This window comes from Micromonospora sp. CPCC 205554, from assembly GCF_036902745.1.
Lineage (GTDB): Bacteria > Actinomycetota > Actinomycetes > Mycobacteriales > Micromonosporaceae > Micromonospora > Micromonospora tulbaghiae.
The window spans coordinates 1-55,688 of the sequence record NZ_JBAKHP010000001.1 but is presented as its reverse complement, the minus strand read 5'-3'; the positions used below and the strand labels follow the sequence as shown (position 1 = coordinate 55,688).

Sequence of the window (55,688 nt, the reverse complement as noted above, 5' to 3'; positions counted from 1 at the left end):
GCTGTTCGCCTGGGTGACGGCGGCCGGGCTCCGGCTGCTGTGGTCGTGTCGGTCCCGGCCCCTATCCTGACCGGATGGAGCTGGCGTTCAGCGGCGAGGTGTGGTTTTGGCGCGGCCCAGCGCCGTACCACTTCGTCACGGTGCCCGACGAGCAGAGCGCGGCGATCGAGGCCGCCTCGGCGTCGGTCACCTACGGCTGGGGCATGATCCCGGTGACGGTCCGCATCGGTGACACCGACTGGCGGACGTCGCTGTGGCCCAAGGACGGCCGGTACGTGGTGCCGCTGCGGGTCGCGGCGCGCCGGGCGGAGGGCATCGAGCTGGGCGACCGGGTCGACGTGCGGCTGACGGTGGACGTGTGACCGGGCCGGAGCCGGCCGAGGCGGCCCGGCTGCTCGCCGCCGCGCGGCGGCCGGTGGTCTTCACCGGGGCGGGCATGTCGGCCGAGAGCGGCGTGCCGACGTTCCGCGACGCGCAGACCGGGCTCTGGCAGCGCTACGACCCGCAGGAGCTGGCGACCCCGGCGGCGTTCCGGGCCGACCCGGCGCTGGTCTGGGGCTGGTACGAGGCACGCCGGCGTGGGGTGCGGCGGGCGCTGCCGAATCCGGGGCACCGGGCGGTGGCGGCGATCCAGGCCCGCCTCCCGGAGACGGTGGTGATCACGCAGAACGTCGACGACCTGCACGAGCGCGGCGGCGTGCCCGCCCCGGTACGCCTGCACGGCAGCCTGTTCGCGCCTCGCTGCTCGGCCTGCGCCCGGCCTGCGCCGCTGCCGTCCGACCTGCCACCGCACGACGAACTGGAACCGCACGACGAACTGGAACCGCATGGCGGGCCGGAGTCGCGCGGCGAGCCGGAACCGCACGACGGGCCGCTGACCCCGCCCTCGTGCGCCGGATGCGGTGCGCCGGTGCGGCCCGGGGTGGTGTGGTTCGGCGAGGCGCTGCCGTCGGCCGCGCTGGACGCGGCGGTCGAGGCGGCGGCCGGCTGCGACCTGCTGCTGACGGTGGGCACCTCGGCGCTCGTGCACCCGGCCGCCGAGATCCCGCTCGTGGCGGCCCGTCTCGGCGCGCCCGTGGTGCAGGTGAACCCGGTGCCGACGCCGCTGGACGCGATCTGCGCGGTGAACCTGCGCGGCCCGGCCGGCGAGGTGCTGCCCGCGCTGGTCCGCGCCGCCTGGCCGGATGCCGACGTCGGCTGAACCGACCCCCGCCCCGCCGCCCGTCGTGCGGCCCGGCGGGACGCCGGTGCGGCGGACCGGGCGGGGCGTGATCGCGGGAATCGCCCGGTTGAATCGTCCGGGGCCGCCTACCGTCGGCGCAGGAGGTGGACCGGCGGAGGGCGGCGGACGTGGGACGCGAACGTGTGCGGCGGCGGCTGCGTGCGCCCCGGCCGGGGCCGGACCGGCGCCGGGTCACCCCGTTCGAGATCTTCTTCGACCTGGTCTTCGTCTTCGCGCTCACCCGGATCATGGCGCTGATCGAGCCGCACCCGACCCCGGCCGGGATGGCCAAGGGCCTGCTCCTGCTCGTGCTGCTCTGGGTGGCGTGGCTGTCGTACACCTGGTTGGGCAACCACACGCCCGCCGACGTCGGGGTGGTGCGCGGCGGGTTCCTGGTCGCGATGGCCGCGTTGTTCCTGGCCGCGCTCGCCATGCCGGAGGCGTGGACGCCGGGGCCGGGGCTGGACGGGCCGCTGATCGTCGTGCTGGCGTACGTGGTGCTGCGCGTGGTGCACCTGACGCTGTTCCACTGGGCCGCGTCGGGTGACCCGGAACTGCGCGCCCGGATCCGGTTCTTCGCGTTCGTCAGCGCCGTGGGCTGGGTGCCGCTGCTGCTCGGCGCGCTGCTGGACGGGGCCGCCCACGCGGCGCTGTGGGTGCTGGGCTTCGTCGTCGAGGTGGCCGGTCAACGGCTGTCGTACGCCCGCCGGGGCGCCTGGCCGCTGCGCAGCCCGACGCACTTCGCCGAGCGGTACGGCCTGGTGCTGATCATCTCGTTGGGGGAGTCGGTGGTGGCCGCGGGGGTTGGCGCGGCCTCGGCGGTCACCGAGCCGCCGGTCCTCGCCGTGGCGCTCGTCGCCTTCGTGGTGACCGTCTGCCTCTGGTGGCTCTACTTCCACCGCACGTCCCCGGCGGCGGCCCGGGCGCTCGCCGCCGCGCCGGCGGCGCAGCGGGACCGGATGGCCGCGGACGCCTACAGCCAGACCCATCTGCTGCTGGTCGCCGGTGTCATCTACCTGGCGCTGGGCATCGAACAGGTGCTGGAGCACGTCGCGGACCCGGAGGCCGGGCCCCGGCTGAACCCCTCGGCGGCGGTGGCGCTGTTCGGCGGCGCGGCCGTCTACCTGGCCGGACGGCTGCTGTTCCGCCGACTGACCGGGCAGCCGGTCGGACCGGCCCGGCTGGCCGTCGCCGGGGCGGCGCTGCCGCTGGCTTGGCTCGGGACGGTGCTGCCGCCACCGCTGGCGCTGGCGGCGCTGGCCGGGCTGCTGCTGGCCGCGATCGCCGTCGATCGGCTCGGCGGGCCCGCCGCCGCCGGACGATCGACGGTCACCGACCCGCATCGACCGGTCTGAGGCCGGAACACCGGGCGTGGCGGTGAGCCTCACGCGCCGCGCGGCGCCCGCTTCGGGAAGACGGTGTACGCGACCGGCCAGAACACCAGCCAGCCCGCCATCACCAGGGTGAGCCGGCCGGTCCACGCCCACAGCTCGGCGGTGCGGTCGCCGTCGCCGACCACGGCGATGCCGGCGAGCAGCACGGCGCAGGCGACCGCCCAGCCCACCATGCCCTTGCCCCACTCGCGCCACTCGTGCCGGGCCCGCGCCATCCCGTACTTCGGGGCCCGGCGCGGGGGAGGGCCGCCGGCGAACCGGTGCGCGAACCGTTCGTCGGCCCAGCGCACCATGCTGTGCCCGAACGCCACCGAGAACCCGAGGTACGCGGCGGCGAGGCCGTGGGCGAACGTGGCGGTGGCGCCCCGGCGCAGGTCGATCATCGTGGCGGCCAGCAGCACGAGGTCGACGACCGGCACGGCGATCAGCAGGGCGGCGCCGAGGCGGGGCCGCCGCAGCGGGTACCGGGCGATCAGCCCGGCGAGCAGCACCACCCAGAAGGCCACCTCGCATCCGACGATCACTGCCACGAGCATGCGGTCTCCCTTTTTAGTACGCTGTGCGATAACCGTAACAGCGGCCGTCGACCAGGTTCCGGAGGGGCCCGTGCCCAAGATCGTCGACCACGACGCGCGCCGTGCCGAACTGGCGCGGGCGATGTGGCGGGTCGTCTACCGCGACGGCGTAGGCGCCGCCACCGTCCGCAGCATCGCGGCCGAGGCGGGCTGGTCACCGAGCGCGCTGCGGCACTACTTCGCCACCCAGACCGAGCTGCTGCTCTTCGCCATGGAGCACGTGCAGGCCGAGGCGGCCGAGCGGATCACCACCGGCGACCGCACGGGCAGCCCGCGCCAGGTCGCCCAGCGGATCCTGGAACAACTGCTGCCGCTGGACCGCCAGCGCGCCCGCGAGGCCGAGGTGTGGCTGCTGCTCGCCGCGCGCGCCCAGACCGACCCGGACGCGCGGGCCCGGACGGCCGACGCGGACGACGGCATCCGCCGCGCCGTCGAGTTCGCCGTCGCGCTGCTCACCGGGGAACCGGCCGCCGACGCCGAGGCGGTCGCCCGGCTGCACGCCCTCCTCGACGGGCTCGCGCTGCACGCGCTGCTGTACCCCGAGCGGATGCCGCCCGCGCGCGCCCGGGAACTGCTCGGCGCGCACCTGGACACGCTGGCCGCCTCCTGACCGCCTCAGTCGCCCGGCGGCCGGCCCATCGCCGCGCCCAGCTCGGCGCGGCTGGCGATGCCCAGCTTGCGGTAGACCCGGGCCAGGTTGGCCTCCACCGTCTTCGGGCTGATGTAGAGCGCGTCGGCGATGAGCCGGTTCGTCTGCCCCCGGGCGGCGAGCCGGGCGACCCGCTCCTCGGTGGCGGTGAGCGTCGTCGGGGCCGGGGTGCGGGCGCCGATGCGGCCCAGCTCCGCCCGCGCCCGGTCGGCGAACGCGGACGCGCCGAGCGCGTCGAACTCGGCCACCGCCGCGTCGAGCGCCGCCCGCGCCTCCCGGCGCCGCCGCACCCGCCGGTACGCGCGGCCGGCGGCGAGCAGGCAGCGGGCCCGGTCCAGCGGCAGCACCCCCTCCGGCACCGCGGCCCGGGCCTGCGTCAGCGCGTCCAGCGCCTCTCCCGGATCCGCCCCGGTCGCGCCGGCCAGCAGCACCCGGCTGCGAGCCAGGCCGAGCGTCGTCCAGGGGCGCGGCAGCCTGCTGTGGCGCCCGGCCAGCCGGTCCAGCGCCGTGTGCGCGGTGTCCAGGTCACCGGCGCCCACGCACGCCTCGATCCAGTCCGGCTCGAAGCGCTGCCCCAGCGGTTCGGCGATGCCCGACCCGTCCAGATCGGCGGCGAGCGCGCCGAACGCCGTCGCGGCGGTGGCCCACTCCCCGGACGCCAGCGCCACCAGCCCGGTGAGTTGGTGGTGCAGTCGCCGGCTCCACGCGTCGGCGAGGTCGTCGTCGCGGCGCAGTCCGGCGGCGGCGGCGCCCGCCCGCGCCAACCGGCCCCGGTGCGCGTCGAGCACACCGCCCAGCCAGCTCTCGCCCACCAGCCCGGTACCCAGCTGCTCACCCAGGTCACGGGCGGCGGCGATGTGCGAACCGGCCTCGGCGAAGCGCCCCGCCAGCAGTTCCGTCTCGCCGAGATGGGTCAGCACCTCGTGCCGCAGCGGGTCGTCGCCCCGCGCCACCGCCAGGTCCAGCATCAGGTGCAGCCGGGCCCGCGCCCGGTCGTGGTCGTCGACCGACTTCCACCAGATCGCCGGCACCGAACCGGCCAGGAAGGACGGCTCGCCCGCCTCCAGCGCCAGCGCCCGGTCCAGCAGTTCCGTGGGCGCCGGGCCGCCGGCGCGTACCTCGTTGAAGAACAGCAGCAGCAGCGCGGCGGTCAGCAGCGGGCGGTGCTCGTCGCGGCCGGACAGGCGGGCGATCGCGGCCCGCGCGTGCCGGCGGGCGGGCTCCGGCTGGTCGTGGAACATGGTCAGGTGCGTGTGGATCCGCCCGGCCAGGTCACCGTCCGGCCCGGCGGCGGCGAGTGCCTGCTCGGCGACGCGGACGGCGGTGACCAGGTCGTCGGCGCACCACGCGACGAGCGCGCGCAACAGCAGCGCCTCGCCCCGCTCGGCGCCGGTCAGGTCGCCGGCCGCCGCCTCGGCGGCCCGCCCGGCCGTCGCGTAGTCGCCGCTGTCGATGCGGCACTGGACCGCGTCGAGGCGACGCCGGTTGCGGTCGGCGGCGTCGGACGGCGGGGTCAGCTCGGCCGCCCGGGCGTACCAGTCGGCGGCGAGCGCCGAGGCGCCACGCATCCGCTGCCGGGCCGCCGCGGCGGCCAGGTCGCCGGCGACGGCGGCGTCCGGCGCCACTGTGCACCGGGACAGGTGCCGGGCCCGCTCGTCCGGGTCGGCGACCGCGCCGGCGAGCAGCGCGTGCAGCCGCCGCCGGGCCCCCGGCGGGATGCTCTCGCGCACCGCCGCCGCGTACCGGGGGTGCGCGAAGTCGATCCGGCTCGGAGTGACCACGACCAGCCCGGCGTCCTCGGCCGCGTCCAGCGCGCCGGCCGGCACGCCCGCCGCCGCCAGGTCCCGCAGCGTGGGCACGGTCAGCAGCGCGGCCAGCCGCACCGCGTCGCGGCTCGGGCCGGGCAGCGCCCGCAGCGTCTCCGCGAGCAGCAGGCGCAGCGACGACGGTACGGGTAGGTCCTCGTCGTGCGCGGGCGGGCGGGGCAGCCGCAGCACCGCCCGGGCCAGTTCGATCGCCAGCAGCGGGTTGCCGTCGGCGTCGCGGGCCAGGCGGTCGGTGAGCGGACGGCTGAGCGTGCCGCCGAGCCGGGCCGCCAAGACGCGGTGCAGGTCGGGCGGGGTGAGCGGAGGTACGTCGGCGCGCAGCAGCGGATGCCGTCCGGCCGGGTCGTCGTCCAGCCCGAGCGGCACCGGGACCGGCGGGCTGTCCCCGGTGCGGTGGGTGGCCAGGACGGCGGGCCACCGGGCCAGCCGGCGCAGCGCGAACCGCAGCGCCCGGGCGCTCGGCGGGTCCAGCCACTGCGGATCGTCGACCGCGAGCAGGACCCGGGACGCACCGGTGACCGCCGCGTCGAGCAGCGTACGGGTGGCCGCCCCCACCGCCCGCTCGTCCACCGCGCCGTCGTGCTCACCGGTCAGCAGCACCATGTCGGCCGCGACCCGCTGCGGCGCGGGCAGCCCTGATAGCGCGTCGGCCAGCGGGCGGAGCACGTCGGCCAGCGCCGCGTACGGCAGCGCGGTCTCGGCCTCGGTGGGCGCGGCGGACAGCACCCGCCAGCCGGTCCGCCCGGCGTGGGCGACCACTGCTCGCCAGAGCGCGGTCTTGCCGATGCCGCTGGGACCGTCGAGCAGCACCGGCGTGCCGGTGCTCAGGGCACGCCACACCCGCTCGACGACCGCGTCGCGGCCGACCAGTGCGGCGTCCATGGCGGGATGGTGGCACAGCCGTGCCCGCGAACCCAGCGTCGGCGCGGCCTAGCCCGGAAGCTGTCCGCATATCGAGACGGGCGGGATCACCTCCTGGTTGCGGTAGACGACGGCGCTCCAGCTCGGCCCGCCCGACGCCACGATCGGCGGGATCCGGGGCGCGCGGGACGGGCTGAGCAGGCCGAGGAACTTGTTGATCACCTGGACGACGGGTTCCAGGATCCGGTAGCCGATCCCGAACCGCGCGTGCACACCGAGGCCGACGCCCCGGCACAGCGCGTACGGTGCGCCGAGCGCGGAACCGATGGTGGCGCCGTACGAGGCGATCAGCTCGAACCAGATGCCGGCGGTGAACAGGAACGCGCTGATCCCCATGGTGAACCGCACGCCGTGCCGCACGACCAGGCCCGTCACGCCCACCGGCACGCCGGTGAGCGAGTCGAGCAGGCTCACCCGGCGCGCGAAGCCCTCCGTCACGCGCGAGCCCACCTGACCGTTCGCGTAACCGAACCCGAGCCTGCCGGCCAGCGCGTACTCGCCGGCGCCGCGGAACGTGCCCCGGCGCGCGCCGAACGCGGTGGCCACTTCCAGCGTCTGGCTCACCGTGAACGACAGCGGCAGGCCGGCGACCAGCCCGATCGGGAACGCGATGTCGACCGGGACCGGGAACGTGCGGCGGTGGTTCTGCCCGCCGTCGATGCCGGCGGTGAAGTCCACCTTGATGCCGAAGCCGCCGCCGATCTCCAGCTCGGCCCGGGTCACCTTGCCCGCGCCGACGGCCAGGTGGAACGATGCGGCCGGGCTGCCGACGGTCAGCGTGACGGTCCCGGCCAGCCGGAGCCCGCCGTCGTCGTACGTGAAGTGCGTGCCGACGCCACCGGCGCAGCAGAACGTCTGCACCCGGTAGCCGTGGGCGGTGGCGCCCGCCTGCCCGCCCGGCGCCGGTGGCGGCTGCGCGGGTGCGACGGCGAGCGGACGCGACCGGCCCAGCGTGCCGCCGGCCGCCGCTGTCTCCCGGGTCCACGAGGGTTCACCCGCCACGTAGACGGTCGGGCGGTCGAGGGTGACGTCGTCCCCGCCGAACGTGCCGTCGCGGACCACCTCGGTGAGCGTGACCGGTCCGATCGTGACGACCAGGTCGCCGCCCTCCTCGGCCAGGTCGAGCACCCGGCCCACGCCGCGTCCGGTGAGGAACATGACCCGGCCGGGCGCGAGCCGGTCGGCGTCGCGCGCGCGGGGATCGAGCCGCCAGGTCAGCCCGTCCGGGCTCACCGAGCGCACGGTGCGGCTGCCGCCGCCGACCAGCACCACGTCCGGTTGCAGCGTGACGTCCTTCCCCGGCGCCGGCGCCTGCCCGTACCGGGGGTGCTCGCCGTCGCCCTCGTCCCCCGGGCCCGGCGTGGGCCCGCCGCAGCCGGTCACCAGGAGCAGCACCGCCAGGCCGGCCGCGAGCAGCCGCCGGCCGCGCACCGGCCGCCTCACATCCGGCCGGCGACGGTACGGGCGAGCCGTTCCAGCGGCGCCCGGTTCTCCTGCGGGTCGTTGAGCCGTACCAGCCGCACCGCGACCCACAGTTCGCCCTTGCGCAGGAAGAACGCCTCATAGGTGAGCAGCGCCTCGTCGGCCACCCCGGACAACTCGCGGATCTCGTGTCCGAGCTGCCGCTCGATGTCGAGGTACTTCTTGGCGCCCTCGCCCACGAACGCCTCGACCTGGGCGGTCGGCCCGCTCGTCGGTCCGGTGTAGGTGCACGACTGCCCGGCCACCACCGGTTCGTCCAGCGGCGTGCCGGCGAGGCGTTCCGCGTCGGCCTTCGACACCAGCGCGCACGCCTGCGGGGCGGCGGCGTCGTCCACCGGTTCCGTGCCCGGCTCGGCCGGAGCCTCCCCGGTCGGTTCCGCGACCGGCGCGCCCGCACCGGGCGGAGCGCCGCCGGCGGCCGGCGGTTCGCCGCCGCAGCCGGCGGACGCGGTGAGCAGGGTCGCGGTCAACGCGAGCGCGACCAGTCCGCGGGTTCGCATGCCTGCCCGCTCAGGCCGGGATCGCGTCGAGCGTACGGCGCAGGATCTGTTCGTTGCCCGCGGTGCCGCCGCCGAAGCTGCTGATGGTCACCGTGTACGTGCCCTTGCCGTCGATCAGCACCGCCTCGCCGCGGACGTCCTTGACCGCGAGGTAGCCCCGCTCGCCCCGGTCCAGGTCGACGACCTTCTCGTACTGCTGGCCGGCCTGGTCGTACTGGTAGTCGTAGGTGGCCTTGCCGGCCGTGGCGGAGGCGGTGGTGACGGCCAGCTGGGCGACGCCGTCGCCGAACGAGCAGTTCCCCTCGTCGCGCAGCTTCCGGTCGACCAGCTCGGAGACCTGGGCGGCGGTGAACGGGCACGGGGGCCGGACGTCGCCGGCCGCGCCCGCGTCCACGTCGCCGCCGTCCTCGTCCGCAGCGGTGCCGGCCGATCCGCTGTCGAGGATCCCGTCGCCGGAGTCGCACCCGGCCGGCCCGAGCAGGGCGAGCAGCAGCAGGGGCAGGATCAGCCCCCGCGGGAGCCCGCCGTCGCGGCGGGCACGGGCGGTCCGGGCCGGTGTGAGCGCGTCAGATGCCATGGGTCCGACGCTAGGTGCGTCGTCACCGGCCGTAATCGGGGGTTTCCCTATGCGGTGACCTTGTGGACCGGCGCCTCCGCACCGGCCGGCGCCGGCTGCACGGCGGTCGGCCGCCCGACGCGGATCGCGAGCCGCTCCAGGTAGCCGACCGTCAGCACGGCGAACAGCAGCACGAACAGCACCAGCAGGGGCAGCGGCAGGACCAGGCCGAGCGGAAGCCCGCCGTCGGCGCCGAAGCGGCGGTCGACGAGCATCTGCACGAGCACCGGCGCGGTCATGCTGTCCGGGCCCCGCCCCACCAGCGTCGCCCACAGTGGCGCCTGGGCGTGCGCCAGCCAGGTCGGCAACGCGGTCACGGCCAGCATCGGCAGCGCCGGCAGGAGCAGCGTACGGCCGGCGCCGCCGCCCGCGCGCCAGCGGGCGTGCTGGCCCCGGAAGAGCAGCGTGAACGCGAACAGCGCGGGCACGGAGAGCCAGACCGGCGGGACCAGGCCCAGGAACGAGCCGAGCTGCCCGGCGTCCCGGGTGCGCTCGTAACCGGCGACGGCGAGCGGGCCGACGCCGACGAACAGCCACGGTGCGAACGGCACCAGGAGCAGTTCGCTGAAGCGCCCCAGCGGGCGCAGCGCGCCGATGCCGAACCCGGCGAGCGCCGCGAGGGTCACCGCGACGAGCGTGGACAGCAGCGGCGGCAGCCAGGTGTTGACGAGCACCGTGGACGTGTCGACCGCCGCGGGCAGACGCCCGGTGCCGGAGGACGAGTTCCGCAGCCACGGCAGCGACGCCCAGACCGTCACGCCGGCGACGACCAGGAGCGCGACCGCGACCAGCCCGGTGATCAGCGGCCGGCGGCCGGGGGAGGACTCCGCCGTCCCGGCCACCGGCCGGTCCCACCAGCCGTCGAACTCGATCCGCAGCCGGGTGGCCAGGACGAGCGCTGCCGCGGCCAGCCCGAGCAGCCCGAGCAGCACCAGCAGCAGCGTCGACGTGGCGGATCCGACACCGAGGCGCATCGTCCGGAAGGCGGTCTGCACTGTGGTGAACACCGGAGTGGCGGAGTCACCCCGTGGGCCGCCGCCGGTCAGGATCGCCGGTGCGGCGTACGTCTGCAGGGCGGTGGCGAGAACACCCAGGGCGAGCAGCCCGCCGACGGCGACCATGGCGGGCGCGGGCCGGTGGCCGGGATCGCGGCGGCGCAGGGCGCTCAGATACAGCGTCGCCGCCACCGCGACGACCAGCCCGAACGTCACCTGTGCCAGCGTCGAGGTGAGGAACAGCCGGGGGGACTGCAGGTCCCGGGTGAGGGTGCCCGCCTCGATGCGATCGGCGCGTAGGCCGAGGAGCACGGCGACCGGCGCGTACGCGGCGAGCGGCAGCGCCAGCACGCCCCGGGTGACCAGGCGGGCCACCCGGCCGGCCCGGTCGGCGACGATCGCGAGCACCGGCGCGGCGAGCAGCGCCACCGCCAGCGGGATCAGGCTGAGCAGCACCGCGAGCCCGACCTGCCCGACGAACCCGGAGGTGAAGGCGGCCTCGTAGTTCGCCGTGCCGACCGACTCGCCCGAGCCGCGCGGCCCGTCACCCTGGAAGCTGCGAGCCACTGTGGACAGCGTCGGCAGGACGTACGACCAGATCCAGGCGATCACCGCCGGGACGACCAGGGCCAGCCCGATCAGGGCCCTCCCCGGACGGTTCGGCGACGTGAGCGGGGGCACTGACGCTGTCGCCTGCGGTGCTGCCGGCTGGTTCATCGGGACATCCACCCTCGAAGATCGACGATCACGGCCGCCGCGACGATAACCGACCCGGTCAATACCGGCAGCGCCACCGGCCCACGTCGGCGCGAGGGCGGCTAGGGTCGCAACCGTGCGGACCAAGCAGGAGCTGTCGACGGCGATCCGGGAACGACGGCGGGCGGCGCTCGTGGTCAACGCCCACTCCCGCCGCGGCCGGCGGCTCTACGACACCGTCCACGCACGCCTGCGCGCGGCCGGTTTCGCGCTGCTCGGCGCGTATCCGGTGGACCGGCCCGGCGAGCTGGACCGGGTGCTCGCCGAGGCCGCCGACCTCGGGCCGGACCTGCTGGTGACCGGCGGTGGTGACGGAACCGTCGGCGCGGCGGCCCGGCTGCTCGCCCACCGGGACATCGCGATGGGCCTGCTGCCGCTGGGCACCACCAACAACTTCGCCCGCACCGTCGGCGTCCCGCTCGACCTGGACGCCGCCATCGCGGTGCTCACCGGCGGCAAGGTCATCGACGTCGACCTGGGACTGATCGGCGACACCCGGTTCACCAACCACGTCGGGATCGGGTTGTCCGCCGACATCATGCAGGCCGCGCCGCCGGGGCTGAAACGCGTCGTCGGGCGGCTCGCGTACCCGCTGACCGGGCTGGGGCTGCTGGCCCGGCACCGGCCGCTGGCCGTGACGGTCCGCGCCGAGGGCCGCGAGCACACGTTCACCACCCACCAGGTGTACGTGGCCAACGGCGGCTTCCACGCCGGCCGGCCCATCACCGCCGACGCCACCGCCGACGACCGGCTGCTGGTCGCGTACCCGGTGGGTGGGCCGACCCGGCGCGGGCTGCTGCGCGAGACGGCGCGCAACGCGGCGGCCGGCCACCGCCGCACGCTCGGCGACGAGCCGTTCCTGGCGGTACGCCAGCTGTGGCTGGACACCGACCGGCCGGCCCGCATCGAGGTCGACGGCGAGCCGTACGGGCAGACGCCGGTACGCATCGGCCTGGACCCGAACGCGTTGCGGCTGATGGCGCGCGCCGACAGCCCGGATCACTGACCGGTCAGGCCCAGTGCTCCTCGTCGGGCAGTGGGATCTCCGTGTTCTGCTCCACCGCGTCGGCGGCGGTCAGGTCGTCGCGCACCGACTCACCCAGGCCCGCCCGGTCGCTCGGCGGGCGCAGCACGCCCTGCTCGGCCAGGTCCGCCTCGCTCGCCTCGGGCACCGCCGTGCCGACCGTGTCGGGCGGTCCGACGAGCGTCTCGTCCTGCCGCTGTTCCTGCGCGTCGGCCCCGGGCGGGCGGCGCAGCGCGTCCTCGCTCATCGCGTCCCCGTCACGCCGTGCGCCGCACGTACGGTGCGCTCTGGTCGGCCACGTCGCCGTACTCGGCCGGGAGCTGACCGACGACCTGGGCGTAGGCGGCCGGGTCGACGGCGTCGCGCAGCACGTCGAACACCGCCGTGACCCCGTCCCGGGCGGCGTCCACGTCGACGTCGGCGCGTCCGCTCACCCGCTCCACGAACACGTCGAGCCCGAACGGCTCGGCGTCCTCGCCCGGGCCGAACGCGTACGCCCGCAGCGCCTCCGGCAGCCGGTCGGCGAGGTCACGGGCCTCCCCGCCGTCGATGCGCTCGGCCAGCGTGGTCAACGTCGCCCGGGTGATCGCGGTGGCCTGCTCCGTGGACGCGCCGCACCGTTCGGCCACCGCGCCGACGAACTGATCCTGGTCCATCTCGCCGCCTTCCTCCGCTGGGATTGCCGGATTCCCACGCTGGACCTCGGCAAACGGGGCGCAAGCCCGAGGCGCCGGAGCCGGCGGGCCGGGGTAGCGTGCAGGCCGGAACCCGCAGCGAGGAGGCCCCGACAGTGCAGCCGACGATCGTGGACGTGCCCACCCCCGACGGAACGGCCGACGCCTACCTGGCCACGCCGGAGTCCGGCGGGCCCTTCCCGGCCGTCCTGCTGTTCATGGACGCGTTCGGGCTGCGGCCCCGGGTCGCGGAGATGGCCGCCACGATCGCCGGCCGCGGGTACGTGGTGCTCGCCCCCAACCTGTTCCACCGCGCCGGGCGCGCCCCGCTGATCGACCTGGGCGCGCTCGCCGACGACAGCCGCCGGGCCGCCCTGTTCGAGAGCATCGGGCCGATGATGGCCGCGTTGACGCCGGACGCGGTGGCCCGCGACACCGCCGCCTACCTGGACTTCCTCGCCGCCCGCCCGGACGTCGCGCCGGGTCCGGCGGCGATCACCGGCTACTGCATGGGCGGCACGAACGCGCTGCGCGCGATCGAGGCGCTGCCGGACCGGATCGCCGCGGTGGCCGCGTTCCACGCCGGGCGGGTGGTCACCGACGCCACGGACAGCCCGCACCTGGCCCTGGGTGCGGTGACCGGCGAGCTCTACTTCGGGCACGCCGACGCCGACCCGTCGATGACCGCCGAGCAGATCGCCACGCTGGAGAAGACGCTGGACGCGGCCGGGGTGACCTACCGCTCCGAGGTGTACGCCGGGGCCCGCCACGGCTACACCCAGTCGGACACCCCGATGTACGACGAGCAGGCCACGCGGCGGCACTGGACGGCGCTGTTCGGCCTGCTCGACCGCACGTACCGCCGCTGACTCCGAGGGGCGCGCGGGGGCACGGCCGACGATTCACCGGCCCGGAGCCGGGTAACCGCCGTCATGACCGACCGCCGCGCCGACACCGTCCGCTCGCCCCTGGACCGGGCGGTCGAGCGGGGCGGTCTCGCCCTCTCCCGGGCCCGCGCCGAGGGCGGCGCGGCCGGCCGGAACCGGCTGCGCCAACTGGAGGTCACCGTGGTGATCTCCGCGCAGGCCGGGCTGGCCGCGGCGCTCGCCGCGCTGCTCGCCCAGGAGCTGCTCGGCTCCGGCGCGCACGTCTTCGCCCCCGCTGCCGCGGTCGGCACCATCGCCACCGCCATCGGCCAGCGCGCCCGCCGCACGTTCGAGCTGCTCGTCGGCGTCGGCCTCGGCATCGTGGTCGGTGACCTGCTGCGGGCGCTGCTCGGCAGCGGATCCTGGCAGACCGGCCTGGTGGTCACGCTCGCCATCGCCACCGCGCTGCTCGTGGCCGGGCGCGGCGGCGCGCTCGTCGGCCAGGCCGGCGGTACGGCGGTGCTGATCGCCACGCTCGCGCCGGTGCAGCCCGGCCTGGAGCTGCCCCGCATCTTCGACGCGCTGGTCGGCGGCCTGGTCGGCCTGTTCGTGGTGGCGCTGCTGTTGCCGGTCAACCCGATCCGCGTGCTGGACCGGGCGGTGGAACCGGTGGTCACCCGGCTCACCGAGCGGCTCGACGCCGTCGCCCACGCGCTGACCCGGCGCGACGCCGACGCGGCCCAGCGCGCCCTGGAGGACCTGCGCGGGATCGAACCGGACATCGGGCGGCTCAACGAAGCGCTCAGCGGGGCCGAGGAGGTGGTCACCATCGCGCCCGCCCGCTGGCACCGCCGGGCACGGTTCCACAGGTACGCCGACGCGACCCAGCACCTCGAACGACTGGTCCTGTACGCCCGCTCGATCGCCCGCCGCTCCGCCACCGCGTTGCAGTACGACGAGCCGATCCCGCCCGCGCTGCCCGACGCGGTGGCCCGCCTCGGCGACGCGGTGCGGGAGCTGAAGCGGGCCTGCAAGTCCGGGGAGGACCTGGACCGCACCCGGGAGCTGGTACGGCAGGGCGCCGAGCTGGCCGGGCGCGCGTGGTCGCAGGGGGTGCGCGCCTACGGCGAGGCGATGATCAGCGACCTGCGGACCGGGCAGAGCGAGCTGCTGCGGGCCACCGGCTGCCGGCCCGAGGACGCCAACGGCACCGTGCGCCGGGCCGCCGGTGCGGGGGAGGCGGAGGCGCGCCCGCCGGTCCGGGCCCGGATGAGCCGCCCGGTCCGGCGCCGGCCCGCTGCCCGGGGCGCGCCGGGGCGGCGTCCGGACATGTTCCGCCCACCGAGCCGCGTCGCCTGACCCGGCCCGGCCACCCGTCGTCGTCCGGCCGTCGTCGTCCGGCCCGGCCGCCCGCCTCCGGCCGGTCCGGCTGCCCGTCGTCGTCCGGCCGGGTTGCCGGCCGCAGGCCACCGGGCGTCGACTGGCACCTGCCCGGGGCGGCCCGGCTGGTTAGCGTCGGCGCATGGACATCCGTCAGGACGCGCCGGCCGCGCGATTCGCCACTCTGACCACCGCCCACGTCGCCGACGCCTGCCTGCGCGCCGGCGTACCCGTCCGCTGCGCCCCGGCCGCCGTCGTCCCGGTGCTGCCGGGGCGGCGCCTGGCCGGCCGGGTCCGACCGGCCCGGCACGCCGGCAGCGTGGACGTCTTCCTGGAGGCGATCGAGCTGGCCGCCGACGGGGACGTGCTCGTCGTCGACGACGCCGGCCGCACCGACCGGGCGTGCGTCGGGGACCTGGTGGTACTGGAGGCGCGGGCCGCCGGCCTGGCCGGGCTGGTGGTGTGGGGCGCGCACCGCGACACCGCGGACCTGGTCGCGGTCGGACTGCCGGTGTTCAGCCTCGGCGCCACCCCGAGCGGGCCGCTGGAGCTGGACCCGCGCCCGGCCGGGGCGCTGGAGCACGCCCGGGTCGGGCCGTTCACCGTCGGCCCGCAGGATCTGGCGCTGGCCGACGACGACGGCGTGCTGTTCGTACCCGCCGACCGGGCCGGGGAGCTGTTCGACCTGGCCGGGTCCATCCGGGACACCGAGCGGCGGCAGGCCGACCGGATCCGGGCCGGGGAGTCGCTGCGCGCGCAGGTCGGGTTCGGCGCGTACCTGGCGGCCCGGGAGGCGGACCCGGCGCTGACGTTCCGGGCGCACCTGCGGGCGGTGGGCGGCGCGATCGAGGAGTGACCCGGTCAGCCGCCGCGCGCCCACAGCGCCAGGCGGACCCGGTTGGCGCTGCCGGTCTTGGTCATCAGGCTGGTGATGTGCGTCTTCACAGTGGTCACCCCGATGTGCAGGCGGTCGGCGATCTCGGTGTTCGACAGCCCGTCGGCGACCAGGTCCAGCACGTCCCGCTCGCGGGCGGTCAGCTCGGCCGCACGCCGGGGCGCGCCGGCGCGGGCGTGCACCGCGCGTTCGACCAGCCGGCGCAGGACGTCCGGGCTGAACGGGCTGTCGCCGGCGGCGGCGCGGCGGACGCCGTCGAGCAGGTCGACCGGGGGCGCGTCCTTGAGCAGGAACCCGCAGGCGCCGGCGGTCAGCGCCGGGTAGAGGTGGTCGTCGTCGCCGAACGTGGTGAGCACCATGATCCGGGTGGCCGGCCGGTCGGCGAGGATCCGGCTGGTCGCGGTGATCCCGTCGACGCCGGGCATGCGCAGGTCCATCACCACCACGTCGGGGCGTAGCCGGGCGGCGAGGGCGACCGCGTCGCGGCCGTTGTCGGCCTCGCCGACGACCTCGAGGTCGGGCTGGGCGTCGCAGAGCATCCGCAGGCCGGCCCGGATGAGGTGCTGGTCGTCGACCAGCAGCACCCGGATCACGCCGGCTCCGGCGTGCCCGTGCGGGGCCGGGGCGTGTGGCGGGCGGGCCCGGCCGGGGGCAGCACGGTCCGGACCCGCCAGCCGGACCCGGTGGGCCCCGCCTCCAGCCGCCCGCCGAGCACCTCGACCCGTTCCCGCATCCCGACGATGCCGTGGCCGCCGCCGGAGGGCACCCCGGCCGGCGCGGCGCCCCGCCCGTCGTCGGTCACCGCCCAGCGCACCGCGCCGTCCTCGACCGACACGGTCAGCCGGGCCCGGGCCGCTGCGCCCGCGTGTTTCGCCACGTTCGTCAACGCCTCCTGGGTCAGTCGCAGCACCGCCTGGCCGCGTACCGCGTCGAGGGTGCCGACCGCGGGGTCGACGTCGGCCTCCACCACCACGCCCGCCTGCCGGGCCCGGTCGACCGCCACGCCGAGCGCGGCCGGCAGCGCCGACGGCTCGATCGCGGTCAGGGAGGCGTCGCCGCGTACGCCGTCCGGGTCGCGCAGCACCGCCACCAGCCGCCGCAGGTCGGTCAGCGCGGCCGTGCTGGTGGCGTGCACGTCGTCGAACACCTCGCCCACCCGGGGGTCGAGGTCGGGCAGCACGTGCCGGGCCACCCCGACCCGCAGCACCATCGACGCGACGTGGTGCGCGAGCACGTCGTGCAGCTCCCGGGCGATGGCGCCGCGTTCGTCGGCGCGCGCCGCCCGGCTCTCCGACTCGCGCCGGCGCCGCTCCGCCTCGGCTCGCTCCTCGGCCTGCCGCCCCAGTTCCCGGGTGGTCCGCACGACCAGCCCGAGCAGCAGCGGCAGGCCGACGGTGACGGCCAGCCCGAACAGGCCGGTGAACGCCGCGCGGGCCGGTAGCCCGACCAGGTCGGTCAGGTCGACGGCGGCGAGCAGCCCGGCGCCCAGCCAGACCGTGCGCGGCCGGGTGGCCCGCATGGTCAGCTCCAGCAGCGCCCAGCTCGCACCGACCTGGTTGATCATCACGTCGTCGACCAGGACGAGCGCGGCGACCAGCAGGGCCGACTGGATCAGCAGGTTCACCAGGGGCCGGCGGTGGCACAGCAGCGCCAGCAGGAACGCCGGGATCGCCAGCGCCCACTGCGTACCGGTTGCGGCCGAGCCCTCGTGCGGGCCGAAGACCAGGTAGCCGACGCCGCTGAGGTCCAGCAGCAGGATCCGCGCGAGCGTGTCACGCGCGTCGAACAGGCGACCGACCCAGCTCACCGTGTCAGCCTAGGCAACCGGTGCGACCGGAGGCCACCGCGTTCGACGGCCGCCGCCCGCCCGGCGGTCCGAGGTGGACCGCCGGGCCGAACACCGCGGCGCTCATCCGACCAGCACCACACCGGTACGCCGGTTCCGGCGGGCCAGCACCAGCGTGGTGGCCGTCGCGGTGACCGCCGCCAGCACCCCCGCCGCGGCGAGCGTGAGCGCGTCCGGGGCCAGCAGCGGCTGGCCGCGCAGCGCCTGCCCGGTCAGCAGCAGCGTCAGTGCCGCGTACGCGCCCCCGCCGACGAGCACCAGCCGCGCCCGGGTCAGCCCGTCCAGCCGAGCACCGAGGAACCGGTCGAGCAGGATCGCCAGCAGCGGCAGCGCCTGCAACGCGTGCATCCCGACGAAGTGCCCGACGCGCAGGTCGCCACCGGTGGTGCTCCAGCCGAGCAGCGGCAGCCCGGGACCGCCGTCGGGCACACCGACGCTGTGCGCGCCGCTGATCGTGGCGGGCGCGCCGGCCGGCTGCTGAGCCACCATCGGGAACGCGACGAGCATGCCGAGCAGGGACACGGCCAGGCCGAGCCGGACCGCGTACCCGCCGGCCCGGTCGGCGAGGGACCGGCGCGACAGCACGACCGCCAGCACGAGCTGGGCGGCGAACAGCACGGTGATCGCCGCCCCCATGACGCTGAACAGCATCGCGTCCAGCGTCGTGGTGCCGTTGAAGTGACTGGTCGTGCCGCGCAGCACCTGACCCACGATGATCGCCATCTCCAGCACCGCCATGGCCACGATCACGGTGGCCGCCCGCTCGGCCGCCCGGCTGCGGCGCGGCAGCAGGGACAGCATCCAGGCCAGCGTGACGCCGTAGAGCACGAACGAGATCGCGAACTTCAGCGGCTTGAGCCAGATCGGCGCGCCGGTCAGCACGCGCGGGTCGGCCACGACACCGACCGCGGCGACGACGGTGAGCACCGCCATCGCGGACACGAGGAGCATGAGGGGGCGGTGCCATCCGGCCGCCCGGTTCCGCAGGGTAGTCATGCCTGTAGATGCTCGTGTGGGGCCGGGCCGCTCGCGCCCGCCCGCAGGCCGCACTCGCGGCCACGGGTCGGAGCCCGTCTCCTACCGAGGGAGGAGGCGGATCGGTCAGTCCGGCAGCCGGGGCATCTCGACGCCCGGGTCGCGGCCGAGCAGCACGCCGCGGGTCAGCGCCCGGGCGCCGAAGCGGTCCCGCACCGCGTCGACGGCGGCGTCCAGCGCCGGGCCCGGCTCGGCGGTGAACGGCAGGGTGAGCTGGGTGTGCCCGCCGCCGAGGTTGCCCACCGAGACGCCGAGCAGCGTGACGCCACGTTCCCCGATCTGCGGCAGCGCGGCCCGCAGCAGGTCACGGGCCGCGGCCCGCAGCGGCCCGGTCTGCGCGGTCGGCTCGTCGAGCGTGTGCGACCGGGTGGCCCGGGTGTAGTCGGCGAAACGCAGCCGCAGCGTCACCGTGCGGCCGGTGCGCCGGGCGGCGCGCATCCGCCCGGTGACCCGGTCGATCAGCCCGGCCAGCACCGCGTCCAGGTCGGCGGGGGAGTGCGGTCCGCGTCCCAGCGCGTGCTGCGCGCCCATCGAGGAACGACGGCGGCCCACCTGCACCGCCCGGGGGTCACGGTTGTGGGCCAGGGCGTGCAGGTGCCGCCCGGCGCCCGCGCCGAGCAGCGAGACCAGCGCCGGCTCGTCCAGCCGGGCCACCTGCCCGACGGTACGGATGCCGCGCTCGCGCAGCCGGGCGGCGGTGACCGGACCGACGCCCCACAGCCGTTCGACGGGCAGCGGGTGCAGGAACGCCAGTTCCCGCTCCGGCTCCACCACCAGCAGCCCGTCCGGTTTGGCCACTCCGCTGGCCACCTTCGCGAGGAACTTCGTCCGGGCCACGCCGACGGTGATCGGCAGGCCGACCTCGCGGCGTACCCGCTCCCGCAGCGTGGCCGCGACGGCGGCCGGCGCTCCGGCGAGCCGGCGCAGCCCACCCACGTCGAGGAACGCCTCGTCGATGCTGAGCCCTTCGACGAGCGGGGTGGTGTGCCGGAAGATCTCGAACACCGCCCGGCTGGCGGCCGTGTACGCGGCCATCCGGGGCGGCACCACCAGCGCGTCCGGGCAGAGCCGCCGCGCCTGCCGGCCGCCCATCGCGCTGCGCACGCCCCGGGCCTTGGCCTCGTAGCTGCACGCGAGCACCACGCCGCCGCCGACGATCACCGGCCGGCCGCGCAGCCGGGGGTCGTCGCGCTGCTCGACCGAGGCGTAGAACGCGTCCAGGTCGGCGTGCAGGATGGTGGCCTCGCTCGACACCCCGCCATCTTCGCACACCTGTTCGAACGAACGCGGTTGACCTGCCCGGAAACCACGACCGGCCGGCGGGAGCGCCCGCCGGCCGGTCGTGTTGCGGTCTACCGTCCGTAGACCTCGAACTCGTAGAGCGAGAAGCCGTACGAGGTGGCCCGGGTGACGCCGTACATCCGCACGTATCGCGCGCTGACCGGGGCGAACGTCACGTTGTCGACGCCGCCGTTGCCGGTGGTGGTGCTGAACACCGGCTGCCAGGAGTTGCCGTCACCGGAGACCTCGATCCGGTAGCCGGTGGCGTACGCGGCCTCCCATCGCAGCACCGCCCGGCTGATCGTCCGGGCCGACCCGAGGTCCACCCGCAGCCACTGGTTGTCGTTGTAGCTGCTGGCCCACCGGCTGCCCAGACTGCCGTCGACCGCCTTGGCCGGGGTGTTGCTGGTCAGGAACTGGGTGCTGGACGCGGTGGCGGTGCGGCCCTGCGCCAGGTTGGTCACGGTGTCGCCCCGGCGCGCCGGGAACGAGACGACCTGCTGGTAGGTGGGCCGGTTCTGCCAGGCGATCAGCGGGTGGGTGATGCCGCCGAGCCCGGACTGGGCGATCGAGTCGGCGCACCACTGGTCGCCGGCCCCGCAGGACGAGTCGCCCGGGTAGACGGTGGTCGCGGGCGCCGCCGCGGCCTGGCCGAGCGTGTCGAGCAGCGCCTGCCGGCACGCGCCGAGGTTGCCGTTGCCGCAGTACGTGCGCCCGAGCCCGCCGGCCACCGGGTCGCCGAGCACGGCCCGCAGGTCCTTGTCGACGTAACCCCACCAGCCGTACTGGAACGCCGAGCCCTTGTGCGCCTGCCCCTGCGACGCCCAGTTGACGGTGCCGTCGCGGGCGCCGTTCTGACCGCCGGAGGGTGCCTCGTTGACTTCGAGCGCGTCGACGAGCGCGGCGTACAGGTCGGGGCCGAGGCCGGGACGGAACTGCGCCGAGGCCAGCAGCGGCCACCACGCGTCGAAGATGCGGATGGCCTCGGCGTGCTGGTAGACCTTCGACCCGGGCGACGTCTCCACCCGCCGCGACCCGGCCTGCTGCCAGGCCCGCAGCTTGGTCACCGCCGCGGCGAGCGCCGGGTCGGTGACCGGCGTGCTGTCGAGCACCCGCAGCAGCTCACCGAGCACCTGCTGGCCGCGCAGGTCGGTCACGGCCGCCTCGGCGGTGATCCGGACGATGTCGGCGCGGCCGACCTTGCGCTGGGCGATGGCCGCCTTCACCGGGCCGTCGAGCAGCTGACCCCGGTGCACCGCGCCGTAGCTGAAGTTGCCGTCGGCCGCGCCGAAGTCGCGCGCCTGCTTGTTGTTCCAGCTGACGTAGTAGTCCTGGTTGACCGACTGCGGGTGGGCCGACGCCGGGGCGTACGTGGCGTCGTTGGTGTCCGGGTTCCAGCCCGCCCACTCGTACGCCGGCTCCGCCTTCATCGGCAGGTTCGGGTCGGAGGTGGAGGAGCGCACCGGGTTCGAGCCGGAGTTGAAGTACGCCGCCTCGGTCGAGTTGACGTAGAACCAGTTGAACGCGTACCCGACGCTGGCCGCGGACGCCTGGAACGCCGCCGCGCTGCCCATCGCCGCCGGGTCGTTGTACGCCTGGAAGCCGATCGCCGAGTCGGCCTCGTGCCGGTAGGTGGAGCGCAGCTTGGTGAACGCGGTGGGCTGCCCGTTGACCAGCCCCCGGTAGGCCACCAGCCCGTACTTGGTGCGCAGGGCGCGCAGCGTGTACGCGCCGGCCGGGGTGGAGTCGGCGAGCGTCGGCGACCAGGAGTTGCGCTTCTCCAGCACCTCCATGGCCACGCACTGGCCGCGGTAGAGGTAGCGGTTGGAGCGCAGCGTCGGCGCGCTGCCGTCGGTGGTGCACAGCGGCACCGCGTACGTGTCGGTCAGGTCCTGCGAGGCGGAGGTGGCGCTCCACGCGTAGTCCTGGCCGCGGCCGAGCAGCACGTAGAGGTTCAGCCCGGCGAACGCGGCGCCGCGCGCGCTGATCCCCGGCCCCTGCAGTTCCTGGAGCATGAGCAGTTGCGGGGCGAAGTAGCCGGTCTGCGGCCCGAACACGGCCACCGGGTTGCCGGTGGTGGTGTGCCGGCCGGAGACCACGACCGCGTTGGACATGCCGTGCGACCGCAGGGTGGACAGGCCGCCGAGCAGGTCCTTGGTGGCGGCGCTGCTGCCGGTGCGGGCGGCGGCCCCGCCGGTGGCGTCGTACGCGAGCGGCTCGGCGACCACGGTGCCCGCGTCCGGCAGCACCGCGCTGGTGGCGCCGGGCGGCGTCGCGCCGTACGGGAAGCTCTGTCCGTCGTGCAGCGTCAGCACGGTCTCCGGATCGTTCTGCGAGCGGAACGCCGTCCAGACCCGGTCGCCCTCGGTCGGCCCGTACTTGGCCCGGGCGGCCACCCGGACCAGCGCGGACTGCATCTCGCTGCCGCCGCCCCCGCCGAACAGACCGCCGATGACACCGGCGGTGGCGATCAGGTCGGTCATGGTGAAGTGCTTCGGCTTCCCGGCGCCGGTGAGCACGTACTCGCCGGGGTAGTTGTCGTCGGCGATCGACTTGTCGATGTAGGCGTTGATGCCGGCGATGTAGTCGGCCACGTCGGTGTAGAGCTGCTGGCCCCGGGTGCCCTTGAGGCGCAGCGCGTCCACCTGGGCCTGGAGGTCCGCCTCGGTGTAGGGCGAGTTGGCCCAGACGCTCTGCTCCAGTTCCCGGTTGCCGGGGGCGCCGCCGGCGAACGAGCTGACGTTGCCGCGGCCGACGTGCCGCAGCAGGTCCATCACCCAGAGCCGGTCCTGGGCGCCGGCGTACCCGGCGCCGAACATGGTGCCGGCACGGGTGGTGCCGGTGACGTGCGGGACGCCGGTGGCCTTGTCCCGCACGATGGTGACGTCCGAGCGTGGCGAGATCCTGCTCTCGACTTGGGCGTCGGGGACGCCGAACGAGGCGTCGTTGTAGAAGTGGGCGATCTGCTCGTCGGTCAGCCCGGCGTAGTTGTAGACCAGGTTGGCGTACTCGTCGAGCTGGTCGCTGGAGTGCGCGGGACGGGTGCCGAGCGCCTGGTGGGCCAGGATGCCGGCGAGTGTGGCGTTGCCGTTCTGCCCGGGGGGCAGGATGTCGGCGCACTGGCCGAGGCAGTAGTCGTCGGGGGTGAACGTGCTGGCGGCGAGCGCCGGTGACGGCGCGATGACCGTCAGGACGCTCGCGGTGAGGGCGGCGGCGGTGAGCGCCGCGAGGCGGGCACGGATGGCGGGTAATGGCATGGCGATCCTCCGGGGGACGCGGAGTAGGGCCGTTCGGCACGCCCGGCTGACGGCGTCTCGGCCTCCGTGCCCGGGCGTCCTGCCCGGAGGTGAGAATGACTCATATCTATCTGCGGGCAATGATCGGCGCACCACTGCCGTCCGGGATAGCCGTCGTTCACCAGTCGTCAATGCCGACGTTTCGTCGCGATCCGTCCCGCAACGACGCGGTGGGGGTGGCGCCGTTGCCACCCCCACCGCTCTCCCCGCCGGTGCGCCGTCAGTGCTTGTGGAACGACTGGCGCACCACACCCCCCACCAGCGCGCACCAGGTAGTGGTGCTGATCTTGCCGTTGGGCGGTAGTCCGTGCAGGCGCTGGAGGTCCTTCACCGCCGTGCGGGTGGCGTGGTCGTACTCACCGGTCGCGGTGACCTCGGCGTAGCCCTTGGAGGCGAGCATGAACTGCGCGGCGGCCACCGGGACGCCGGACGACTTCTGGTCCAGCTCCGGGGCCAGGGTCTCCCAGGTCGGCGCCGTGAGCGTGGCGTCGACGTCGACCGGGATGCCGTTGCGGGCCTGCCAGTCCTGCACCGCCGCGACCGTCGCGGCGTCGAACACACCGGTCAGCGGCACTGTGTAGCCGCGGAACGTCAGCAGGTACTGCGCGACGCGGACCACCGGGCCGCCGACGAAACGCCAGATGTCCGGCCAGCGGCGGGCCGGCACGTCGCCCAGGTCGGTGCCCAGGTTCTCGAACACGGCGCGGCGCAGCGCCGGGAACTCCCGGTAGAACATCGCGCCCGGGCAGAGCGTGGCGCGGAAGTCCCAGTGGCCGAAGATGTCGTGGGCGTGCAGCCCGTACTGCCGGCAGATCGCGGTGCACAGCCGGACCAGCCCGTCGAGCAGCTCCTCCGGCGGCGTCTCGGTGACGTAGGTGCCCTCGTTCTCGATGCCGATGGCCCGCCCGTTCTCGCCCGGGCAGTGCGCGGCGATCATCTGCCGGTCGCCGGCGAGCAGCCGGTCCAGGCTGCCGTGGCGTCCCTCCAGGACGTGACCGCCGCGGCTCACCGTGAAGTGCTGCCCGGTGTCGGACCAGCCGTTGCCGTCCATGTGCAGGTCCTGGCAGTCGCGGGCGAGCTGCTTGGCGTGCTCCTCGGAGTAGTCCGTGACATTCGGGAACGCCATGTGGTGCACGATGATCTTGTTGGTCGGGATCGCGCTCACCGACAGCGGGTCGGCCGGCGGGCGGGCGGCCCACTCGTCGCAGCTGATGATCCAGTCGAGGTCCGCGCCCGGTGCGGCGTGCGCGGCGGCCGGCAGGGCGAGCTCGCTGCCGACGACCGCGACCGCCGCGGCGCCGAGGCCGGCCCGCAGCAGCGTACGGCGGTCCAGCTCGGGGTGGTCGAAGTGCATCTCGCCTCCTCGATGGCCCGACCGGCGCCGGGCGATGTAAAGGAACTCCAACGACTGCGCGCGTGGTGGAGAATATTGCCAAGCTCGCGCGGTGCGCCAGAGGACAAAAGCGACGTTCGCCGGCCGGTCCGCCCACCGTTCCTACCGCCGGAGTAGGCGATCTCACGTCCGCTGACCGGGACGGACCATGGTCTTCCGCGACCTGCCGTGGCAGCCTGGGCCGGTGCAGTCGCCCAGCCTGAGCGGAATCCTCGTGCTCGTCGCGGTGCTCGCGGCCGCCACCGCGTTCGGCTGGTGGCGCCGCCGCCACGACGGGCGGCTGCGCGCCGTCCGGAAGCGCCCATCGGCCGCCGACGCGCCGCACCTCGCCACCCTCACCGCCCTCGGGGTACGCCCCGGCGAGGTCACGCTGGTGCAGTTCTCCGCCCCGGTCTGCGCGCCCTGCCGGGCCGCCCGCCGGGTGCTCGCCGACGTCGCCGCCCGCCTCGACGGCGTCGTGGTGCGGGAGGTGGGCGTGGACGAACACCTCGACGCGGCCCGGGAACTGGACGTGTGGCGTACCCCGACGGTGCTGGTGGTGGACGCGGCCGGCCGCGTGGTGCGCCGGGCCGCGGGCGTGCCCGACCGCGACGACCTGATCGCCGCGCTCACGGCCGGGGCGCGGCGATGACCGGCGTACGGCTGACCCGCCGCCGGGTGGTGGACCACGGCCGGCTCGCCACGAGCCTCTGTGCGGCGGCGCGTCCCGCCTGACCGACCGCCCCCGCACGAACGGACCCACCCCATGCTGCTCGACCCCCGGGGACCGCGCTTCGCCGCCGTCCTCACCACAGTCGTCCTCGCGATCGTCCTCGTCACCGGTTCCGGGCTGCTCCTGCTCGTCCAGGCCGTGGTGTTCGCGCTCACCGCCGTCAACCCGCGCGTCGGCCCGTACGGCCTGCTGTTCCGCGCCCTGGTGGCGCCCCGGCTGGGCCCGCCGGCGGAGCTGGAGCCGGTCGCGCCGGTGCGCTTCGCCCAGGTCGTCGGCCTGGTCTTCAGCGCCGTCGGCGCGGCCGGCTGGTTCGCCGGGCTGCCCGCGCTCGGCCTGGCCGCCACCGGTGCCGCGCTGGCCGCGGCCTTCCTCAACGCGGCGTTCGGGCTCTGCCTCGGCTGCGAGGCGTACCTGGCGATGCGGCGGCTGGCCGGGCGCCCGCTCGCCGCCCGGGTGGCGGTGCCCCCGCGCTGACCGCCCGCCCGTACGCTGACCCCGGCGGGACGGGGGGAGTGGCATGGCGGGTCGCGGACGGCTGGACCGGCGCAGCGTGCTCGTGGCCGCGGGCGGGCTGGCGGTCGCCGGAATCGGCGTGCCGGTCGGGCTGGCCGCCACGAACGACCGGCCGCCGCCCCCGCCGCGCGGCCGGCGGCCGGTCAGCATGGCGATGCACCTGCACGCCTCGTTCAGCGAGGGGATCGCCAGCTACGCCGCCCACCTCGACCAGGCCCGCCGCAACGGCGTCGACGTGCTCTGGTGGACCGACCACGACTTCCGGGTCGCCGCCCACGACCACCGCCGCGTCGTCCACTTCGACGGCCCGGAGGAACGCGAGGGCGGCCTGCCCTGGACCTGGCAGCCGGCCACCGAGGGGCGCCTGCGCGCCTCGGCCGCCGACTTCGTGGACGCGCCGGACGCCCTCGACGGCCCGGGCCGTGCGCTGCGCCTCACCGCCGCCGGTTCCGGCGCCCACTGGTACGCGGGCAAGGCGTGGAACTGGACGCACACCGCCAACATCTCCGACACGACGCTGCACCTCGACGTACGCCCCGAAGCGGCGGGCCGGGACGCCACGCTCACCGTGGAGGTGGCGTTGTCGCACCACCCGGCCGGACCCGGGCGGCCCGCCGGGCAGCTCGTGCTGCGCTACCGCCTCGGCGGCGTGGACACGGTCCGGCACACAGTGGACGGCCGCCACGGCACCGTCGAGATGCCCGCCCCGGCCGGCGTCTGGCGGCGGCACACGTTCGACCTGCTCGCCGACGTGCGGCGGCTCTGGCCCGGCCTGGTCGCCGGGGACAACTCGCTGCGCGGGCTGCGCCTCGGCGTGACCGTGTCCGGTGGCGCACGCGGCGCGTACCTGGTGGACCGGCTCGTCTTCGACCGCGCCCGCCGCGCCGGCCAGGCGGGCGAGGAGTTACGCGCCGAGGTGCTGCGCGGCTACGCCGGGGCGTACGAGGGCGTCACCCACCACCGCGCGTACGAGGTGTCGATGGTGCGGCACCTCAACTGGTTCGGCGGCGACGGCACGCTGCCGCGCTTCCCGTCCCCGCCGTACCGGGACAACGACGTCGACGCCACCGAGGAGATGGTGCGCTTCCTGCACGCGCACGGCGGGGTGGTGTGCTGGAACCATCCGCTGGACGTGGAGCGCCGCGAATCACTGGCCCGCCTGCTGGTGAGCCGCGACGCGCTCGGCGTCGACCTGATCGAGATCGGACGCCGGCCGGTCGAGGACCACCTCTGGGCGTACGACGTGGCGGCCCGCAACGCGATCCCGCTCACCGCCGTGGGGGTCACCGACGACCACGACGGCACCGACTGGCGGGCGGGCCGGGACCGGAACATCACCTCGGTCTGGGCGGCCTCGACCGGCCGGGACGACCTGGTCGCGGCGCTGCGCGCCGGGCAGGCGTGGTTCGCCGACCTGGCCGGCTACCGGGGCGAGCTGGACCTGGAACTGGGTGGCCGCAGCGCCATGGGCGCGCTCACCGTGCTCACCGAGGACACCGTCACGGTGCGGCTGCGCGCCACCGACCTGCCCGCCGGGGCCACGCTGGAGACGGTCACCGGCGAGGTCGACCGGGCCGGTGTCGCGGACCCGACACCGGCAGTCCGGGTCGGGCAGGTTCCCTGGCGGCAGCTGCGGCAGGGCTGGCACGACCTGCCGGTGCGCGTCGGCGCCGGGTCGTACGTCCGCACCCAGGTCCGTGACCGCGACGGCGAGATCGTGGGCGCGAGCAACCCCGTCTGGCTGCTCCGCCCCCCTCCACCGGCAGGAATCCCCCCACCCCGCCGCCGCTGACGCCGCGCCTTCCGCCCGCGGTTGCCGGGGTCTGGTACTCGTGGCGTGTGTCCGATACCGACCACCTGCCGGGCGGCGCCGCGCCGCGCGGCGAGCCGGGCGCCGACCGGCGTCCGGAACCAGCCGTTGCGGCGATGGCCGGCGGCCGCGCCACGGTCAGAATGACGGGCGAGGCGGCGTCCGACATCCGCCCGTGGGACGCCGTGGAGTCTGTCGCATGAGCGGCTGGGAACTGTCCGGATACACGCCGGTCCGCCGGCTCGGCGCCGGCGCGTCCGGCAGCGTCGTGCTCGCCACCCACGACCCGACCGGCACCCCGGTCGCGATCAAGTACCTGGTCCGCGACCTGGGCGAGGACTCGGCGTTCCGGACCGCGTTCCGCACCGAGGCCCGGCTGCTCGGCGAGATCGACGACCCGCACATCAGCCGCCTCTACGAGTACGTGGAGGGCCCGCACGGCGCCGCCATCGTGATGGAACTGGTCGACGGCGTCTCACTGCGCCAGATGCTGCGCGCGCACGGCCCGACCACGCCCGAGGCCGCGCTCTGCGTCCTCAAGGGCTCGCTCGCCGGCCTGGCCGCCGCGCACGCGCACGGTGTGGTGCACCGCGACTACAAACCGGAGAACGTGCTGGTCACCGGCGCCGGGCTGAGCAAGCTCGCCGACTTCGGCATCGCCGTGCCGATCGGTCAGGGCTCCGGCACCACGGTGTCCGGCACGCCCCGCTACATGGCCCCCGAGCAGTGGACCGGCGCCCCGGCAAGCCCGGCGTGCGACGTCTACGCCGCCACCGCCACGTTCTTCGAGTGCCTCACCGGCCGCCCTCCGTACCAGGGACCGGACCTGCTGTCCCTGCGCGACCAGCACGCCGGCGCGCCGATCCCCGCCGAGGCGGCGCCTCCGCCGGTGCACGAACTGCTCCGCCACGGCATGGCCAAACGCCCCGACGACCGCCCGCCGTCCGCCGAGGTGTTCCTGGACCTGCTGGAAGGTGCCGCCGGCAGTGGCTACGGCCCGGAATGGGAGGAACGCGGGCTGCGCGAGCTGGCCCGGCGGGCGGTGCTGCTCGCCGCGCTGTGGCCGTTCCCGGACCGGGCCGAGGGCGCGACCGAGGTGGCGCACACCGCGCTGGGCACCACCACCGGCCGGGGCGGACGGTTCCGCAGTGGCCGCACCCGTACCGCGCTCGCCGCCGGCGCCCTGGTCGCCGCCGTCCTGGCCGGGGGCGCCGGCTACAGCTACGCCGCCCACGACGGCACGCCCGCCGCCGGACCCACCGGCCCGGCGAGCGCCGCCCCCGCCACCACCGGCGCACCCGCACCGGACCCGACCGGCGCCGGGACGCCGAGCCCGTCACCGACACCGAGCCCGTCCACCGCGTCCGCCGCGCCGCCACCTCCCGCGCCGTCGGCCACCCCGGACCCGACCGGGACGCCGGCCCGTACCGGCACGCCCACACCCAGCGCGTCGCGCACCACCAGCCCGCCGCCGCCGGACGTGACAGCGCCGGTCGTGGACGGTGTCCGCGCCGACCCGGGCGAGCTGGACCCGAAGGGCTGCCCCTACGGCGCCAAGAGCAGCACCGTCACCGCCACCGTCACCGACGACCGCAGCGGCCCGGCCGCGCTCACCGTCACGTTCGGCTACACCGTCGACGGCGCCACCGGCACGATCCGGATGGCCGCCGCCGGGCGCGGCGTGTTCACCGGCACGCTCGGCCCGCTGTCCACGCCCAGGCGCAGCGCCCGCATCCCCATCCGGGTCACCGCCGCCGACGCCGCCGGCAACACGACCACCTCGGCGTCACCGGTGTACGTGACGCTCTACCACGACTGCACCCCCGGCTAGGAGTACGACAGTGCCCGCTGCCCCGCACCGCAGCCCGTCCCGGGAACGGCCGGCGTGACCCGCCCCGACGAGCCCACCGAGGCGCTGCCCACCCGCGCCCTGCCGATCACCGGCGACGCGGACGCCGCCGAACCGACCGTCCACCTCACCCGGCCCCGAGCCGACGCCGACGCGACGATGCCGCTTGCGGTCGAGCGCGCGGAGCCGACCGCGCGGCTCGCCGTCGACGCCCCGGCGGCGACGGACGGCTCCGAGCCCACCGTCCAGCTCTCCGGACCGGTGGCCGACGATTCGCCGCCCGCTGATCCCGCCACCCAACTGAGCGGTGTCCCGAGCGAGGACGACCCCACGGCGGACCTCGCCGCCTCGGCCACGCCGACACCGCCAGGCGCGGAGCAGACCGTGCACCGGCAACCGGACCGGGCAGACGAGGCAGGAGAGGCGACGGTTCATCTCCGCACGTCAGCCGGCGAGCCGACGGTGAGCCTGTGTCCGGCTCCGGCACATCCGACGGATGAGGCGGCGACCGTCCATCTGCGCCCGGGGAACACGACCGGGCAGGCCACGGTCCACCCGCGTCCGACGCCGGGGCCGACCCAGCGCTCCGGCGCGGAACCGACCGCATCGTGGCAGCCCACCACCTCCTGGCAGCCCACCGGCGTCCCACCCCGGCACCAGGCCACCGGTCCGGCGGCGACGGGCGCCGGGGCGTACCCGGACCGGACCGGCCACGCGCGGGCGGCGAGTGGCGGGCCGGCCCCCGGCGGCGAGCTGCGCTTCGGGCCGGGCGTGCCGGGGACGCCGCCGCCCGCGCCCCCCTGGCCCACCGCACCCCCGATCCGCCCGCGCCCGGTCTGGCGTCGCGTCGTCTCGGTGCTGTCCACGCTGCTCACCGTGGTGCTGCTGCTGGCGGTCGGCCTCTACCTGTGGCAGCGGCTGCGCCCGCTGGAGGTCGAGGGGGTCACGGTCGCGGTGCCCCGGCCGGCCGGGGTCGCGTGCGACGTGACAGTCGACGTGGTGGCCACGGTGCGCACCAACGGGCGCGGCGGGACGATCCGCTACCAGTGGTTCCGCTCGGACGCGCCGCCCGGCGCCGTGCTGACCGAACGGGTCGGCAGCGGGCAGCAGACCGCGGCGCTCACCCTCAAGTGGACGTTCACCGGGGTCGGGACCACCACCGGCATCGCCACCGTCAACATCGTCGAGCCGACGACGGCGCAGGCCAGCACGCGCGTCGTCTACCGCTGCCCCGGAGCCTGACCGCGTTTCCCCGCGCGTGCGTCCGGGTAGCCCCACCCGAACAAACCTGGACCACGTACGTGGAGGCCCTTCGATGAGAGACAACTTCGGGGACGCGGTGGGCGACGCGTTCCGTTCGGTGATGCTGTTCCTGCCCAAGGCGGTCGCGTTCGTCGCGATCCTTGTCGTCGGCTGGCTGATCGCCAAGGCCGTGCTGAAGCTCGTGGACAAGGTGCTGGAGCGGGTCCACTTCGACCGGGCCGTCGAGCGCGGCGGGATCAAGACCGCGCTGGCCCGCTCGAAGTACGACGCCAGCGACATCGTCGCGAAGCTGGCCTACTACGGGGTGCTGCTGGTCACGCTCCAGCTCGCGTTCGGCATCTGGGGCCCGAACCCCATCTCCGACCTGATCGCCGGTGTGATCGCCTGGCTGCCGCGGGCGTTCGTCGCCATCGTCATCGTGGTGGTCGCCGCGGCCATCGCCCGCGCGGTGAAGGACATCATCTCCAGCGCGCTCGGCGGCCTCTCGTACGGCCGGGTGCTGGCCAACCTCGCCTCGGTGTTCATCCTGGGCCTCGGTGTCATCGCCGCGCTCAACCAGATCGGCGTCGCCACCACCGTCACCACCCCGGTGCTGATCGCGGTGCTCGCCACCGTCGGCGGCATCCTGGTCGTCGGCGTCGGCGGCGGGCTGGTCCGGCCGATGCAGAGCCGCTGGGAGAACTGGCTGACCCGGGCCGAGGAGGAGTCGCGCACCATCGCCACGCACGCCCGCGCCTACCAGGCCGGCCGGCGTGACGTCGAGGCCCGCCTGGCCGCCACCGGCCCGTACGGGGAGTCCGAGCTGACCCGGCCGGTGAGCCGCGACGCCGAGGCGGACCGGACGCAGCCCGTCCCGGCGTACCCGGGCACCCAGCCGGCCGCCGCCGGTGCGGACGTCACCGAGCCGGTGCCGTCGCAGGCGGGCGCGGAGGCCACGCAGCACATCCCGGCTTACGCGGACTCCGAGCGCACCCAGCCGACCACGCCGCGCCGGCCGACGGCCGAGCAGGCCGCGGACAGCGAGGCCACCATGGTCATTCCGCAGGCCGACGTGGAGAAGTTCCGCCGCTGACCCGGCAGCCGCGACGAACCAGGGGCGGGACCGCACGGTCCCGCCCCTGCTTCGTGCCCGTCGCGGGACCACCCGGGTGCCGCGCGGCGGATAGGATCCCGGCATGACCTGGCGATGTTGATGCCTTCCTGAGCGACGAGGCCGCGGGCCGCCGCGGACACCGTGCATTCCGACCGGTGTCCGTCACGTCCCGTGGGAAGGTTCCATGCTCGTCGCTCCTGCCCGCGTGCCCGCGACCCGCCGTCTGGCGGCGACGCTCTACGGGTACGCGTTCCTCACCGATCTCGTCCTGCTCTACCCGCTCTACGTGCTGCTGTTCGCCGACACGGGGTTGTCGGTCGGGCAGATCTCCTCGCTGTTCGTGCTCTGGGCGGCCGCCGGCATCGTGCTGGAGGTGCCCTCCGGCGTGTGGGCCGACGCGGTGTCGCGTCGCCTGCTGCTCTGCCTGGCGCCGCTGCTGGCCGCGGGCGGGTTCGCGCTCTGGGTGCTGCTGCCGTCCTATCCGGCGTTCGCCGTGGGGTTCCTGCTCTGGGGCGCCGGTGGCGCGCTGCGCTCCGGGGCGCTGGAGGCGCTCGTCTTCACCGAGTTGGAACGCCTCGGCGCGGCCGACCGGTACGCCCGGCTGATCGGCCGGACCCGAACCGCCGAGGTGCTCGGCGCGGTCGGCTCCGGGGTGCTCGCCGGGCCGGTGTTCGCGCTCGGCGGCTACCTCGCTGTCGGCGCGGCGAGCGTGGCGGCGTGCCTGCTGGCGGCGGCCGTCGCGGCCCGCTTCCCGGAGCACCGCCCGCCGCCGGCCGTGCCGGTCCCAGGTGGCGAGCCGGACGGGCCGGGCGCGGGTGACGAGCCGGGGGAGGGTGACGAGCCCGGCTGGCTGGACAGCCTGCGCCTGGGCCTGCGCGAGGTGCGGGCCGATCGCCGGGTCCGCGCCGCCGTGCTGCTGGTCGCGGCCGTCACCGCGATCTGGGGCGGGCTGGACGAGTACACCGGGCTGCTGGCGGCCGGCACCGGGATGCCCGAGGTGGGCGTGCCGCTGCTGCTCCTGCTGGTGTGGGCCGGGATGACCGTGGGCGGGCTGCTCGCGCCGCTGGGCGAGCGGCTGTCCCACCGGGGGTACGCCGGTCTGCTGGTGTTCGCGGCCGCGGCGACGGCGGCCGGGGCGCTGCTGCGGCACCCGGCCGGGTTCCTGCTGCTGGCGGTGGCGTTCGCCGCGTTCCAGTTGGCCACCGTGCTCGCCGACGTGCGGCTCCAGGCCCGGATCGCCGGGCCGGCCCGGGCCACCGTCACGTCGCTGGCCGGGATGGCCACCGACCTGACCGTCGTCGCCTTCTACGGCGGGTACGGGCTGCTCGCCGGTGCGGTCGGGAACCCGGCGGCCTTCGCGGTCGCGGTGCTGCCGTACCTGCTGGTGGCGCTCTGGCTGCTCACCGGTCGGGCGTGAATCAGCCGAAAAGGGACCAATGGTCGCGTTCGCGGCCTAGCGTGGGTGCGGAAATCGACCCCGGGAGACGATCGCGGTGACGTTGGAAGCAGAGCGCACGCTGCGCGACGAGGAGCTGTCCGGGCTGGCGGAGCTGGCCGCCCAACTGCGGGTGGACGCGATCCGGTGCAGCACCATGGCCGGCTCCGGGCACCCCACGTCCAGCCTCTCCGCCGCCGACCTGCTCGCCGTGCTCGTCGCCCGGCACCTGCGCTACGACTGGTCCTACCCGGGCAACCCCGGCAACGACCACCTGATCTTCTCCAAGGGCCACGCCTCCCCGCTGCTGTACGCGGTGTTCCGCGCCACCGGCGCGATCAGCGAGCAGGAGCTGCTGGAGACGTACCGGCGGTCCGGGTCGCGCCTGCAGGGTCACCCGACGCCGGTGCTGCCCTGGGTGGACGTGGCCACCGGCTCGCTCGGGCAGGGCCTGCCGGTCGGCGTCGGGGTGGCGCTCGCCGCCCAGTACCTCGACCGGTCGCCCGCGCACGTCTGGGTGCTCTGCGGCGACAGCGAGACCGCCGAGGGCTCGGTCTGGGAGGCGCTGGACAAGGCCGGCCACTACGGGCTGCGCAACCTCACCACGATCGTGGACGTCAACCGGTTCGGCCAGCGCGGCCCCACCGAGCTGGAGTGGGACCTGGACACCTACCGGCGGCGCGTCGAGGCGTTCGGCTGCCAGGCGATCGTCGTCGACGGCCACGACCTGGGCGCGATCGACGAGGCGTACGGGCAGGCACGCGACGCCACCGGGCCGACCGTGGTGCTGGCGCGCACGGTCAAGGGCAAGGGCGTGCCCGAGGTGGAGAACGACCCGGCCTGGCACGGCAAGCCGTTCGACCCGGAGCTGGCCGAGCGGGCCGTCCGGGCGCTGGGCGGCCCCCGCCGGATCCGGGTCGCCGCGCCCAAGCCTCCGGCCGCGCCGCGCGCCGCCGCCCCGGAGGCCCGGCCACCGGAACTGCCGCGATACGAGCGCGGGGCGAATGTCGCCACGCGGGACGCGTACGGTGACGCCCTGCGCGCCCTCGGCGCCGCCCGGCCCGACGTGGTCGCGCTCGACGGCGAGGTCAGCGACTCCACCCGGGCGGAGCACTTCGCGGCCGCGTACCCCGATCGGTTCTTCCAGATGTTCATCGCCGAGCAGCAGCTCGCCGCCGCGGCGGTGGGTCTGGCGGTGCGCGGCTACCGGCCGTTCGCGGCGACGTTCGCCGCGTTCTGGTCCCGGGCGTACGACTTCATCCGGATGGCGGGCGTGTCCCGCGCCGACATCGCGCTCGTCGGCTCGCACGCCGGGGTGGAGATCGGCCCGGACGGCCCGTCCCAGATGGGGCTGGAGGACATCGCCGCGCTGCGCGCGGTGCCCGGCTCCACGGTGCTCTGCCCGGCCGACGCGGTCTCCTGCGCGGCCCTCGTGGCCCGGATGCCCGACCACCCGGGTGTGACCTACCTGCGGACGACGCGCGGCAAGTACCCGGTGCTCTACGACGACGCCGAGCCGTTCCCGATCGGCGGCAGCCGGATGGTGCGCGACGGCGGGGACGTGGCGCTGCTGGGCACCGGCGTCACGGTGCACCTGTGCCTCGCCGCCGCCGACGAGCTGACCCGCGAGGGCATCGACGCCCGGGTGATCGACCTGTACTCGATCAAGCCGGTGGACCGGCAGCGCCTGGCCGAGGCCGTCGTGGAGACCGGCGGGCGGCTGGTCGTGGTCGAGGACCACTACCCGGAGGGCGGGCTGGGCTCTGCCGTGCTGGAGGCGCTCGCCGACCTGGGTGAACCGGCCCGGGTCAACCACCTGGCGGTACGCGGGCTGCCCGGCTCCGGCACCCCCGCCCAGCAGTTCGACCGGGCCGGTATCGGCGTGGGCGCGATCGTCTCGGCGGCGCGGGCCCTGGCCTGAGCCGTACCCGCCGGGGCCCGCGGCGCCACGGTGTTTGCCGCGGGCCCCGGCGGGTAGCCACGCTGCCGTTGCGACGGGAGGACCGACCATGGCCGAACCGGAGTTCTACGCGCGGGTGTCAGCCCGCGCCGGCGTACCGGTGGAGACGGCCCGCGCGCTGACCGAGGCGACGCTGCGCACGTTCGCCGAACGCATCAGCGGCGGCGAGGCCGACGACCTGTCCGCGCACGTCGCGCACGAGCTTCGTCCGCTGCTGGCACGCGCCCGGGTCGAGGACCCCGAGGTCTTCGGGTACGACGAGTTCCTGCGCCGGGTCGCCGAGCGCTCCGGCGCGTCACCGTCCGACGCCGAGCGCGGCGCCCGGGCGGTGTTGCAGGCGCTGCACCGGGTGGTCGGGCCCGCCCAGTTCAACCGGGCGCTGTCCCAGCTGCCCCGCGAGATCGCCGAACTCGCCCAGCCCACCCCGCGCCCGGCCTGACCGGGCCCGCCCCGACCGTGGCCCCTCGGGCCGACCGTCACTCCGGCAGCGCGTCGAGGTAGACCCAGCGGCCGTCCTCGCGGGCGAAGCGGCTCTGCTCGGCCAGCACGCCCGCCCGGCCGTCCTCGCGGTAGTGCGCCCGGAACCGGACCGTCCCGGCGCTGTCGAACAGGCCGCCCTGCGCGGTCTCCACTACCTCCAGCCGGGTCCAGCGGGTGCCCGGCTCCAGCTCCAGCCGCTCCGGACGGGTGGTGGAGTGCCAGCTGCGCCGCAGGTAGGCGGCGTCGCCGAGCGCGAACGCGCTGAACCGGGACCGCATCAGCGCCTCCGCTGTGGCCGCCGTCGCCTCGCCCCGGTGCACCGGGGCGCAGCAGTCCGCGTACGGCCGGCCGGTGCCGCACGGGCAGGCCGCCGGACGTGCACCCCGTTTCGCCATGCCACGATTCTCCCAGGCGCCGGGGCGGTGTCCAGCAGGGCCCTTCCCGGCACCTCGACGCACTAGGCTCCCCGGACCATGAGCGTGAGTCCGACTCAGCGTGCCCTCGACCCGGATCAGGTCCGCCGCTACCTCGCCGCCTCGCTCGGACGCGGCGCCGAGGTGGCCGACTGCGGCCCGCTGACCGGTGGCGGCTTCGCCGCCGTCTGGTGGGTACGCCTCACCGGCGGCGGCGACGTGGTGCTCAAGGTCGGTCCGCCGCCGCACGTGCCGCTGCTGCGCTACGAGCGCGATATGATCGGCGCGGAGGCGTTCTACCTGCGCCTGGTGGCCGACCGCGCACCGGGGGTGCCCACGCCGGCGTTGCTGCACCACGGCACCGACCCCGACCTCGGTGACTGGCTGCTCATGGCGCGGCTGCCAGGTCGTACCCTCTGGGATTTGAGCCGGGCCGGCGCGGACGTCGGGCCGCTGCGCGCGGAGTTCGGCCGCGTGCTCGCCGCGCTGCACACGGTCACCGGCGAGCGGTACGGCTACGACGGCGACCGGGCCTCGGCCGGCACCTGGCGGGACGCCTACACGGCCATGGTGGACGACATGCTCGCCGACGCCGCGGACTGGGCGGTGCCGCTGCCGGTGCCCGCGTCCCGGATCCGGGAGCTGGTGGCCCGGCACGCGGCGGTGCTCGACGCGGTCGACCGCCCGGCGCTGCTGCACTTCGACGGCTGGGCCGGGAACGTGCTCGCCGTGGACGGGCCGGACGGCACCCCTCGGCTCACCGGTCTGGTCGACGGCGAGCGGTACCTGTGGGGCGACCCGCTGATGGACCTGGTGTCGCCACTGCTGTTCCGCCGCGCCGAGGACGAGCCGGACGACCCGCTGGTGCGCGCCTACCGGGAGGCGGCGCCGTTCCCGCTCGACGCCGGGGCGCGGCGGCGGCTCGGGCTGTACCGGCTCTATCTCTACCTGCTGATGACTGTCGAGATGCCCAGCCGGAACATCACCGCCGACAACGACCCGGGCCGGGTGGAGCTGCTGGCCGAGCTGCTCGACGCGGAACTCGCCGACCTGGCCGGCTGAGCCTCACCGGGTCGCGGTGGCGAAGACGACGATGTTGTCCGGGTAGCTCCCGGTGCGCGGATCGAACCGCCCTCCACACGTGATCAACCGCAGCCGCGCCGCCGCGTCGCCGCCGTAGACCCGCGCGGTGGGGAAACGCTCCTTCGGGTACGCCCCGACGCCGTCCACCGTGAACGTCGCGGTCCGCCCGTCGGCCCGCAGCACCCGGATCGCGTCCCCGGAGCGCAGCCGCCCGAGGTCGAAGAAGACCGCCGGGCCGTGCTGCGAGTCGACGTGACCGACCAGAACCGCGTTGCCGGCCTGGCCGGGCGCCGGACCGGGGTGGTACCAGCCGGTGAGCTCCGGGCGTTCCAGCGGCGGCACCTCCAGCGCGCCGTCCGCGTCGGTGGCGACCGGGACGATCTCGGCGTCGACGCCGATGCGCGGGATGGTGACCCGCACCGGTGTGGATCGGGGGAGCGCCGGGCCGGCCGGTCGTTCGGTCGCCGGCGCGGCGGACGCGCCGGGCTGCGGTGGTGACGCCGACGTGGTGCCGAGCCCGGCCGAGACCAGCCCGGCGCCCGTGGCGGCGGCCACGGTGACGGCGGTGACCACGACGACGGCGTGCAGGCGCGCCCGCCGCTGCGACTCCGACAGCATCCCGCCTCCGTCCGACAGGGACGCGGCGCCCGCGCCGGAAGATCCGGCGCGGGCGGACCGCTCGACGAGCCGGTCAGGCGACGGCGCCCGCGCGGCGCCGGCGGATGACCGCGTACGCGCCTCCGGCGAGCGCCCCGGCGGCCAGCACCCCGCCGGCGATCAGCACCCCGGTGTCGCCGTCCCGCCCGCCGCCACCGGCCTGCGCGCCGCCGATCGGGGTGACGGTGAACGTGGCGCTGCCGCCGTCGCTGCCGTCGCCGCAGGTGGTGGCCACCGTGTACGTGCCGAGCGTGAAACCGGCGGTGAACAGTTCGGCGCTCAGGCCGCCGCCCGCGGCGGCCGTGGTGGACCGGACGTTCTGGTCCCGGTCCGGGCCGGTGACCCGGAAGATCGCGTCACCGGCGTTCGGGTTGCACGTGGTGGTCAGCACGACGGTGCCGCCGACCGGGGTGGTGGCGGGTGAGACTCTGGTGTCCGCCAGCGCGGCGGCCGGGAGCAGCAGTGCGCCGAGGCCCACGCCGAACGCCGCCGATCCGAGAATTGATTGTGCCTTCATCCGCGTCTTCCCTCACTTTTCGTCCGCTGTAGGCGTGGGACGTCGTTCGGGTGGCCAACTCCGTGACGAGCACCGGTGTGGCCAACACTAGGAGGGTTGCGGCGGTCACTGGGGGTAATTGAGAAATCTTCGTTGCCGTCCGGTGTGCTCCCTCCCGCCACGAGACGCCGGACATGCCGGGCCAGGCCGGGCGGCGAACCGTCCCGGTTCGGCGCGTCTGGGGCCGGTGTCCCGTTCGCCGCCTACCGGACCGGCGGCTCCGGCCGGACCAGGCCGGTGTCGTACGCGAGCACCACCGCCTGGATCCGGTCGCGCAGGCCCAGCTTGGTGAGGATCGCCGAGACGTGGGTCTTCACGGTGGCGGTGCTCAGGTGCAGCCGGGCGGCGATCTCCGCATTGGACAGTGCCCGCGCGGTGAGCGTCAGCACCTCCCGCTCGCGGGCGGTCAGCGCGGTGAGCACGTCGCCGGTGGGGGCGGGCCCGGGCAGCCGGCCGGCGTACCGGTCCAGCAGCCGCCGGGTCACGGTGGGCGCGAGCAGGGCCTCGCCCCGGGCCACCACGCGCACCGCCTCGGCGAGGTCGGCCGGGCGGGTGTCCTTGAGCAGGAACGCGCTCGCCCCGGCACGCAACGCGGCGTAGACGTGTTCGTCCAGGTCGAACGTGGTCAGCATGACCACCCGGGCCGGGTTGCCGGCGGCCACCAGCTCGCGGGTGGCGGCGATGCCGTCGCGCCGGGGCATCCGCACGTCCATCAGCACCACGTCCGGCCTCGTACGCGTCGCGACCGCGACCGCCTCGACGCCGTCCGCGGCCTCCCCGACCACGCTCAGGTCGGGCCGCGCGTCGAGGACCGTGCGCAGTCCGGCGCGGATCAGCTCCTGGTCGTCGGCGACCACCACCCGCACCGTCACCGGTTCGCTCCGACCGGCAGTCGTGCGTGGACCCGGAACCCGCCGGCCGGCAGCGGACCTGCGTCGAGTGTGCCGCCGAGCAGCCGGGCCCGCTCCTGCATCCCGACGATGCCGCGCCCGGTGGGCGTACCGGGCCGGCGGGCGGATGCCGGGCCGTCGTTGACGACCTCCAGCCGCAGCACGCCGTCGCGGTAGCGGACGTCCACGTCGGCGTGGGTGGCGTGGCCGTGGCGCAGCGCGTTGGTCAGCGACTCCTGCACGATCCGGTACGCCGACAGTTGCACCCCGCCCGGCAGTTCGTCGCCGTCGCCGTCCCGCCGCAGCGTCACCGGCAGGCCGACCGCCCGTACCGCGTCGGCGAGCGCGTCGAGCTGCGCCAGTCCCGGCTGCGGCCCGTCCGGGTCGGACCCGTCGTCGGCGGCCAGCGCGTGCAGCATGGCCCGCAGCTCGGTGAGCGCCGACCGGGCCGCGGTGTCGATCGCGGCGAGCGCGGCCCGCGCCTGCTCCGGCTGCTCGTCGAACACGTCCTCGGCCGCGGCGGCCTGGACGGCGATGACCGCGACGTGGTGCGCCACCACGTCGTGCAGCTCCCGGGAGATCCGCTCCCGTTCGGCGGCGCGGACCTGCCGTTCCCGCTCGCAGCGCCGCTGCGCCTGGCCCCGCTGCAACTCGCCCAGCGTCCAGCTCAGGCCCAGCGCGGTCACCGCGAGCAGCAGGTCCCGCCAGCCGCCGGTGACCAGCTTCCACGGCGTGGGCGCCAGCAGCAGCCCGAGCGCGACGAGCGAGTACCGGGGCGGGCGCAGCCGGGCCACGTATGCCATCGGCACCGCGACCAGGCCGAGCCAGCCGAGCTGCGGGCAGAGCGCCTCCAGCCCGGCGCCCGTGAGCGCGGCGACGCCGAGGGCGTACCCCGGGTGGCGCCGGATCCACAGCAGACAGCTCGCCTGCGCCGCGGCGAGGCCGGCCGCGACGGCGGTCGCGCCGGTCGTGGCCGGGCCGGCGTCGGAGGCCAGCAGCGCGAGCAGGCTGACGGCGAGGCTCGCGGTGGCGATGCCGCCGTCGAGCAGCAGCAGGAACCGGGACCGGGACGCGCACCTCATGTCCGGATGCTAGGCCGCCGGGCCGCCGCTTCTCATCGGTCGCCAGACGGAGATCCGGGCCGCTGGTCGGTCCGGCGACGGAGGCGGGAACCGCTCCGCGGCCCGATCCGCGCGGCGGCCCGCCGGACCTAGCGTTCCCGGCAGTCGTCCCGATGTGGAGGAGTCACCGATGGAGAACACGATGCCGACAGTCGCCGCCCGCCCGAACCGCCGCCGGGACCGCCTGCTGACGGTGTTCGCGGCCGCCGTCGCCACGTTGCTGGGCTGGCTGGTCGCGGTGCCGGTGGCCGGGGTGGAGCTGACCGCGCGTACCGGTTCCGCCGAGCAGCGGGTGACGCCGGTGGCCGTGGTGGTGAGCACGCTGCTCGCCGGGCTGGCCGGCTGGGCGCTGCTGGCCCTGCTGGAGCGCCTCACCGGCCGGGCCCGGACCGCCTGGACGGTGGTCGCGGTGCTGGTGCTGCTGGTGTCACTGCTCGGGCCGCTGGGCGGGGGAGCGGGGCAGGGGGCGACGGTGACGCTCGTGGCGTTGCACCTGGTCGCGGGCGCGGTGCTGATCACCGGCCTGCGCCGGACCGCCGCCCGGTGACGAGACCGGACTGCCGCTGACGGGGCCGGGCCGCCGCGACGGGGGTGGGCGGCCCGGCCCGCAGCACTAGCCTCCTAGGACGCTCTACGGGACGTGATCTCCGCGCCCGGGAAATTTCTCCGCCACCGATGTCGAGAACGCCAGGGCGGCTTCGTCCCCGGAGTGAACGCGGCCAGAATGGGTCGCACCCTCCACGAGGAGACACAGATGAAGTACCTGCTCCTGAAGCACTACCGCGGCGGCCCGACCCCGGTGTCCGACATGCCGATGATCGACAAGTGGACGCCCGAGGAGATCTCCGCGCACGTGCGCTACATGCAGGAGTTCGCGGCCCGGCTGCAGGAGAGCGGCGAATACGTCGACGGTCAGGCGCTCGCCCCGGAGGGCACGTTCGTCCGCTACGACGGCGAGGGACGCCCGCCGGTCACCGACGGCCCGTTCGCCGAGACGAAGGACCTGATCGCCGGCTGGATGGTGATCGACGTGGACAGCTACGACCGCGCACTCGAACTCGCAGCCGAGCTGTCGGCCGCGCCCGGGCAGGGCGGCAAGCCGATCCACGAGTGGCTGGAGCTGCGCCCGTTCCTGACCGCGCCGCCCACCATCACCGAGTGACCCGTCCGATGGACGAGGTCGCGCTCCGCAGCCTCATCCCGGGCGTGCTCGGTGTCCTCGTCCGCCGCGGAGTCGACTTCGCGGCGGCCGAGGACGCGGTGCAGGACGCGCTCGTGGAGGCGCTGCGTGTCTGGCCGGCCGACACGCCCCGCGATCCGCTGGGCTGGCTGGTCACCGTGGCGTGGCGGCGGTTCCTCGACGTGGCTCGCGCCGACGCCGCCCGGCGCCGGCGCGAGGACGTCGTGGACGAGGAGCCGCCGCCCGGCCCGGTGTCCGCCGTGGACGACACGCTGCGGCTCTACTTCCTCTGCGCGCATCCGTCGCTGAGCCCGTCGTCGGCCGTCGCGTTGACGTTGCGCGCCGTCGGCGGGCTCACCACCCGGCAGATCGCGCAGGCGTACCTGGTGCCGGAGGCCACCATGGCGCAGCGGATCAGCCGGGCCAAGCGCACCGTGTCCGGGGTGCGTTTCGACCAGCCCGGCGACGTGGCCACGGTGCTGCGGGTGCTGTACCTGGTGTTCAACGAGGGCTACTCCGGCGACGTGGACCTGGCGGCCGAGGCGATCCGGCTCACCCGGCAGCTCGCCGCCGCGATCGACCACCCCGAGGTGGCCGGGCTGCTCGCGCTCATGCTGCTGCACCACGCCCGCCGGGCCGGGCGGACCGCGCCCGACGGCAGCCTGGTGCCGCTCGCCGAGCAGGACCGCAGCCGGTGGGACACCACGCTGATCGCCGAGGGTGTGGGCATCCTGCAGACGGCTCTGTCCCGCGACCGGCTGGGCGAGTTCCAGGCCCAGGCCGCCGTCGCGGCGCTGCACGCGGACGCGCGTACGGCGGCCGAGACCGACTGGGTGCAGATCGTCGAGTGGTACGACGAGCTCGTCCGCCTGACCGGCAGCCCGATCGCGCGCCTCAACCGGGTGGTCGCGGTCGGCGAGGCGGACGGCCCGCGCGCCGGGCTGGCGGCGCTCGCGGCGCTCGACGACACGTTGCCCCGGTACGCGGCGGTGGCGGCGTACCTGCACGAACGCGACGGCGACCCGGACACGGCGGCGCGCCTGTACGCGGAGGCGGCCCGCCGCGCGTCCAGCCTGGCCGAGCGCGACCACCTGAACCGGCAGGCGGCCCGCCTCAACACCCGCCGCCTCAACACCCGCCGTCCGGCGCGGGCCGACGGATGAACGGGACGCGGGCGCAGGTGCTGGCCCGGCTCGCCGGCGACCTCGCCGTCCGCCGTCCGCCGCACCCGCTGCGGGTCGCCGTCGACGGCCCGGACGCGGCGGGCAAGACCCGGCTGGCCGACGACCTGGCCGGAGCGCTGGGCGAGCGGCGGCCCGTGCTCCGCGTGAGCGTCGACGGATTCCACCGGCCCGCCGCGGTCCGCCGGGCGCGAGGTGCGCTGTCGCCCGAGGGCTACTACCGGGACGCCTTCGACAACGAGACGCTCGTGGCGCGGCTGTTGCGCCCGCTCGGCCCGGGCGGTGACCGGCGGTACCTGCCGGTGGCGTACGACCTGAGCGCCGAGAAGCCGGTCACGGCGGAGCCGGTGACCGCGCCCGCGGACGCGGTGCTGCTGGCCGACGGGGTGTTCCTGCTCCGGCCGGAGTTGCGGGCGTACTGGGACGTGACCGTGTACCTGCACGTGGAGCCGGAGGAGACGCTGCGCCGGGCGGTGATCCGTGACGTCGGCGTGTTCGGCTCGGCCGAGGAGGTGCGCCGCCGCTACCGGGCGCGCTACCTGCCGGGGCAGCAGCGGTACCGGGCCGAGGCGAGCCCGGCGCGGCACGCGGACGTGGTGCTCGACGTGGCCGACCCGCTCGCGCCGGTGGTGCTCGCCTGGCGGGCGTAAAACCGGTCGGCAGGCTCCGTCGCCGCTGGTAGGTTGCCTCGCCGTGACGGGGGAACGGCTCGGCGGGCGCTTCGCCCGACTGTGGACGGCGAGCACGCTGTCGGCGCTGGGCAGCGGGACGGCGACGGTGGCCGCGCCGCTGTACGTGGCGTCGATCACCGACGATCCGCTGGTGGTGTCGGCCGGGGCGGCGGTGTCGTGGCTGCCGTGGCTGCTGTTCGCGCTACCCGGTGGCGTGCTGGCGGACCGGGTGGACCGGCGGCGGCTGATGGTGCTCATCGACTGGGTACGCGTCGCCGCGCTCGCCGCGCTGGCGGTGGCGATGCTGGCCGACCGGGCCGGGATCGCGCTGCTCTACGCGGTGCTGTTCGTGGTGAACACCGGCGAGGTGGTGTTCCGTACCGCCGCGCAGGCGGTGCTGCCGGCTGTGGTGCCGCGTTCGATGCTGGAACGCGCCAACGGGTGGCTCGGCGGCGGCACGCAGGTGATGCAGAACATGATCGCCGGCCCGCTCGGCGGGTTCCTGTTCGTGCTCGCGGCGTCGCTGCCGTTCGCGCTCAACGCCGGCACGTACGCGCTGAGCGCCGTGCTGGTCGGGCTGCTCGCCGGGACGTACCGGGGCGGGACGGCGCCGCAGGAGCGGCGTTCGGTGCGGGCGGAGGTCGCGGAGGGGTTCCGCTGGCTGTGGGCGCAGCGTCTGCTGCGCACCATGACCGTGCTGATCGGCCTGCTGAACGTCACGCTCACCGCAGCCGTGGCGGTGCTGGTGCTGCTCGCCACCGAGCGGCTGGGTCTGGGCTCGGTCGGCTACGGCGCGTTGTTCACCTGCATGGCCGTGGGCGGCGTGCTCGGCTCGCTGGTGGGGGACCGGCTGATCGCCGCGATCACGCCCACCTGGACGGTGCGGACCGGGCTGCTGGTCGAGGCGGGACTGCACCTGGCGCTCGCCGCCTCCCGCAGCGCCGCCGTGGTCGGGTTCGCGCTGTTCGCGTTCGGCGCGCACAGCGCGCTGTGGAACATCGTGGCGAACTCGCTGCGGCAGCGGCTCACCCCGCCCGCGTTGATGGGCCGGGTCGGCAGCACCACGTTGTTCGTCGCGGCGGGCGGCAACTGCGTCGGCGCGCTGCTCGGCGGCGTGGTGGCGGCCCGGTTCGGCATCACCGCGCCGTACTGGGTGGGTTTCGTGGTGGCGGTCGCGGTGATCGCCGCGACGTGGCGGGTCTTCGACCGGGCGACGGTGGCCGCCGCCTACGCCGAGCCGGCGCCGCAGAAGCCCGCCCCGGTGGCCTGAGCGCGGGTCGGCCGGTGCCGGTTTCCACCGGTGTGGCAGCGTGGCCGGATGCACGCATCCTTCCCGGTCGACGTCGACCTCGCGCTGGTCGGCGGCGGCGGCGCCGCGTCCCTGGTCCTGGCCGCGCTGGACCGGCACGACGTGACCGGGCTGCGGGTCGCGGTGGTCGACCCGGTGCACAAGCGCGGCCAGGACCGCACCTGGGCGTTCTGGGGCCTGCCCGGCGACGACCTGGACCCGCTGCTGAGCGCGAGCTGGTCGCAGGTCGACGTGGTCACGCCCGCCGGCCGCCGCGTCCTGCCGCTCGACCCGCTGCGGTACGCCATGCTCCGCTCCGCCCCGGTCTACGACCGGGCTGCCGAGGCCGAGCGGCGGCTGGACGCGGTCCGGGTGGGCGCCCCCGCGGGGGAGCTGCACGACGACGGTGAGCGGGTGACAGTCCGCGACCCGGACGGCCGGGACCTGGTCCGGGCCGGCTGGGTGCTCGACTCGCGGCCCCGGCGGCCGTCCCGGCCGGGGCGGACCAGCTGGTTGCAGCACTTCCGCGGGTGGTGGCTGGCCGCCGACCGGCCGACGTTCGACCCGCAGCGGGCGGTCCTGATGGACTTCCGCACGCCGCAGCCGCGGCGCGGCGTCTCCTTCGGCTACGTGCTGCCGGTCGACGACCGGTTCGCGCTGGTCGAGTACACCGAATTCGGGCCGGAGCTGCTCGACGACGCCGGGTACGACGCGGCGCTGCGCGGCTACGCCGACCTGCTCGGGCTGGACCTGACCGCGCTGCGGGTGCGGGAGGTCGAGGACGGCGTGATCCCGATGACCGACGGCCCGTTCGAGTCCCGTCCGAGCCCGCGCGTGGTGCGGCTGGGCACCGCGGGTGGGGCGACCCGCCCGTCCACCGGCTTCACGTTCTCCGCGATGCTGCGCCAGGCCGGCCAGGTGGCCCGGGCGCTCGCCGCCGGTCGCCCGCCGGTGCCCGCGCCCGCGTACCCGGGCCGGCATCTGTGGATGGACGCGGTGGCGTTGCGCGCGCTGGACCGGGGGCACGTCGGCGGGGTGGAGTTCTTCGAGCGGCTGTTCGACCGCAACCCGCCGGAGCGGGTGCTGCGGTTCCTCGACGGCGTGACCAGCCCGGCGGAGGACCTGGCGGTGATGCGGTCCAGCCCGCTGCTGCCGATGACCGGTGCGGTGCTCGGCGACGCGGCCGGCCGGCTGCGCGCCCGCCTGCGCCGCTAGCTTTCGCCGTCGCCGGTCCCCGGCGGCTGTCGGCGGCCGGTCGCCTCGGTGACGCGGTCGTGCACCAGCGTCCGTAGTTGCTCCATCGGGTCGCCGTCGCCCGCGCCGAGCCGGTTGCGCACCGCCGCCACCGTCAACCCCAGTCCGGGGTACGCGAACGCGAGGCTGCCACCGCTGCCGGCGGTGCCGAACGACCCGTCGTCACCGACCGCGTACCCGAGGCCGAACGTGCTCTCCTGCCCGAACACCCACTCCTGCGCGCGTACCGCCGGGGCGGACACCTCCCGCATCCGCCCGGCGGAGATCAGCCGCACCCCGTCGACCGGGCCGAGCAGCGCCGCGTACATCCGCGCCACCGCGCGGGCGCTCATCGTGCCGACCGACGGCACGTCGGCGCGCAGCACGTCGGGGCGGGAACCGATGACGGTGTCCGGGCGTACCGCGGGCGGGGCGACCGCGTCGAAGTGCGGCAGGTTGGCTCCCGCCCAGGTCATCAGCGCGGACAGGCCGGCGTCCTCCAGCCGGGCCAGCCGGGGCAGGTCCGTCTCCGGTACGCCGAGGAACAGCTCCCGGTCCACGCCGAGCGGCCCGGACACCTCCTCGGCGAGCACCCGCGACACCGGCGCGCCGGTGACCCGCCGGATGACCTCGCCGACCAGCCAGCCCCACGTCCAGGCGTGGTACGCGAGCCGCTCGCCCGGTGCCCACAGCGGCCGCGCGTCGGCGAGCAGCTCGCACATGCGCGCCCAGTCGGTGAAGTCCTCCGGCGTGACGTCGGCGGGCAGCGCGGGCAGGCCGGCGGTGTGGGTGAGCACGTGCCGCAGCGTGATGCCGTCCTTGCCGTGCCGGGCGAACCCCGGCCACACCGCTGCGAGCGGCAGGTCGTAGTCGAGCCGGCCCCGCTCGGCCAGCACGTGCACCACTGTGGCGGTGAGTCCCTTGCCGGTGGAGACCGCGTGCACGGGTGTGTCGGCGGTCATCGGCCGGCCCGTGGCGGTGTCGGCCAGGCCGGCCTGCTCGGTGAGGATCGCGACCCCGTCCAGGTACGCGGCCACCTGCACGCCGGCCTCCCGACCGGAGGAGACCAGCTCGTCGATCGTCGCGCGTACCTCGGTCCGCAGGCCGTCCCACCGCGTGTCCACGATCATGCAGCGTGCCAGACCGTCGCGTCGGCGTCGTCTGCTTTTCGGGCAACCGGGCACGCCGCCGGTGCGCGGTCGCCGCCGCTCGGCCGGCACGGCGCTCAGCGGGTGGCCGGCGTCGGCGCACTGCCGGTGGTCCCCTGGGTGGGCAGCGGGTTGGTGCCGCCGGTGAGCAGCCGGGCGCGCAGCGCGTCGATCGTCCGCGCGTCGACGCCGAGCCGGCCGGTCACGTAGCCGTGCACGGAACCGTGTGCGGCCCTCAGGTCGGCCAGCACCAGCCGGATGATCTCGGCCGGCGCCCGCCCGTACGCCGGCCAACCGGGCGTCGCGCCGCCGTTTCGCTCACGCCACTCGGCCACCAGCCGGTCGGTGGCGTGCTCGGTGAGCGCGAAGTCCGCCGCGATCTGGTCGTCGTCCACGCCGAGCAGGGACAGCACCAGCGCGGCGAGCAGCCCGGTGCGGTCCTTGCCGGAGGCGCAGTGGAACACCAGCGGGTGCTCGCCGTCCGCGATCACCTCGAGCGCCCGGCGCAGCTCGGCCACGCCGTCCTCGGCCACCTCGGCGTACCGGTCGGCCAGGTAGCGCCACGGGTCCACGTCCGGGTCGATGTCGGCCTGCACGTACGGACGGTGCTCGATGCTCAGGTTGTGCCAGGTCACACCGAGGCTCTCCGGGGCACGGCCGCGGTCGGCGATCTCCCACGGGTACCGCAGGTCGATCACGGTGCGGACGCCGAGCGCCGCGAACCGTTCCAGTTCCGCACCGGCGAGCTTGGCCAGCGAGTCGGAGCGGTAGAGCCGGCCCCGGGCGACGGTGCGGCCGTCGCCGGTCCGCCAGCCGCCGAGGTCACGGAAGTTGCAGAGCGTGGCGAAGTCCGGGGGAGTGGTCATGCCCGCACGCTAGCCGGGCGCGGCGGGTCGGGTGGTCCCGCGCGCCCGCGTACCCGGTAGGTTGCCGGGCATGGTGGAGGCGGAGACCGGCCGGGTCGTGGAGATCTGGACCGACGGCGCGTGCAGCGGCAATCCCGGGCCCGGCGGCTGGGGCGCGGTGCTGCGCTGGGGCGGGCACGAGCGGGAGCTGTGCGGCGGCGAGGCCACCCCGACCACGAACAACCGGATGGAGCTGACCGCCGCGATCCGGGCGTTGGAGAGCCTGACCCGCCCGGTCACGGTACGGCTGCACACCGACAGCACGTACGTGCGCAACGGCATCACCGGCTGGCTGAACGCGTGGAAGCGCAACGGCTGGCTGACCGCCGCGAAGCAGCCGGTGAAGAACGCCGACCTGTGGCAGGCGCTGGAGGCGGCCTGCGCCCGGCACGACGTGACGTGGCTGTGGGTGAAGGGTCACAACGGGCACCCGGAGAACGAGCGCGCCGACGCGCTGGCGAACCGGGGCATGACCGAGGCACGGAGCGGCGCTGCCGCCGCCCCGCGTTCGGCTCAGCGCAGCGGCCGGCCCTCCTCGATCTCCTCCGGCTCCTCGGACGGGTCGCCGGTGCCGGAGACGGCCTCCACGTCGTAACCGGCGCGGCTGACCTCCCGTGCCGACCGCCGGTCCTCGGCGGGCAGGTCGGCGAAGTCGTCACCGGTGTCGTCGGTGGTGTGCAGGGATTCGCCCGGCGGGCGCAGAGACGCCTCGTACGCGGTCGCGCCGTCGGGTTCGTCACCGGCCGCGCGGCCGAAGGACTGTTCACTGGTCATGTCGCACTCCTGCCCGCAGCGGGTGACGGCAAACGTTCGGCGGCGTGTGCCCGGTCGGTGTCCTGCGTCGGTTCGGTGGCCTGTGTCCGTTCGTGGCTCGCGCCCGTGTCAGCGGGCGGCGTCCGGTCCGCGGGCCGCGTCCGGGTGGGTCGGCATCGAGGAACCGCCCGAGCTGCTGCCCGACGCCCCGCCCGCCATGCCGGATCCGTCGTCCTCGGTCACCTCGTCCGGCTTCGGCGCGCCGGGAGAGGGCGCCGGCACGTCGGTGTCCGCCGCCGTCTGCACCAGCGGAACCTGCCCGGCCTCGTCCTCGGCGTGCGCCGGGTCGACCGGCTCCTCACCGTCGCGTGCCCGATACCCCACCGGTGGCCCCCCGTCGGTCGACAGTCGTCCGCGCCGCCTACCCCACCCCACCCCCACCAAACCCACGCCCCTCCCACCCCCGCCCACCCTCTCGCCCGCCCGTCCCGCGGTTGATCAAGGAGTTCGTGTCCCGTTCCGCCCTCGAACCTGACCCAAACTCCTTGATCACCGCCGAGGTCCCTCCGGTGGGCCATCAGCCACGGTGATCAAGGAGTTTGCGGCTTGGGGAAGGGCTGACGGGGACACAAACTCCTTGATCAACGCTGGGGCGGTGCCGGTGCCGGGGTTGACGGGTTGGTGCGGGGCGGGTGCCGAGGGGCGGGACGATGGCTGGAGGCGGCGGAGTGCAGCGGTGGCGGGCGCGGGCGGGCGCGGGCGGGCAGGGGAGCGTCGCCGGGGTCAGCGGCGGCGGCGTGGGCTGGGGCGCGCCGGGGTCAGCGTCAGGGACCAGTGGGCGGGACGGCGTAGCCGCGGCGGCAGCACCGTTCGGTGGTCGCCGCGTGCGGCGTCGAGCTGCGACTGGTGCGTGAACAGGCACTCGCCCAGGTCCGCGCCGCGCAGGTCGGCTCCGCGCAGGTCCGCGCCGGTCAGGTCGGCGGCGCCGAGGCGTACGCCCCGCAGGTCGGCGCCGATCAGGCAGGCGCCGCGCAGGTTCGCCCCGGTCAGCGGCGTACGGCGCAGGTCCACCCCGATCAGCGCCGCGCCCCGGCGGTCCGGGCCGGTGCGCCCGGCGCGGGCCTGCTCGGCGGCGCGGGACAACAGGCGGTTGGCGCGGTCCCGGTGCGCGTCGACGTCGAGGGCGAGCAGGTCGTCAGGCGTGCCGTCGGTGAGCCCGCCGGTCTCGTCGAGCGCGGCGGTCAGCTCGTCGCGCAGCGGTCCGGCCGGGGTCAGGCGTACCGCCTCGGTCAGGTACCACAGCAACTCGTGCAGCGGCCGCAGCACCGCGAAGCTGTCGAACATCCGCTGCGCGGTGGCCGGGTCGGCCCGCCAGTCGCGGCCGGCGAACGTGTGCTGGGTGAGGTGCTGACCGGCGCCGAAGCAGTCGAACACGGTGCATCCGGGGAAGCCGCGTTCCCGCAGCTCGGTGTGGATGCCGCAGCGGAAGTCGGCGCGCAGGTTCGGGCAGGGCCGCCCGGCGGGCTTGTCGACGGCGAAGTCGGACGACGCGGTGAACGCCGGCGCGACGCAGCAGACCCCGGCGCAGCGCGAACAGTCCGCCCGCAACTCCCGCCCGCCACCCACCGACACCGGCCCGTCCACCCCCGCAGTCCCCCTTCCGAACATCCCCCATTGTCCGCACCCACCCCACGCCCCCTCCACCCCACCCCGTCGATCATGAGGTTGGCAGCGACAAATCGGACCGGAACCGCCGCCAACCTCATGATCAACCAGAAAATGAGGGGGGTCAGAAGGTGAAGAGGGTGGCTGTGGTGCGCTGCATCAGGCAGGGGTTGCCGAACGTGCGGGTGTAGGAGACCGGGCGGTCCTGCCAGAAGCCCACGGCACGCGCGACGACCGGGGCGTACTGGGAGGTGCACGGCGCGCCGTCCACGTCGAGCGCGTCCAGGTCGCCGTCGACGCGGGCGACGAGCCGGCAGGCGGTGATCGGGTCGGGGTGCAGGCCGCCGGTGGGCCCGCAGGTCAGCACCGTGGCGCGCACGCCGGCGCCGTCGTCGACGGTGAGCAGCAGCACCGACGGGGTCTGCGGGCCGGGACGCGGGGCGGCGTCAGCGGGGGTGGCCGGCACGGCGAGGCCGCCGAGCGCGGCGGCCAGGGCCAGAGCGGCGGTACGTCGGGCGAAGGGCATGGGTGGTCCTTCCGTCGGGGCCCGGGTGAGGGCCGGTGGGCGGCCCGGCACGTCGTGCGAACCGGACCGCCGAGAACCCTAGGTGGACGGTGTGAACGCGAAGAGTCACGAAGTGTTACACCGGCCGACCGCGCCGTCCGCCTGGTGTGACATCGGCGTGCGGGAATGCCCGAACGGCTGACAACCGCTTCAATGCCTCACGGCAACGTATTCCGAATTTGCGAGACGGCTACCTGAAAGGCTGACAACCGAATCGCGCCGTTATTGCGCCGATGCATTCCGTACGCCGGATCGTTGTCAATGCACGACAACCGGAACGGCCGTTACCGGAACGATTCTTTCCGGCACCCGGAAGCGCATTACGGTCGGGTGGCAGGGCGTTTTCGTCCCCATCGGGAGGACTGCTCATGAGCGAACTGTCGCACCCACCGGCCGCTCCCGGCCCCGACGTCGAGGCCGTTCCCGGCCCCGCGGGCCGGCCCGGCGAATTCGTCGGCCGGTCACCCGGCCAGATCGCCTGGCTGCGGCTCAAACGCGACCGTACGGCCAAGGCCAGCGCCGTCACGCTCGCCGCCGCCGCACTGGTCGCGCTCGGCGCGCCGCTGCTGGGACGGCTCACCGGAATCGACCCGACCGACAAGTTCGTGGACCGCCTCAACGATTTCGGAATGCCGATCGGTTATGCCGGCGGAATCAGCACCGACCATTGGCTGGGGCTCGAACCCGGCAGCGGCCGGGACATCCTGATGCAACTGGTCTACGGCCTGCGGACGTCCCTGTTCATCGCGTTCACCTCGGCGCTGCTGGCCTGCGGGATCGGCGTCGCGGTCGGTGTGCTGGCCGGGTGGGCCAGAGGCTGGCTGGACAGCGTCGTCAACTGGCTGATCGACCTGACGCTGGCGTTCCCGTTCCTCATCTTCGCGCTCGCGGTCATCCCGATCCTCCAGGACCGCTTCTACTCCGACCGGGAGGCGCCGTCGCCGGCCTTCCGGGTGGCCCTGATCGTCGCCACCTTCGGCCTGTTCAGCTGGACGTATACCGCGCGGCTGGTCCGCGGGCAGGTGATCTCGCTGCGGGAACGGGAGTTCGTCGACGCGGCCCGGGCCGCCGGCGCCGGCACCGCGCACATCCTGCTGCGGCAACTGCTGCCGAACATCTGGGCCCCGATCCTGGTCACCGTCTCGCTGATGGTGCCGCAGTTCATCGCCATCGAGGCGGCGCTGGCGTTCGTCAACATCGGCGTCACCGAACCCACGCCCGACCTGGGCCGCATGATCTTCAACAGCATCGGCTACGTCGCGAGCGACCCCTGGTACACCCTGTTCCCCGGGTTGACGGTCTTCCTGCTGGTCCTGGCGTTCAACCTGCTCGGCGACGCGCTGCGCGACTCGCTGGATCCCCGCTCCACCCGGTAGTCCCCACGGCCATCAGTGCCCGGCCGGCGGGGGCCGCCGGGCAGGAAGGAGCACACCGTGCGCGCACGAACCCGGACACTGACAGGTGTCCTCGCCGCGGCGGCGCTGGCCGCCGCCGGCTGCAGCCCCACCACCGACGGTGGCGGCGGCGACGACCAGAAGACCAAGACCCAGAGCGGCTCGATCTCGTACGAGGCCGCCGACAACCAGGGCCCGGCGAAGGACGTCGACGGGGCGACCCGCGGCGGCACCCTCACCGTCATGCAGCCGGCCGACTTCGAGCACCTCGACCCGGCCCGCAACTACGTCAACGTGCAGCAGGTCGCCGGCGGGCTGCTCTACCGCGCACTCAACGGCTACAAGGAGGACGGAAGCGGCAAGCTGCTGCTCGTCGGCGACCTGGCCACCAACCCCGGCAAGGACGTCGACGGCGACTGCAAGGTGTGGGAGTTCACCCTGCGCGACGGCGTGAAGTACGAGGACGGCACGCCCGTGTCCAGCAAGGACGTCGCCCACGGCATCGCCCGGTCGTTCGCGGCGAACCTCAACGAGGGCCCGCACTACATCCAGCAGTGGCTCTACCCGGGCGGCGCGTACAACGCCACCTACAAGGGACCGTACGACGGTGGCAAGCCGGTGCCCGACGGCGTCGCCACCCCCGACGACCGGACCATCCGGTTCACCTTCCCGCAGCCGCACTGCGACCTGCCGTACGCGGCGGCGCTGCCCACCAGCGCGCCGGTGCCCGCGGCCAAGGACACCCGCGCCAACTACGACCTGCGCCCGTTCTCGTCCGGGCCGTACCGGGTGAAGTCCTACCAGCGCGACGTGTCGCTGGAGCTGGAACGAAACCCGAACTGGGATCCGGCGACCGACCCGATCCGCAACGCGTACCCGGACGCGATCCGGATGACGTTCGGCCTGGAACAGGCGCAGATCGCCGAGCGCCTGGTCGCCGACGGACCGGCCGACCAGGCGGCGCTGAGCTGGTCGGACGTGCCGCCGTCGGTGCTGCCCCGTACCACCGGCGCCGGCGTCTCCGACCGCGTGGTGCGCGGCCCGACGCAGTACAACTGGGTGCTGAGCATCAACACCCAGCGGGTCACCGACCTGGGCGTACGGCGGGCGCTGAACTACGCCGTCGACAAGGACGCCCTGCTCAAGGTGCTCGGCGGGCAGGCCGCCGGCTCACCGGCGACCACGCTCATGTCGCCCACCACCGCCGGGTTCGTCCCGTACGACCTGTTCAACGCCCCGGTCACCGGCGACAAGGCCAAGACCGCCGAGCTGCTCGCCGGCAAGCGACCGAAGCTGGTGCTCGCCCACTCCAACCTGGAACTGCGCACCCAGCAGGCCGAGGCGCTGCGCAAGAACCTCACCGACATGGGCTTCGACATCGTGATGAAGCCGATCGACAACAGCAGCTACTACGACGAGGTCGGCCGCAAGGACAACCCGTACGACCTGTACCTCACCGGTTGGGGCTCGGACTGGCCTACCGGCTCGACAGTCATCCCGCCGGTCTACGACGGACGGGAGATCGTGGCCGAGGGCAACCAGAACCTGTCGTACCTCGACGAACCGTCCGTCAGCGCGGAGATCGACCGGGTCCGCGACCTGCCGGCCGCGGAGCAGGACGCCGGCTGGATGGCGCTCGACCGCATGATCATGGACAAGTTCGCCCCGGTCGTGCCCTGCTACTACGACGCCACCTACGAGCTGCACGGCTCGAAGGTCGGCAACGCCTTCCTCAGCGACGCGTTCGGGATCATCTCGCTCAACGGCATCTACGTGAAGAAGTGACAGCCGCGCGGGGGCGGCGGCCACGGCGGCCGCCCCCGCGCCGACCTCGGGGGAGGTGCTCCCGTGCTCCGTTTCGTCGTACGGCGGCTGCTCGTCGCCGCCCTGACCCTGGTCGTCATCAGCCTTGTCACGTTCGGTCTCTTCTTCGCGGTGCCGAGCAGCCCGGCGAAGGTGATGTGCGGCAAGAACTGCACGGCCGAGGACATCGCCCAGGTCGAGCGCCGGCTCGGCATCGACCAGCCGCTGCCCCGGCAGTACGCCGACTTCGTCAGCGGCGTCTTTGCCGGCCGGACCTACGGCGAGGGCGACTTCCGGCAGGACTGCCCGGCGCCCTGCCTGGGCTACTCGTTCCGCAACAACCAGCCGGTCACCGAGATCGTCGCCCAGCGCGCCCCGGTGACGTTCAGCATCGTCCTCGGCGGCGCGGTGCTCTGGCTCAGCCTCGGCGTCTCGCTGGGCATGGTGTCGGCACTTCGCCGGGGTACGGCGTTCGACCGCGCCGCCATCGGCGTCACGCTGGCCGGGGCGTCGATGCAGGTCTACTTCTTCGGGCTGATCCTGCTCTACCTGCTCGTCTACTCCACCGGGCTGCTGCCGTTCCCCAGCTACACCCCGCTGACCGAGAGTCCGCTGCGCTGGGCGGCCGGGCTGCTGCTGCCCTGGATGACGCTGGGCTTCCTCAATTCGGCGCTGTACGCCCGGTTGTCCCGGGCACAGATGCTGGAAACGCTGTCGGAGGACTTCGTCCGTACCGCCCGGGCGAAGGGGCTGCCCGCCCGGAAGGTGCACACCCGGCACGCGTTGCGAGCGGCGATCACACCGATCGTCACGATCGCCGGGCTGGACATCGGCACCAGCCTCGGTGGCACGTTCATCACCGAGACAATCTTCGGCCTCCAGGGTCTCGGCAAGGCGACCGTGGAGGCGGTGCAGTTCCTCAACCTGCCGGTGGTGATGGCGACGGTGCTGCTGGCAGCGGTGTTCATCGTGGTGGCCAACATCGTCGTCGACGTGCTGTACGCGGTGATCGACCCACGGGTCCGGCTGAGCTGAGGGGAGGGATCGGACATGGTGGAGCTTCCGGCGCCGCGTCGCGGCGAGGGCCCGTACCTGCGGGTCGAGGATCTGCGGGTGCGGTTCGACACCGAGGACGGTGTGGTCAAGGCCGTGGACGGGGTGTCGTTCGCGGTGGAGCGGGGTCGCACGCTCGGGATCGTGGGGGAGTCCGGTTCGGGTAAGAGTGTGACGTCGCTGGCGATCCTCGGCCTGCACAACGCGAAGCGCACGACCATCTCGGGGGAGATCTCGGTCGGTGGGCGTCAGCTCGTCGGGTTGGGTGAGGAGGAGGTGCGGCGGCTGCGGGGCCGGGACATGGCGATGGTCTTTCAGGATCCGTTGTCGGCGTTGCATCCGTACTACTCGGTGGGTAGGCAGATCGCTGAGGCGTACCGGGTGCATC

General features: G+C 75.2%; 56 protein-coding genes (1 of these 56 running past the window's edge). 31 read left to right on the top strand and 25 right to left on the bottom strand.

From position 1 onward, the window contains the following. From V6U82_RS00280 to V6U82_RS00265, 4 genes are all read left to right on the top strand, one after another. A protein-coding gene (locus tag V6U82_RS00280; protein ID WP_334458465.1) for a DUF998 domain-containing protein crosses the window boundary here: on the top strand, window positions 1–70 show its 3' end. It extends 575 nt beyond the left edge of the window; 70 of the gene's 645 nt are visible here — the last part of the coding sequence; its start codon lies beyond the left edge, outside the window; it ends in the stop codon at window positions 68–70. 4 nt (window positions 71–74) lie between these two features. Then, window positions 75–362, top strand: coding sequence for a DUF1905 domain-containing protein (locus V6U82_RS00275; RefSeq protein ID WP_120569760.1), 288 nt, complete (start codon window positions 75–77; stop codon window positions 360–362). Next, window positions 359–1,201 (top strand): SIR2 family NAD-dependent protein deacylase, encoded by an 843-nt coding sequence (locus V6U82_RS00270; protein WP_334458463.1) that lies wholly within the window; start codon window positions 359–361, stop codon window positions 1,199–1,201. The genes V6U82_RS00275 and V6U82_RS00270 overlap by 4 nt, the downstream gene beginning before the upstream one ends. A gap of 149 nt (window positions 1,202–1,350) precedes the next feature. Then, window positions 1,351–2,577 (top strand): low temperature requirement protein A, encoded by a 1,227-nt coding sequence (locus V6U82_RS00265; protein WP_334458461.1) that lies wholly within the window; start codon window positions 1,351–1,353, stop codon window positions 2,575–2,577. Window positions 2,578–2,606: 29 nt separating this feature from the next. On the opposite strand, the gene V6U82_RS00260 is transcribed toward V6U82_RS00265, so the two are convergent. Further along, on the bottom strand, window positions 2,607–3,152 hold the full coding sequence (locus V6U82_RS00260) for a hypothetical protein (protein ID WP_334458460.1): 546 nt from the start codon (window positions 3,150–3,152) through the stop codon (window positions 2,607–2,609). A gap of 70 nt (window positions 3,153–3,222) precedes the next feature. Here V6U82_RS00260 and V6U82_RS00255 point away from each other — a divergent pair, with 70 nt between their 5' ends. After that, a complete protein-coding gene (locus V6U82_RS00255; protein WP_334458459.1) occupies window positions 3,223–3,801 on the top strand; it encodes a TetR/AcrR family transcriptional regulator in 579 nt (192 codons plus the stop codon). Window positions 3,802–3,806: 5 nt separating this feature from the next. Here V6U82_RS00255 and V6U82_RS00250 read toward each other — a convergent pair whose 3' ends face one another. The 5 genes from V6U82_RS00250 to V6U82_RS00230 are packed head-to-tail and all read right to left on the bottom strand — an operon-like array spanning window position 3,807 to window position 10,897. After that, the gene (locus tag V6U82_RS00250; protein WP_334458458.1) at window positions 3,807–6,548 is read right to left on the bottom strand and encodes an ATP-binding protein; all 2,742 of its coding nucleotides are present in this window, start codon (window positions 6,546–6,548) and stop codon (window positions 3,807–3,809) included. Between the two features lie 48 nt (window positions 6,549–6,596). Continuing rightward, window positions 6,597–8,018, bottom strand: a complete 1,422-nt coding sequence (locus tag V6U82_RS00245) for a hypothetical protein (RefSeq protein WP_334458457.1) — start codon at window positions 8,016–8,018, stop codon at window positions 6,597–6,599. Between the two features lie 8 nt (window positions 8,019–8,026). After that, window positions 8,027–8,569: a hypothetical protein gene (locus V6U82_RS00240; RefSeq protein ID WP_334458456.1), complete on the bottom strand. Its 543-nt coding sequence runs from the start codon at window positions 8,567–8,569 to the stop codon at window positions 8,027–8,029. A gap of 10 nt (window positions 8,570–8,579) precedes the next feature. Next, entirely contained in the window at window positions 8,580–9,146 is a 567-nt protein-coding gene (locus V6U82_RS00235) for a hypothetical protein (protein WP_334458455.1), read from the bottom strand. 47 nt (window positions 9,147–9,193) lie between these two features. Then, entirely contained in the window at window positions 9,194–10,897 is a 1,704-nt protein-coding gene (locus tag V6U82_RS00230; RefSeq protein ID WP_334458454.1) for a sugar ABC transporter permease, read from the bottom strand. 115 nt (window positions 10,898–11,012) lie between these two features. Between V6U82_RS00230 and V6U82_RS00225 the strand changes: the two genes are divergently transcribed. Next, window positions 11,013–11,942, top strand: a complete 930-nt coding sequence (locus V6U82_RS00225) for a diacylglycerol/lipid kinase family protein (RefSeq protein WP_334458453.1) — start codon at window positions 11,013–11,015, stop codon at window positions 11,940–11,942. Window positions 11,943–11,946: 4 nt separating this feature from the next. On the opposite strand, the gene V6U82_RS00220 is transcribed toward V6U82_RS00225, so the two are convergent. Continuing rightward, window positions 11,947–12,207 (bottom strand): hypothetical protein, encoded by a 261-nt coding sequence (locus V6U82_RS00220; protein WP_334458452.1) that lies wholly within the window; start codon window positions 12,205–12,207, stop codon window positions 11,947–11,949. 10 nt (window positions 12,208–12,217) lie between these two features. Then, window positions 12,218–12,616 carry a DUF2267 domain-containing protein gene (locus V6U82_RS00215; RefSeq protein WP_128138156.1) on the bottom strand — a complete coding sequence of 133 codons (399 nt, stop codon included), beginning with the start codon at window positions 12,614–12,616 and terminating at the stop codon, window positions 12,218–12,220. A 134-nt stretch (window positions 12,617–12,750) separates the two neighbouring features. Here V6U82_RS00215 and V6U82_RS00210 point away from each other — a divergent pair, with 134 nt between their 5' ends. From V6U82_RS00210 to V6U82_RS00200, 3 genes are all read left to right on the top strand, one after another. Beyond that, on the top strand, window positions 12,751–13,503 hold the full coding sequence (locus tag V6U82_RS00210; RefSeq protein ID WP_334458451.1) for a dienelactone hydrolase family protein: 753 nt from the start codon (window positions 12,751–12,753) through the stop codon (window positions 13,501–13,503). A 63-nt stretch (window positions 13,504–13,566) separates the two neighbouring features. After that, window positions 13,567–14,859, top strand: a complete 1,293-nt coding sequence (locus V6U82_RS00205; RefSeq protein WP_334458450.1) for an FUSC family protein — start codon at window positions 13,567–13,569, stop codon at window positions 14,857–14,859. Window positions 14,860–15,022: 163 nt separating this feature from the next. Continuing rightward, a complete protein-coding gene (locus V6U82_RS00200) occupies window positions 15,023–15,736 on the top strand; it encodes an RraA family protein (RefSeq protein ID WP_334458449.1) in 714 nt (237 codons plus the stop codon). Window positions 15,737–15,741: 5 nt separating this feature from the next. Here V6U82_RS00200 and V6U82_RS00195 read toward each other — a convergent pair whose 3' ends face one another. The 6 genes from V6U82_RS00195 to V6U82_RS00170 form a co-directional block, all read right to left on the bottom strand. After that, window positions 15,742–16,368, bottom strand: a complete 627-nt coding sequence (locus V6U82_RS00195; RefSeq protein ID WP_334458448.1) for a response regulator transcription factor — start codon at window positions 16,366–16,368, stop codon at window positions 15,742–15,744. After that, window positions 16,365–17,582: a sensor histidine kinase gene (locus V6U82_RS00190; protein ID WP_334458446.1), complete on the bottom strand. Its 1,218-nt coding sequence runs from the start codon at window positions 17,580–17,582 to the stop codon at window positions 16,365–16,367. The genes V6U82_RS00195 and V6U82_RS00190 overlap by 4 nt, the downstream gene beginning before the upstream one ends. A 102-nt stretch (window positions 17,583–17,684) precedes the next feature. Then, complete coding sequence (locus V6U82_RS00185; protein ID WP_128139210.1) at window positions 17,685–18,617, bottom strand: hypothetical protein; 933 nt, start codon at window positions 18,615–18,617, stop codon at window positions 17,685–17,687. 105 nt (window positions 18,618–18,722) lie between these two features. Beyond that, window positions 18,723–19,910, bottom strand: coding sequence for a DNA polymerase IV (gene dinB, locus V6U82_RS00180; protein WP_334458442.1), 1,188 nt, complete (start codon window positions 19,908–19,910; stop codon window positions 18,723–18,725). Between the two features lie 98 nt (window positions 19,911–20,008). Next, window positions 20,009–23,194 (bottom strand): penicillin acylase family protein, encoded by a 3,186-nt coding sequence (locus tag V6U82_RS00175; protein ID WP_334458440.1) that lies wholly within the window; start codon window positions 23,192–23,194, stop codon window positions 20,009–20,011. Window positions 23,195–23,453: 259 nt separating this feature from the next. Next, window positions 23,454–24,587 (bottom strand): peptidoglycan recognition protein family protein, encoded by a 1,134-nt coding sequence (locus V6U82_RS00170; protein WP_334458439.1) that lies wholly within the window; start codon window positions 24,585–24,587, stop codon window positions 23,454–23,456. A gap of 223 nt (window positions 24,588–24,810) precedes the next feature. Between V6U82_RS00170 and V6U82_RS00165 the strand changes: the two genes are divergently transcribed. From V6U82_RS00165 to V6U82_RS00120, 10 genes are all read left to right on the top strand, one after another. After that, window positions 24,811–25,257 (top strand): TlpA family protein disulfide reductase, encoded by a 447-nt coding sequence (locus tag V6U82_RS00165; protein WP_334458438.1) that lies wholly within the window; start codon window positions 24,811–24,813, stop codon window positions 25,255–25,257. Window positions 25,258–25,371: 114 nt separating this feature from the next. Next, window positions 25,372–25,812 carry a DUF4395 domain-containing protein gene (locus V6U82_RS00160; RefSeq protein ID WP_334458437.1) on the top strand — a complete coding sequence of 147 codons (441 nt, stop codon included), beginning with the start codon at window positions 25,372–25,374 and terminating at the stop codon, window positions 25,810–25,812. Window positions 25,813–25,855: 43 nt separating this feature from the next. Further along, entirely contained in the window at window positions 25,856–27,643 is a 1,788-nt protein-coding gene (locus V6U82_RS00155; protein ID WP_334458436.1) for a hypothetical protein, read from the top strand. Window positions 27,644–27,690: 47 nt separating this feature from the next. Further along, window positions 27,691–27,864 (top strand): hypothetical protein, encoded by a 174-nt coding sequence (locus tag V6U82_RS00150; protein ID WP_334458435.1) that lies wholly within the window; start codon window positions 27,691–27,693, stop codon window positions 27,862–27,864. Further along, entirely contained in the window at window positions 27,861–29,492 is a 1,632-nt protein-coding gene (locus tag V6U82_RS00145) for a serine/threonine-protein kinase (protein WP_334458433.1), read from the top strand. The genes V6U82_RS00150 and V6U82_RS00145 overlap by 4 nt, the downstream gene beginning before the upstream one ends. Window positions 29,493–29,546: 54 nt before the next feature. Further along, window positions 29,547–30,752, top strand: a complete 1,206-nt coding sequence (locus V6U82_RS00140) for a hypothetical protein (protein WP_334458431.1) — start codon at window positions 29,547–29,549, stop codon at window positions 30,750–30,752. Between the two features lie 73 nt (window positions 30,753–30,825). Beyond that, window positions 30,826–31,845, top strand: a complete 1,020-nt coding sequence (locus V6U82_RS00135) for a mechanosensitive ion channel family protein (RefSeq protein WP_334458430.1) — start codon at window positions 30,826–30,828, stop codon at window positions 31,843–31,845. Between the two features lie 205 nt (window positions 31,846–32,050). Then, on the top strand, window positions 32,051–33,283 hold the full coding sequence (locus V6U82_RS00130) for an MFS transporter (RefSeq protein WP_334458429.1): 1,233 nt from the start codon (window positions 32,051–32,053) through the stop codon (window positions 33,281–33,283). 76 nt (window positions 33,284–33,359) lie between these two features. Continuing rightward, the gene (locus tag V6U82_RS00125; RefSeq protein ID WP_334458428.1) at window positions 33,360–35,222 is read left to right on the top strand and encodes a transketolase; all 1,863 of its coding nucleotides are present in this window, start codon (window positions 33,360–33,362) and stop codon (window positions 35,220–35,222) included. Window positions 35,223–35,310: 88 nt separating this feature from the next. After that, window positions 35,311–35,700, top strand: coding sequence for a DUF2267 domain-containing protein (locus V6U82_RS00120; protein WP_334458427.1), 390 nt, complete (start codon window positions 35,311–35,313; stop codon window positions 35,698–35,700). Window positions 35,701–35,737: 37 nt separating this feature from the next. Here V6U82_RS00120 and V6U82_RS00115 read toward each other — a convergent pair whose 3' ends face one another. After that, window positions 35,738–36,136, bottom strand: a complete 399-nt coding sequence (locus V6U82_RS00115) for a YchJ family protein (RefSeq protein ID WP_334458426.1) — start codon at window positions 36,134–36,136, stop codon at window positions 35,738–35,740. A gap of 78 nt (window positions 36,137–36,214) precedes the next feature. Here V6U82_RS00115 and V6U82_RS00110 point away from each other — a divergent pair, with 78 nt between their 5' ends. After that, window positions 36,215–37,216 (top strand): phosphotransferase family protein, encoded by a 1,002-nt coding sequence (locus tag V6U82_RS00110; RefSeq protein ID WP_334458425.1) that lies wholly within the window; start codon window positions 36,215–36,217, stop codon window positions 37,214–37,216. A gap of 3 nt (window positions 37,217–37,219) precedes the next feature. On the opposite strand, the gene V6U82_RS00105 is transcribed toward V6U82_RS00110, so the two are convergent. The 4 genes from V6U82_RS00105 to V6U82_RS00090 all read right to left on the bottom strand — a co-directional run bounded on the left by V6U82_RS00105 (window position 37,220) and on the right by V6U82_RS00090 (window position 40,422). Beyond that, the gene (locus tag V6U82_RS00105; RefSeq protein ID WP_334458424.1) at window positions 37,220–37,855 is read right to left on the bottom strand and encodes a class F sortase; all 636 of its coding nucleotides are present in this window, start codon (window positions 37,853–37,855) and stop codon (window positions 37,220–37,222) included. 73 nt (window positions 37,856–37,928) lie between these two features. Continuing rightward, a complete protein-coding gene (locus tag V6U82_RS00100) occupies window positions 37,929–38,411 on the bottom strand; it encodes a hypothetical protein (protein WP_334458423.1) in 483 nt (160 codons plus the stop codon). A 242-nt stretch (window positions 38,412–38,653) separates the two neighbouring features. After that, a complete protein-coding gene (locus tag V6U82_RS00095) occupies window positions 38,654–39,322 on the bottom strand; it encodes a response regulator transcription factor (protein WP_334458422.1) in 669 nt (222 codons plus the stop codon). Next, a complete protein-coding gene (locus tag V6U82_RS00090) occupies window positions 39,319–40,422 on the bottom strand; it encodes a sensor histidine kinase (RefSeq protein WP_334458421.1) in 1,104 nt (367 codons plus the stop codon). The genes V6U82_RS00095 and V6U82_RS00090 overlap by 4 nt, the downstream gene beginning before the upstream one ends. Window positions 40,423–40,591: 169 nt before the next feature. On the opposite strand from V6U82_RS00090, the gene V6U82_RS00085 reads away from it, so the two are divergent. The 6 genes from V6U82_RS00085 (at window position 40,592) to V6U82_RS00060 (ending at window position 45,996) form a co-directional block, all read left to right on the top strand. Beyond that, complete coding sequence (locus tag V6U82_RS00085; RefSeq protein WP_334458420.1) at window positions 40,592–41,008, top strand: DUF6069 family protein; 417 nt, start codon at window positions 40,592–40,594, stop codon at window positions 41,006–41,008. 207 nt (window positions 41,009–41,215) lie between these two features. Then, the gene (locus tag V6U82_RS00080) at window positions 41,216–41,623 is read left to right on the top strand and encodes a YciI family protein (protein ID WP_121684648.1); all 408 of its coding nucleotides are present in this window, start codon (window positions 41,216–41,218) and stop codon (window positions 41,621–41,623) included. Between the two features lie 8 nt (window positions 41,624–41,631). Next, entirely contained in the window at window positions 41,632–42,804 is a 1,173-nt protein-coding gene (locus tag V6U82_RS00075; RefSeq protein WP_128139067.1) for an RNA polymerase sigma factor, read from the top strand. Next, entirely contained in the window at window positions 42,801–43,472 is a 672-nt protein-coding gene (locus V6U82_RS00070) for a uridylate kinase (protein WP_334458417.1), read from the top strand. Before V6U82_RS00075 ends, V6U82_RS00070 begins: the two co-directional genes overlap by 4 nt. Window positions 43,473–43,515: 43 nt before the next feature. Beyond that, window positions 43,516–44,763: an MFS transporter gene (locus tag V6U82_RS00065; protein ID WP_334458415.1), complete on the top strand. Its 1,248-nt coding sequence runs from the start codon at window positions 43,516–43,518 to the stop codon at window positions 44,761–44,763. 48 nt (window positions 44,764–44,811) lie between these two features. Beyond that, on the top strand, window positions 44,812–45,996 hold the full coding sequence (locus V6U82_RS00060) for a lycopene cyclase family protein (protein ID WP_334458414.1): 1,185 nt from the start codon (window positions 44,812–44,814) through the stop codon (window positions 45,994–45,996). Here V6U82_RS00060 and V6U82_RS00055 read toward each other — a convergent pair. Both V6U82_RS00055 and V6U82_RS00050 read right to left on the bottom strand, forming a co-directional pair. Continuing rightward, a complete protein-coding gene (locus tag V6U82_RS00055; RefSeq protein WP_334458413.1) occupies window positions 45,993–47,144 on the bottom strand; it encodes a serine hydrolase domain-containing protein in 1,152 nt (383 codons plus the stop codon). The two genes, V6U82_RS00060 and V6U82_RS00055, sit on opposite strands and share 4 nt — an antisense overlap. Before the next feature lie 95 nt (window positions 47,145–47,239). Continuing rightward, window positions 47,240–48,028, bottom strand: coding sequence for a tyrosine-protein phosphatase (locus tag V6U82_RS00050; protein WP_128138291.1), 789 nt, complete (start codon window positions 48,026–48,028; stop codon window positions 47,240–47,242). A 70-nt stretch (window positions 48,029–48,098) separates the two neighbouring features. On the opposite strand from V6U82_RS00050, the gene rnhA reads away from it, so the two are divergent. Then, on the top strand, window positions 48,099–48,662 hold the full coding sequence (gene rnhA / locus V6U82_RS00045; protein ID WP_128138292.1) for a ribonuclease HI: 564 nt from the start codon (window positions 48,099–48,101) through the stop codon (window positions 48,660–48,662). On the opposite strand, the gene V6U82_RS00040 is transcribed toward rnhA, so the two are convergent. The 4 genes from V6U82_RS00040 to V6U82_RS00025 form a co-directional block, all read right to left on the bottom strand. Next, on the bottom strand, window positions 48,581–48,841 hold the full coding sequence (locus tag V6U82_RS00040) for a hypothetical protein (RefSeq protein ID WP_120569802.1): 261 nt from the start codon (window positions 48,839–48,841) through the stop codon (window positions 48,581–48,583). The two genes, rnhA and V6U82_RS00040, sit on opposite strands and share 82 nt — an antisense overlap. 108 nt (window positions 48,842–48,949) lie before the next feature. Continuing rightward, window positions 48,950–49,204 (bottom strand): preprotein translocase YidC, encoded by a 255-nt coding sequence (locus tag V6U82_RS00035; protein ID WP_334458410.1) that lies wholly within the window; start codon window positions 49,202–49,204, stop codon window positions 48,950–48,952. Between the two features lie 399 nt (window positions 49,205–49,603). Then, on the bottom strand, window positions 49,604–50,452 hold the full coding sequence (locus V6U82_RS00030) for a pentapeptide repeat-containing protein (RefSeq protein WP_442933415.1): 849 nt from the start codon (window positions 50,450–50,452) through the stop codon (window positions 49,604–49,606). A gap of 157 nt (window positions 50,453–50,609) precedes the next feature. Further along, on the bottom strand, window positions 50,610–51,011 hold the full coding sequence (locus V6U82_RS00025; protein WP_334458407.1) for an SSI family serine proteinase inhibitor: 402 nt from the start codon (window positions 51,009–51,011) through the stop codon (window positions 50,610–50,612). 407 nt (window positions 51,012–51,418) lie between these two features. Here V6U82_RS00025 and V6U82_RS00020 point away from each other — a divergent pair, with 407 nt between their 5' ends. The 4 genes from V6U82_RS00020 to V6U82_RS00005 all read left to right on the top strand — a co-directional run. Further along, window positions 51,419–52,426 (top strand): ABC transporter permease, encoded by a 1,008-nt coding sequence (locus V6U82_RS00020; protein WP_334458406.1) that lies wholly within the window; start codon window positions 51,419–51,421, stop codon window positions 52,424–52,426. Between the two features lie 57 nt (window positions 52,427–52,483). Continuing rightward, on the top strand, window positions 52,484–54,229 hold the full coding sequence (locus V6U82_RS00015) for an ABC transporter substrate-binding protein (protein ID WP_334458404.1): 1,746 nt from the start codon (window positions 52,484–52,486) through the stop codon (window positions 54,227–54,229). Between the two features lie 63 nt (window positions 54,230–54,292). Then, complete coding sequence (locus V6U82_RS00010; protein WP_334458402.1) at window positions 54,293–55,282, top strand: ABC transporter permease; 990 nt, start codon at window positions 54,293–54,295, stop codon at window positions 55,280–55,282. A gap of 15 nt (window positions 55,283–55,297) precedes the next feature. Beyond that, window positions 55,298–55,688: ATP-binding cassette domain-containing protein (locus tag V6U82_RS00005; RefSeq protein ID WP_334458401.1), on the top strand; the 391-nt coding region annotated here is incomplete at its 3' end.

Excerpts from the sequence above, each read along its gene's own strand:
- V6U82_RS00230 (WP_334458454.1), bottom strand. The coding sequence starts at position 10,897 with ATGAACCAGCCGGCAGCACCGCAGGCGACAGCGTCAGTGCCCCCGCTC.
- V6U82_RS00220 (WP_334458452.1), bottom strand. The coding sequence starts at position 12,207 with ATGAGCGAGGACGCGCTGCGCCGCCCGCCCGGGGCCGACGCGCAGGAA.
- V6U82_RS00080 (WP_121684648.1), top strand. The coding sequence starts at position 41,216 with ATGAAGTACCTGCTCCTGAAGCACTACCGCGGCGGCCCGACCCCGGTG.
- V6U82_RS00110 (WP_334458425.1), top strand. The coding sequence starts at position 36,215 with ATGAGCGTGAGTCCGACTCAGCGTGCCCTCGACCCGGATCAGGTCCGC.
- V6U82_RS00050 (WP_128138291.1), bottom strand. The coding sequence starts at position 48,028 with ATGACCACTCCCCCGGACTTCGCCACGCTCTGCAACTTCCGTGACCTC.
- V6U82_RS00235 (WP_334458455.1), bottom strand. The coding sequence starts at position 9,146 with ATGGCATCTGACGCGCTCACACCGGCCCGGACCGCCCGTGCCCGCCGC.
- V6U82_RS00115 (WP_334458426.1), bottom strand. The coding sequence starts at position 36,136 with ATGGCGAAACGGGGTGCACGTCCGGCGGCCTGCCCGTGCGGCACCGGC.
- V6U82_RS00175 (WP_334458440.1), bottom strand. The coding sequence starts at position 23,194 with ATGCCATTACCCGCCATCCGTGCCCGCCTCGCGGCGCTCACCGCCGCC.
- V6U82_RS00060 (WP_334458414.1), top strand. The coding sequence starts at position 44,812 with ATGCACGCATCCTTCCCGGTCGACGTCGACCTCGCGCTGGTCGGCGGC.
- V6U82_RS00135 (WP_334458430.1), top strand. The coding sequence starts at position 30,826 with ATGAGAGACAACTTCGGGGACGCGGTGGGCGACGCGTTCCGTTCGGTG.
- V6U82_RS00075 (WP_128139067.1), top strand. The coding sequence starts at position 41,632 with ATGGACGAGGTCGCGCTCCGCAGCCTCATCCCGGGCGTGCTCGGTGTC.
- V6U82_RS00025 (WP_334458407.1), bottom strand. The coding sequence starts at position 51,011 with ATGCCCTTCGCCCGACGTACCGCCGCTCTGGCCCTGGCCGCCGCGCTC.
- V6U82_RS00130 (WP_334458429.1), top strand. The coding sequence starts at position 32,051 with ATGCTCGTCGCTCCTGCCCGCGTGCCCGCGACCCGCCGTCTGGCGGCG.
- V6U82_RS00100 (WP_334458423.1), bottom strand. The coding sequence starts at position 38,411 with ATGAAGGCACAATCAATTCTCGGATCGGCGGCGTTCGGCGTGGGCCTC.
- V6U82_RS00185 (WP_128139210.1), bottom strand. The coding sequence starts at position 18,617 with ATGACTACCCTGCGGAACCGGGCGGCCGGATGGCACCGCCCCCTCATG.
- V6U82_RS00200 (WP_334458449.1), top strand. The coding sequence starts at position 15,023 with ATGGACATCCGTCAGGACGCGCCGGCCGCGCGATTCGCCACTCTGACC.
- V6U82_RS00160 (WP_334458437.1), top strand. The coding sequence starts at position 25,372 with ATGCTGCTCGACCCCCGGGGACCGCGCTTCGCCGCCGTCCTCACCACA.
- V6U82_RS00240 (WP_334458456.1), bottom strand. The coding sequence starts at position 8,569 with ATGCGAACCCGCGGACTGGTCGCGCTCGCGTTGACCGCGACCCTGCTC.
- V6U82_RS00275 (WP_120569760.1), top strand. The coding sequence starts at position 75 with ATGGAGCTGGCGTTCAGCGGCGAGGTGTGGTTTTGGCGCGGCCCAGCG.
- V6U82_RS00020 (WP_334458406.1), top strand. The coding sequence starts at position 51,419 with ATGAGCGAACTGTCGCACCCACCGGCCGCTCCCGGCCCCGACGTCGAG.
- V6U82_RS00090 (WP_334458421.1), bottom strand. The coding sequence starts at position 40,422 with ATGAGGTGCGCGTCCCGGTCCCGGTTCCTGCTGCTGCTCGACGGCGGC.
- V6U82_RS00120 (WP_334458427.1), top strand. The coding sequence starts at position 35,311 with ATGGCCGAACCGGAGTTCTACGCGCGGGTGTCAGCCCGCGCCGGCGTA.
- V6U82_RS00085 (WP_334458420.1), top strand. The coding sequence starts at position 40,592 with ATGGAGAACACGATGCCGACAGTCGCCGCCCGCCCGAACCGCCGCCGG.
- V6U82_RS00170 (WP_334458439.1), bottom strand. The coding sequence starts at position 24,587 with ATGCACTTCGACCACCCCGAGCTGGACCGCCGTACGCTGCTGCGGGCC.
- V6U82_RS00055 (WP_334458413.1), bottom strand. The coding sequence starts at position 47,144 with ATGATCGTGGACACGCGGTGGGACGGCCTGCGGACCGAGGTACGCGCG.
- V6U82_RS00155 (WP_334458436.1), top strand. The coding sequence starts at position 25,856 with ATGGCGGGTCGCGGACGGCTGGACCGGCGCAGCGTGCTCGTGGCCGCG.
- V6U82_RS00070 (WP_334458417.1), top strand. The coding sequence starts at position 42,801 with ATGAACGGGACGCGGGCGCAGGTGCTGGCCCGGCTCGCCGGCGACCTC.
- V6U82_RS00205 (WP_334458450.1), top strand. The coding sequence starts at position 13,567 with ATGACCGACCGCCGCGCCGACACCGTCCGCTCGCCCCTGGACCGGGCG.
- V6U82_RS00040 (WP_120569802.1), bottom strand. The coding sequence starts at position 48,841 with ATGACCAGTGAACAGTCCTTCGGCCGCGCGGCCGGTGACGAACCCGAC.
- V6U82_RS00145 (WP_334458433.1), top strand. The coding sequence starts at position 27,861 with ATGAGCGGCTGGGAACTGTCCGGATACACGCCGGTCCGCCGGCTCGGC.
- V6U82_RS00250 (WP_334458458.1), bottom strand. The coding sequence starts at position 6,548 with ATGGACGCCGCACTGGTCGGCCGCGACGCGGTCGTCGAGCGGGTGTGG.
- V6U82_RS00105 (WP_334458424.1), bottom strand. The coding sequence starts at position 37,855 with ATGCTGTCGGAGTCGCAGCGGCGGGCGCGCCTGCACGCCGTCGTCGTG.
- V6U82_RS00215 (WP_128138156.1), bottom strand. The coding sequence starts at position 12,616 with ATGGACCAGGATCAGTTCGTCGGCGCGGTGGCCGAACGGTGCGGCGCG.
- V6U82_RS00260 (WP_334458460.1), bottom strand. The coding sequence starts at position 3,152 with ATGCTCGTGGCAGTGATCGTCGGATGCGAGGTGGCCTTCTGGGTGGTG.
- rnhA (WP_128138292.1), top strand. The coding sequence starts at position 48,099 with ATGGTGGAGGCGGAGACCGGCCGGGTCGTGGAGATCTGGACCGACGGC.